The sequence below is a fragment of the Bacillus sp. MZGC1 genome (genome assembly GCF_002998605.1).
GTDB lineage: Bacteria > Bacillota > Bacilli > Bacillales > Bacillaceae > Bacillus.
Genome location: NZ_PVRE01000002.1, coordinates 627962 through 685632, shown reverse-complemented (window position 1 = coordinate 685632; position 57671 = coordinate 627962). Strand labels below are relative to the sequence as shown.

Annotated in this window: 59 protein-coding genes (2 of these 59 running past the window's edge); 2 read left to right on the top strand and 57 right to left on the bottom strand. The window is 42.7% G+C overall.

The genetic code is table 11. From position 1 onward, the window contains the following. From codY to C6Y06_RS08530, 34 genes are all read right to left on the bottom strand, one after another. A protein-coding gene (gene codY, locus C6Y06_RS08695; protein WP_012009951.1) for a GTP-sensing pleiotropic transcriptional regulator CodY crosses the window boundary here: on the bottom strand, window positions 1-178 show its 5' end (the start). It extends 602 nt beyond the left edge of the window; only the first 178 of its 780 coding nucleotides appear in the window; the start codon lies at window positions 176-178; its stop codon lies beyond the left edge, outside the window. A 34-nt stretch (window positions 179-212) separates the two neighbouring features. After that, on the bottom strand, window positions 213-1613 hold the full coding sequence (gene hslU, locus C6Y06_RS08690; RefSeq protein WP_060596254.1) for an ATP-dependent protease ATPase subunit HslU: 1401 nt from the start codon (window positions 1611-1613) through the stop codon (window positions 213-215). A gap of 16 nt (window positions 1614-1629) precedes the next feature. Next, window positions 1630-2175, bottom strand: a complete 546-nt coding sequence (gene hslV / locus C6Y06_RS08685; RefSeq protein ID WP_003211247.1) for an ATP-dependent protease subunit HslV — start codon at window positions 2173-2175, stop codon at window positions 1630-1632. Window positions 2176-2189: 14 nt separating this feature from the next. Further along, the gene (gene xerC, locus C6Y06_RS08680; protein WP_060596252.1) at window positions 2190-3107 is read right to left on the bottom strand and encodes a tyrosine recombinase XerC; all 918 of its coding nucleotides are present in this window, start codon (window positions 3105-3107) and stop codon (window positions 2190-2192) included. A gap of 62 nt (window positions 3108-3169) precedes the next feature. Continuing rightward, a complete protein-coding gene (trmFO, locus tag C6Y06_RS08675) occupies window positions 3170-4474 on the bottom strand; it encodes an FADH(2)-oxidizing methylenetetrahydrofolate--tRNA-(uracil(54)-C(5))-methyltransferase TrmFO (protein ID WP_106036785.1) in 1305 nt (434 codons plus the stop codon). 70 nt (window positions 4475-4544) lie between these two features. Further along, window positions 4545-6620 (bottom strand): type I DNA topoisomerase, encoded by a 2076-nt coding sequence (gene topA, locus C6Y06_RS08670; RefSeq protein ID WP_060596250.1) that lies wholly within the window; start codon window positions 6618-6620, stop codon window positions 4545-4547. 193 nt (window positions 6621-6813) lie between these two features. After that, window positions 6814-7716, bottom strand: coding sequence for a DNA-processing protein DprA (gene dprA / locus C6Y06_RS08665; RefSeq protein WP_034662389.1), 903 nt, complete (start codon window positions 7714-7716; stop codon window positions 6814-6816). Window positions 7717-7779: 63 nt separating this feature from the next. After that, window positions 7780-8682, bottom strand: coding sequence for a succinate--CoA ligase subunit alpha (sucD, locus tag C6Y06_RS08660; protein WP_003212080.1), 903 nt, complete (start codon window positions 8680-8682; stop codon window positions 7780-7782). 22 nt (window positions 8683-8704) lie between these two features. Continuing rightward, on the bottom strand, window positions 8705-9865 hold the full coding sequence (sucC, locus tag C6Y06_RS08655) for an ADP-forming succinate--CoA ligase subunit beta (RefSeq protein WP_012009945.1): 1161 nt from the start codon (window positions 9863-9865) through the stop codon (window positions 8705-8707). Between the two features lie 176 nt (window positions 9866-10041). Next, window positions 10042-10317, bottom strand: coding sequence for a FlhB-like flagellar biosynthesis protein (locus C6Y06_RS08650; RefSeq protein ID WP_003211418.1), 276 nt, complete (start codon window positions 10315-10317; stop codon window positions 10042-10044). Continuing rightward, on the bottom strand, window positions 10314-12050 hold the full coding sequence (locus tag C6Y06_RS08645) for a glycosyltransferase (RefSeq protein WP_066030915.1): 1737 nt from the start codon (window positions 12048-12050) through the stop codon (window positions 10314-10316). The genes C6Y06_RS08650 and C6Y06_RS08645 overlap by 4 nt, the downstream gene beginning before the upstream one ends. Before the next feature lie 27 nt (window positions 12051-12077). Next, a complete protein-coding gene (locus C6Y06_RS08640; RefSeq protein WP_066030916.1) occupies window positions 12078-12842 on the bottom strand; it encodes a ribonuclease HII in 765 nt (254 codons plus the stop codon). Between the two features lie 76 nt (window positions 12843-12918). After that, the gene (gene ylqF / locus C6Y06_RS08635; protein ID WP_060596244.1) at window positions 12919-13767 is read right to left on the bottom strand and encodes a ribosome biogenesis GTPase YlqF; all 849 of its coding nucleotides are present in this window, start codon (window positions 13765-13767) and stop codon (window positions 12919-12921) included. A gap of 88 nt (window positions 13768-13855) precedes the next feature. Further along, window positions 13856-14203 (bottom strand): 50S ribosomal protein L19, encoded by a 348-nt coding sequence (gene rplS / locus C6Y06_RS08630; RefSeq protein ID WP_003212364.1) that lies wholly within the window; start codon window positions 14201-14203, stop codon window positions 13856-13858. 137 nt (window positions 14204-14340) lie between these two features. Further along, the gene (gene trmD / locus C6Y06_RS08625) at window positions 14341-15075 is read right to left on the bottom strand and encodes a tRNA (guanosine(37)-N1)-methyltransferase TrmD (RefSeq protein WP_106036784.1); all 735 of its coding nucleotides are present in this window, start codon (window positions 15073-15075) and stop codon (window positions 14341-14343) included. Next, a complete protein-coding gene (gene rimM, locus C6Y06_RS08620; protein WP_060596242.1) occupies window positions 15072-15596 on the bottom strand; it encodes a ribosome maturation factor RimM in 525 nt (174 codons plus the stop codon). The genes trmD and rimM overlap by 4 nt, the downstream gene beginning before the upstream one ends. An 8-nt stretch (window positions 15597-15604) precedes the next feature. Next, window positions 15605-15991: a YlqD family protein gene (locus C6Y06_RS08615; protein ID WP_050945054.1), complete on the bottom strand. Its 387-nt coding sequence runs from the start codon at window positions 15989-15991 to the stop codon at window positions 15605-15607. 103 nt (window positions 15992-16094) lie between these two features. Next, window positions 16095-16340 (bottom strand): KH domain-containing protein, encoded by a 246-nt coding sequence (locus tag C6Y06_RS08610; RefSeq protein ID WP_106030835.1) that lies wholly within the window; start codon window positions 16338-16340, stop codon window positions 16095-16097. Continuing rightward, window positions 16340-16612, bottom strand: coding sequence for a 30S ribosomal protein S16 (gene rpsP / locus C6Y06_RS08605; protein WP_003212139.1), 273 nt, complete (start codon window positions 16610-16612; stop codon window positions 16340-16342). The genes C6Y06_RS08610 and rpsP overlap by 1 nt, the downstream gene beginning before the upstream one ends. 105 nt (window positions 16613-16717) lie before the next feature. Continuing rightward, entirely contained in the window at window positions 16718-18058 is a 1341-nt protein-coding gene (gene ffh / locus C6Y06_RS08600; RefSeq protein WP_066030917.1) for a signal recognition particle protein, read from the bottom strand. A 13-nt stretch (window positions 18059-18071) separates the two neighbouring features. Further along, complete coding sequence (locus C6Y06_RS08595) at window positions 18072-18404, bottom strand: putative DNA-binding protein (RefSeq protein ID WP_012009935.1); 333 nt, start codon at window positions 18402-18404, stop codon at window positions 18072-18074. A gap of 142 nt (window positions 18405-18546) precedes the next feature. After that, complete coding sequence (ftsY, locus tag C6Y06_RS08590; protein WP_060596238.1) at window positions 18547-19533, bottom strand: signal recognition particle-docking protein FtsY; 987 nt, start codon at window positions 19531-19533, stop codon at window positions 18547-18549. Window positions 19534-19555: 22 nt separating this feature from the next. Beyond that, on the bottom strand, window positions 19556-23116 hold the full coding sequence (gene smc, locus C6Y06_RS08585; protein WP_066030918.1) for a chromosome segregation protein SMC: 3561 nt from the start codon (window positions 23114-23116) through the stop codon (window positions 19556-19558). Window positions 23117-23221: 105 nt separating this feature from the next. Continuing rightward, window positions 23222-23965, bottom strand: a complete 744-nt coding sequence (gene rnc / locus C6Y06_RS08580; RefSeq protein ID WP_060596236.1) for a ribonuclease III — start codon at window positions 23963-23965, stop codon at window positions 23222-23224. A 184-nt stretch (window positions 23966-24149) separates the two neighbouring features. Continuing rightward, entirely contained in the window at window positions 24150-24383 is a 234-nt protein-coding gene (gene acpP / locus C6Y06_RS08575; RefSeq protein ID WP_003212028.1) for an acyl carrier protein, read from the bottom strand. 81 nt (window positions 24384-24464) lie between these two features. Then, window positions 24465-25208: a 3-oxoacyl-[acyl-carrier-protein] reductase gene (fabG, locus tag C6Y06_RS08570; RefSeq protein WP_060596235.1), complete on the bottom strand. Its 744-nt coding sequence runs from the start codon at window positions 25206-25208 to the stop codon at window positions 24465-24467. After that, complete coding sequence (gene fabD / locus C6Y06_RS08565) at window positions 25208-26152, bottom strand: ACP S-malonyltransferase (protein ID WP_060596233.1); 945 nt, start codon at window positions 26150-26152, stop codon at window positions 25208-25210. The genes fabG and fabD overlap by 1 nt, the downstream gene beginning before the upstream one ends. A 15-nt stretch (window positions 26153-26167) precedes the next feature. After that, the gene (plsX, locus tag C6Y06_RS08560; protein WP_034662420.1) at window positions 26168-27166 is read right to left on the bottom strand and encodes a phosphate acyltransferase PlsX; all 999 of its coding nucleotides are present in this window, start codon (window positions 27164-27166) and stop codon (window positions 26168-26170) included. Between the two features lie 15 nt (window positions 27167-27181). Then, window positions 27182-27748 carry a transcription factor FapR gene (gene fapR / locus C6Y06_RS08555; RefSeq protein ID WP_024424199.1) on the bottom strand — a complete coding sequence of 189 codons (567 nt, stop codon included), beginning with the start codon at window positions 27746-27748 and terminating at the stop codon, window positions 27182-27184. A gap of 112 nt (window positions 27749-27860) precedes the next feature. Beyond that, window positions 27861-29909 (bottom strand): ATP-dependent DNA helicase RecG, encoded by a 2049-nt coding sequence (recG, locus tag C6Y06_RS08550; protein ID WP_060596232.1) that lies wholly within the window; start codon window positions 29907-29909, stop codon window positions 27861-27863. Further along, on the bottom strand, window positions 29887-30789 hold the full coding sequence (gene sdaAA, locus C6Y06_RS08545; RefSeq protein ID WP_034663849.1) for an L-serine ammonia-lyase, iron-sulfur-dependent, subunit alpha: 903 nt from the start codon (window positions 30787-30789) through the stop codon (window positions 29887-29889). The genes recG and sdaAA overlap by 23 nt, the downstream gene beginning before the upstream one ends. A gap of 20 nt (window positions 30790-30809) precedes the next feature. Beyond that, on the bottom strand, window positions 30810-31472 hold the full coding sequence (gene sdaAB / locus C6Y06_RS08540) for an L-serine ammonia-lyase, iron-sulfur-dependent subunit beta (RefSeq protein WP_034662425.1): 663 nt from the start codon (window positions 31470-31472) through the stop codon (window positions 30810-30812). A gap of 149 nt (window positions 31473-31621) precedes the next feature. Beyond that, window positions 31622-33295: a DAK2 domain-containing protein gene (locus tag C6Y06_RS08535; RefSeq protein WP_060596227.1), complete on the bottom strand. Its 1674-nt coding sequence runs from the start codon at window positions 33293-33295 to the stop codon at window positions 31622-31624. 15 nt (window positions 33296-33310) lie between these two features. Then, window positions 33311-33673, bottom strand: coding sequence for an Asp23/Gls24 family envelope stress response protein (locus C6Y06_RS08530; protein WP_003211680.1), 363 nt, complete (start codon window positions 33671-33673; stop codon window positions 33311-33313). Between the two features lie 271 nt (window positions 33674-33944). Here C6Y06_RS08530 and rpmB point away from each other — a divergent pair, with 271 nt between their 5' ends. After that, window positions 33945-34133 carry a 50S ribosomal protein L28 gene (gene rpmB / locus C6Y06_RS08525; protein WP_003212514.1) on the top strand — a complete coding sequence of 63 codons (189 nt, stop codon included), beginning with the start codon at window positions 33945-33947 and terminating at the stop codon, window positions 34131-34133. Between the two features lie 69 nt (window positions 34134-34202). Here rpmB and spoVM read toward each other — a convergent pair whose 3' ends face one another. The 17 genes from spoVM to C6Y06_RS08440 all read right to left on the bottom strand — a co-directional run bounded on the left by spoVM (window position 34203) and on the right by C6Y06_RS08440 (window position 51770). Continuing rightward, the gene (spoVM, locus tag C6Y06_RS08520) at window positions 34203-34283 is read right to left on the bottom strand and encodes a stage V sporulation protein SpoVM (RefSeq protein WP_008354550.1); all 81 of its coding nucleotides are present in this window, start codon (window positions 34281-34283) and stop codon (window positions 34203-34205) included. A 71-nt stretch (window positions 34284-34354) separates the two neighbouring features. Continuing rightward, window positions 34355-34999: a thiamine diphosphokinase gene (locus tag C6Y06_RS08515; protein ID WP_060596226.1), complete on the bottom strand. Its 645-nt coding sequence runs from the start codon at window positions 34997-34999 to the stop codon at window positions 34355-34357. 60 nt (window positions 35000-35059) lie between these two features. Next, entirely contained in the window at window positions 35060-35710 is a 651-nt protein-coding gene (gene rpe, locus C6Y06_RS08510; RefSeq protein ID WP_060596225.1) for a ribulose-phosphate 3-epimerase, read from the bottom strand. Between the two features lie 3 nt (window positions 35711-35713). After that, on the bottom strand, window positions 35714-36610 hold the full coding sequence (gene rsgA / locus C6Y06_RS08505; RefSeq protein WP_060596224.1) for a ribosome small subunit-dependent GTPase A: 897 nt from the start codon (window positions 36608-36610) through the stop codon (window positions 35714-35716). A gap of 12 nt (window positions 36611-36622) precedes the next feature. Then, window positions 36623-38578, bottom strand: coding sequence for a Stk1 family PASTA domain-containing Ser/Thr kinase (pknB, locus tag C6Y06_RS08500; protein ID WP_060596223.1), 1956 nt, complete (start codon window positions 38576-38578; stop codon window positions 36623-36625). Beyond that, window positions 38572-39342 carry a Stp1/IreP family PP2C-type Ser/Thr phosphatase gene (locus C6Y06_RS08495; RefSeq protein WP_034662439.1) on the bottom strand — a complete coding sequence of 257 codons (771 nt, stop codon included), beginning with the start codon at window positions 39340-39342 and terminating at the stop codon, window positions 38572-38574. The genes pknB and C6Y06_RS08495 overlap by 7 nt, the downstream gene beginning before the upstream one ends. A 3-nt stretch (window positions 39343-39345) precedes the next feature. Further along, window positions 39346-40428: a dual-specificity RNA methyltransferase RlmN gene (gene rlmN / locus C6Y06_RS08490; protein WP_034662441.1), complete on the bottom strand. Its 1083-nt coding sequence runs from the start codon at window positions 40426-40428 to the stop codon at window positions 39346-39348. A 3-nt stretch (window positions 40429-40431) separates the two neighbouring features. Further along, window positions 40432-41775 (bottom strand): 16S rRNA (cytosine(967)-C(5))-methyltransferase RsmB, encoded by a 1344-nt coding sequence (rsmB, locus tag C6Y06_RS08485; protein WP_060596222.1) that lies wholly within the window; start codon window positions 41773-41775, stop codon window positions 40432-40434. After that, window positions 41762-42715 (bottom strand): methionyl-tRNA formyltransferase, encoded by a 954-nt coding sequence (gene fmt / locus C6Y06_RS08480; protein WP_060596221.1) that lies wholly within the window; start codon window positions 42713-42715, stop codon window positions 41762-41764. Before fmt ends, rsmB begins: the two co-directional genes overlap by 14 nt. Window positions 42716-42720: 5 nt before the next feature. Then, complete coding sequence (gene def / locus C6Y06_RS08475) at window positions 42721-43203, bottom strand: peptide deformylase (protein WP_034662448.1); 483 nt, start codon at window positions 43201-43203, stop codon at window positions 42721-42723. 15 nt (window positions 43204-43218) lie between these two features. Next, window positions 43219-45627 carry a primosomal protein N' gene (gene priA / locus C6Y06_RS08470; RefSeq protein ID WP_060596220.1) on the bottom strand — a complete coding sequence of 803 codons (2409 nt, stop codon included), beginning with the start codon at window positions 45625-45627 and terminating at the stop codon, window positions 43219-43221. Beyond that, complete coding sequence (gene coaBC / locus C6Y06_RS08465) at window positions 45624-46841, bottom strand: bifunctional phosphopantothenoylcysteine decarboxylase/phosphopantothenate--cysteine ligase CoaBC (RefSeq protein ID WP_060596219.1); 1218 nt, start codon at window positions 46839-46841, stop codon at window positions 45624-45626. The genes priA and coaBC overlap by 4 nt, the downstream gene beginning before the upstream one ends. 117 nt (window positions 46842-46958) lie before the next feature. Further along, window positions 46959-47162 (bottom strand): DNA-directed RNA polymerase subunit omega, encoded by a 204-nt coding sequence (gene rpoZ, locus C6Y06_RS08460; RefSeq protein WP_003211647.1) that lies wholly within the window; start codon window positions 47160-47162, stop codon window positions 46959-46961. Between the two features lie 3 nt (window positions 47163-47165). Then, window positions 47166-47780 carry a guanylate kinase gene (gene gmk, locus C6Y06_RS08455; RefSeq protein ID WP_003212381.1) on the bottom strand — a complete coding sequence of 205 codons (615 nt, stop codon included), beginning with the start codon at window positions 47778-47780 and terminating at the stop codon, window positions 47166-47168. A 9-nt stretch (window positions 47781-47789) separates the two neighbouring features. Continuing rightward, window positions 47790-48059, bottom strand: coding sequence for an extracellular matrix/biofilm regulator RemA (remA, locus tag C6Y06_RS08450; protein WP_008344898.1), 270 nt, complete (start codon window positions 48057-48059; stop codon window positions 47790-47792). Between the two features lie 76 nt (window positions 48060-48135). Continuing rightward, entirely contained in the window at window positions 48136-49011 is an 876-nt protein-coding gene (locus C6Y06_RS08445) for a YicC/YloC family endoribonuclease (RefSeq protein WP_106036783.1), read from the bottom strand. An 83-nt stretch (window positions 49012-49094) separates the two neighbouring features. Further along, window positions 49095-51770, bottom strand: coding sequence for a calcium-translocating P-type ATPase, SERCA-type (locus tag C6Y06_RS08440; protein ID WP_106036782.1), 2676 nt, complete (start codon window positions 51768-51770; stop codon window positions 49095-49097). A 164-nt stretch (window positions 51771-51934) separates the two neighbouring features. Between C6Y06_RS08440 and C6Y06_RS08435 the strand changes: the two genes are divergently transcribed. Then, the gene (locus tag C6Y06_RS08435) at window positions 51935-53644 is read left to right on the top strand and encodes an Rqc2 family fibronectin-binding protein (RefSeq protein WP_060596217.1); all 1710 of its coding nucleotides are present in this window, start codon (window positions 51935-51937) and stop codon (window positions 53642-53644) included. 30 nt (window positions 53645-53674) lie between these two features. On the opposite strand, the gene C6Y06_RS08430 is transcribed toward C6Y06_RS08435, so the two are convergent. From C6Y06_RS08430 to cysP, 6 genes are all read right to left on the bottom strand, one after another. Then, on the bottom strand, window positions 53675-54178 hold the full coding sequence (locus tag C6Y06_RS08430) for a precorrin-2 dehydrogenase/sirohydrochlorin ferrochelatase family protein (RefSeq protein WP_106036781.1): 504 nt from the start codon (window positions 54176-54178) through the stop codon (window positions 53675-53677). Then, on the bottom strand, window positions 54159-54944 hold the full coding sequence (locus C6Y06_RS08425; RefSeq protein ID WP_106030823.1) for a sirohydrochlorin chelatase: 786 nt from the start codon (window positions 54942-54944) through the stop codon (window positions 54159-54161). Before C6Y06_RS08425 ends, C6Y06_RS08430 begins: the two co-directional genes overlap by 20 nt. A gap of 73 nt (window positions 54945-55017) precedes the next feature. Then, window positions 55018-55773 (bottom strand): uroporphyrinogen-III C-methyltransferase, encoded by a 756-nt coding sequence (gene cobA, locus C6Y06_RS08420; protein ID WP_034662468.1) that lies wholly within the window; start codon window positions 55771-55773, stop codon window positions 55018-55020. Window positions 55774-55802: 29 nt separating this feature from the next. Next, on the bottom strand, window positions 55803-56396 hold the full coding sequence (gene cysC, locus C6Y06_RS08415; protein WP_034662471.1) for an adenylyl-sulfate kinase: 594 nt from the start codon (window positions 56394-56396) through the stop codon (window positions 55803-55805). A gap of 14 nt (window positions 56397-56410) precedes the next feature. Further along, window positions 56411-57547 (bottom strand): sulfate adenylyltransferase, encoded by a 1137-nt coding sequence (sat, locus tag C6Y06_RS08410; protein ID WP_106036780.1) that lies wholly within the window; start codon window positions 57545-57547, stop codon window positions 56411-56413. A gap of 57 nt (window positions 57548-57604) precedes the next feature. Next, window positions 57605-57671, bottom strand: partial view of a sulfate permease gene (gene cysP, locus C6Y06_RS08405; protein WP_066030931.1) — the end only. It continues 998 nt past the right edge of the window; only the last 67 of its 1065 coding nucleotides appear in the window; the start codon falls outside the window, past its right edge; the stop codon is at window positions 57605-57607.

The window sequence follows — 57671 nt, the reverse complement described above, 5'->3', positions numbered from 1 at the left end:
GATTTTCAATCTGCTGGTTGATCGAGTAGCCTAGAAGCTTCCCTCTTCTGCTTAACACGAAAATGTTTGAATCAATGACATCTCTCAACGTTTCTGCCATTTCCTTAAAATTAACTGGTTTCCCCGCTGCATCTTGCAGCATTGAGTTAATAATCCTTGTTTTTTGTAGTAACGCCATATTAATGATCCTCCTAGATTACTTTATTCATTTGTTAAAGTATAAATTGACTTAAGTCTTTGTTATTTGCAATCTTTCCTAGCTTCTCTTCTACATACTGAGGGGTAATGGTCACTGTCTCCAGTGTAATATCAGGCGCCTCAAATGAAAGCTCTTCAAGCAGCTTTTCAAGTATGGTATGAAGCCTTCTTGCACCGATGTTATCTGTCTCCTGATTGACATGATAAGCCACTTCGGCAATCTTATGAATAGCATCGTCAGAAAATTCAAGAGATATACCTTCTGTTTCAAGTAAAGCTTTATATTGCTTTAATAATGCATTATCTGGTTCCGTTAAGATTTTCACAAAGTCTTCGATACTTAATTTATCTAATTCTACACGGATTGGGAAGCGCCCTTGAAGCTCTGGAATCAAATCTGATGGTTTCGCCATATGAAATGCACCTGCTGCTACAAAAAGCACATGGTCTGTTTTCACTGCCCCATATTTCGTCATCACAGTTGAACCTTCTACAATCGGTAAAATATCACGTTGAACACCTTCACGAGAAACATCTGCAGATGATGCACCACCGCTTTTGGCGATTTTGTCGATTTCGTCGATAAAAATAATCCCTTGCTGTTCTGCTTTATAAACGGCTTCCTGACTGACTTCATCCATGTCAATTAGTTTTGAAGCTTCCTCAGCAGTTAACGCCTTTCTTGCTTCTCTGACGGTCAGCTTTCTGCGTTTTTTCTTTTTAGGCATGAGATTGCCAAGCGCATCCTGCATGTTCATGCCCATTTGCTCCATACCCGAGCCCTGAAGCATATCAAACATGGATGGCTGCTGCTCTTCAACTTCGATCGTGACGTAATGATCTTCAAGTTCTCCCATAGCCAGCTGATGAGTGATTCGCTTTCTTGTCGATTCAAGTTCAACTTCTTCACTTGATTGATCTCGATCACGGTCATCTTCATCAGAACCGCCAAACAGCATCTCAAAAGGATTTTTCACAGACTGGCTTTTTTTCTTGCCAGGAACAAGTAAATGAACAAGACGTTTATTTGCTTGTTTTTCTGCTTCTTCTTGAACGTCTTTCATCTTTTCTTCTTTGACAATTCTGATCGCTGTCTCAACTAGATCTCTGACCATCGATTCTACATCACGGCCGACATAACCAACTTCAGTAAACTTCGTCGCTTCCACTTTAATAAAAGGCGCACCAGAAATTTTTGCAATTCTGCGGGCAATCTCTGTTTTCCCCACACCTGTTGGGCCGATCATTAAAATATTTTTCGGAACGACTTCATCCTTTAGCTTATCATGTAAAAGGCTTCTTCTGTAACGGTTTCTTAAAGCCACCGCCACTGCTTTTTTCGCATCAAGCTGACCAATAATATATTGATCAAGCTTTTCAACTATCTCTCTTGGGGTGAACGGCTTTTTCTCCATACGTCTCATGTCCTTTCTATTCAAGCTCTTCTAAAGTGATTTGATCGTTCGTGTAGACACAGATTTCTCCGGCGGTTTCAAGAGCAGCCTTTGCAATATCTCTCGCTGTGAGGTGATCACCTGCATGTGTTTTGAGTGCTCTCCCGGCGCTAAGCGCATAATTGCCGCCTGAGCCGATGGCCAAAATACCGTCATCTGGTTCGATGACCTCTCCTGTCCCAGAGACAAGCAGGATGCTGTCTTTGTTCATAACGATCAGCATGGCCTCAAGCTGTCTGAGCATCTTGTCACTTCGCCATTCTTTCGCTAGTTCTACGGCTGCCCGCTTTAAGTTACCACCATATTCTTCAAGCTTCGTTTCAAACTTTTCAAAGAGTGTAAATGCATCTGCTACTGAACCTGCAAAACCTGCAAGCACCTTGCCTCCGAAAAGACGGCGCACCTTTTTTGCCGTGTGTTTCATCACGACAGCCTGCCCGAAAGTGACTTGACCGTCTCCAGCCATCGCACTTTTTCCTTTATGTTGAACGGCAAAGATGGTTGTTGCATGAAATGATGACATGAAAAAACCTCCTTTTAGGATCGTTTAAAAGCCCTTGGGTGATGAGACATGTATGTTTTCCTTAAAGAATCTTTTGATACATGCGTGTACACCTGAGTTGATGATAAATTCGAATGACCGAGAAGTTCTTGAACACTTCTCAAATCTGCCCCCTCATTTAAGAGGTGTGTGGCAAAGGTGTGCCTTAACATGTGAGGATGGATATGTAGTGTGCCTGACGCCTTTTTCATTAATTCAGTGAGAATGAATCGAACGCCTCTGTCTGTAAGAGGCGCCCCGCGCTGATTCAAAAACACATATGCATCAGCACGATCATTCCCCTTAGCTTTCAGTTTCTGCCTTCCATCCTCTAAATAAGTGATGAGCGCTTCATGAGCATATGAACCGAAAGGAACATACCGCTGCTTGCTGCCTTTCCCATGAACAAGCACTGTATCCAACGATAAATCAAGATCAGATTCTTTTAATGAACATAACTCACTGACCCTCATACCTGTTGCATAAAGAAGTTCTAAAATCGCTTGGTTTCTTTGCCCAAGCGGTGTGCTGACATCAGAAACTGTAAAAAGCTCTTTAAGTTCCTCTTCATACAAAAATGAAGGAATTCGCTTATCCTGCTTTGGTAAGCTAACGAGTAAAAAAGGATTTTCTTTCACAAGCTGTTCTCTTAATAGAAATTTATAAAAGCTGCGAAGCGCAGAGACTTTCTTACTAATCGTTCTTCTTGTCAGGCCTTTTTCATAAGCTTCTGTTAAATAAATTCTCGTATCTTGATAGGATACCTCTTCAAAACCGTCTATTCCTTGAATGTTCATAAATCTGACAAACTCTTCAATTGCTTCTGTATATCCTGAGATTGTTAAAGCAGAATAGTTTTTTTCAATTTGCAGATATTCAATGAATAAGTGGACAAGACGCTGTTTATTCGTCATTTTTACACCTCTTTAAGGCTTTTAAATGGTATCACATATCTTGCTTTCCGTGCAATGTTTTACTACAGAGATTTCGAAATAGTTTGAATAGTTTTGATTGCGCGCTTAGCGTACTCTGCATAACGCTCTTGTTTGTTTTTAATCCGAACACCAAGATCTTTCAGCAAGCCAAAGTTCGCATTCATCGGCTGGAAGCTTTTCTTGTTTGTCGATGTGATGTAATAAGCCATGCTGCCGATCGCCGTTTCCTCCGGAAGTGTCACAAGCTCTTCTCCTTTGACAAAACGAGCGGCGTTAATTCCAGCCACTAGTCCGGAAGCTGCGGACTCGACATAGCCTTCAACGCCTGTCATTTGTCCGGCAAAGAATAGATCCTCTCTATTTTTAAACTGATACGTTGGTTTTAAAAGACTTGGTGAGTTAATAAATGTATTGCGGTGCATTACGCCGTATCGAACGATTTCTGCTTCTTCAAGACCTGGAATCAAGCGGAATACTTCCTTTTGGTCGCCCCACTTCAGATGTGTCTGGAAGCCGACGATGTTATATAAAGTACCTGCTGCATCATCTTGTCTTAATTGAACAACAGCGTAAGGTCTTTTTCCTGTTTTCGGATCTTCAAGTCCTACTGGCTTCATCGGACCAAACAGCATCGTTTTCTTTCCTCTTTTCGCCATGACTTCAATTGGCATACAGCCTTCAAAGAAGATTTCTTTTTCGAACTCTTTTAATGGCACAGTTTCAGCAGAAATGAGCGCCTCATAAAAACGATCAAATTCCTCTTCTGTCATTGGACAGTTTAAATAAGCGGCTTCTCCTTTGTCATAACGTGATTTCAAGTACACCTTATCCATATCAATGCTATCTTTCTCTAGAATAGGTGCCGCTGCATCGTAGAAGTACAGATACTCTTCACCAGTTAAAGATTTTAATTCTTTTGAAAGTGCTTCAGATGTAAGCGGGCCCGTTGCAATAATTGTCGGACCTTCAGGAATGCTTTGCACTTCTTCTTGAAAAACCGTCACATTCGGATGATTTTTCACGCGATCGGTAACGTTTGCTGCAAATTCATGACGATCTACTGCAAGCGCTCCGCCAGCAGGGACTGAGCTTTCGTCTGCTGCTGCGATTATCGCTGAATCTAAATGACGCATTTCTTCCTTTAATACACCGACCGCATTCGTCAAAGCGTTGGCACGCAGTGAATTACTGCATACAAGCTCTGCAAATTTATCTGTGTGGTGAGCTGGCGTTTGTTTGACAGGTCTCATTTCATACAAGTTGACTTTAATTCCGCGTTTGGCAATTTGCCATGCCGCTTCACTTCCGGCTAAACCTGCTCCGATCACATTTACAAATTGACTCATTGTACAACTCTCCTATTTCGTAAGTTCTGTTTGATGACATAAAAAAGCAGGTGAACAAGGCTGTTCACCGCTATTTTTGTTGTTCCTCTTTATAATCACAGTTCACACATTGAACTTGAATGCCTTTTTTCAGTTTTTTCTCTACAAGCATATTTTCGCATTTTGGACACTTTCTTTCAATCGGTTTGTCCCAAGAGACGAATTCACACTCTGGAAAACGATCACAGCCATAAAAAATGCGGCGCTTCTTAGATTTTCGTTCAACAATGTTTCCTTCATGACATGTCGGGCATTTCACACCGATGTCTTTGACAATTGGTTTTGTGTTACGGCAGTCAGGAAAGTTAGAGCAAGCCATGAACTTACCGTATCGACCCATTTTGTACACCATCGGATGTCCACACTCTTCACAGTCAACTCCGGCGTATTCAGGCTCAATCTCAACTTCTTGCATCTCTGCTTCTGCTTTTTCTACCCGTTTTGCAAAGTCTTGATAGAAGCTGTCGATAATGCGAACCCATTCGATCGTACCTTCTTCAACGCTATCAAGTTCTTTTTCCATTTTCGCTGTGAATTCCACGTTAATGATTTCAGGGAAGAATTCAATGATTAAGTTAAGAACAATTTCCCCAAGCTCTGTTGGGATAAACCGTTTATTATCAAGTGCGACATAGCCGCGCTTTTGAATCGTATCTAATGTTGGTGCGTACGTAGACGGACGGCCTATACCCAGCTCTTCAAGTGTTTTGACAAGTCTTGCCTCAGTGTAGCGCGGAGGCGGCTGCGTGAAGTGCTGTTCAGGTTCGATATCTTTTGAAAGAACCGTATCACCTTCTTTAAGATCAGGCAGCATTTTGTCCTTTTCTTCTAGCTGGTCGTCCTTCCCTTCTACATATACCTTCATGAATCCAGGGAATTTCACTTTGCTCCCGTTAGCACGGAATGTAAGCCCGTTATTGTCAAGGTCTACACTCATTGTATCAAGAACAGCCGGCGCCATTTGGCTTGCCACGAATCGTTCCCAAATCAATTTATACAGACGAAGCTGATCTCGGCTTAAGACATGTTTGACATCTGCTGGTTTTCTTAGCGTAGAAGTCGGCCTGATGGCTTCATGAGCATCTTGTGCATTTTCGTTCTTTTTAGCGGTTCGTTTTGTTGTATTTAAGAAATTCTTACCGTACGTCTGATCAATGAAAGCAGATACTTCTTCAATCGCCGTATTGGAAATACGTGTTGAGTCCGTTCTCATATATGTAATGAGTCCGACTGTACCTTCTTTACCAAGATCTATTCCTTCATATAATTGCTGTGCAATCATCATCGTCTTTTTCGCACGGAAGTTTAATTTTCTTGCAGCCTCCTGCTGTAAAGTAGATGTTGTAAACGGAACAGCTGGGTTGCGTTTACGCTCTTTTTTCGTCACTTTCTCTACAGAGAATTTGCTCCCTTTTAGTTTCGAAAGGATTTCTTTTACATCTTCTTTTGTTTTCAGTGGATGCTTTTTGCCATTGACGCCAAAGAAGCTCGCTTCGAAGCTTTCTTTTCCTTTTAGGAATGTACCGTCAATTGTCCAGTATTCTTCTGGTTTAAATTCATTAATTTCATTCTCGCGATCAATAATCAGGCGGAGTGCAACTGATTGAACACGACCGGCACTTAAGCCCTTTTTCACTTTCTTCCATAAAATCGGACTGATTTTATACCCGACGAGACGATCTAAGATCCGTCTTGCCTGCTGTGCATCAACTAAATCCATGTTGATCATACGTGGATGCTTAAAGGAATCTTTAATGGCATCTTTTGTAATCTCATTAAAGACAACGCGGCAGTCAGAAGAGAGGTCAAGGTCAAGGCTATGCGCTAAATGCCAAGCAATCGCTTCTCCCTCTCTATCGGGGTCAGCTGCGAGATAGACTTTCTTTGCTTTTTTCGCAGCTGTTTTTAATTCTTTTAAAACGGGGCCTTTCCCGCGAATCGTAATATATCTCGGTTCGAAGTCATGCTCAGTGTCAACACCAAGCTGACTTTTCGGTAAATCTCTTATGTGCCCCATTGAAGCCTTTACTTTATACTTTTTACCTAAATAACGCTCAATCGTTTTCGCCTTGGCTGGCGACTCAACGATGACTAAATAATCAGCCATACTCAAAATCCCCCTTAAGAGGTGTTCTCTCTTTATACATTTCACAATTCATATTTATGTTAATTGCACTTATCTAACAGGCAATCATTAAAAATTCTTTATGATGAACATCATTATAAACACGAAAAACAAAGTGTAAACTTAAATCCTCACTATTATTAAATATTCCTATGTCTTTTGTCAAACGATATTTTTATGAGAGTTCAGTATATTGAACGCTGCGGAAGGAGAATTCCTCTAAAATATCCTTCGTTGAATGAACAAGCTTTGCTCCCTGCTGTATAAGTCTGGCTGGTCCTGTGGAATTAGGATCAAAGATAGATCCTGCAACCGCAAATACCTCTTTACCTTGCTCAAGTGCTTGATACGCGGTAATGAGCGAACCGCTCTTTTCTTTGCACTGAATCACGATGGTTCCACTTGTCAGCGCACTAATTAAACGATTCCTCATTGGGAAATGCCACTTTTCTGGTTTCACATAAGGCGGATGCTCGGATAAAAGCAAATGATGCTCTCCCATGTATTGAGCCATTTGCACATGTTCCTTTGGGTATAAGTGCTGAAATCCGCCTGCTATAATACCGATGGTTTTCCCTTTATTCCGAATGCACTCTTTATGTGCAAGTCCATCAATTCCTTTTGCTAAGCCACTGACAATCGTCCAATCTTCCTTTACAAGCTCACCAACAATTTTCTTCACACATGCTTCTCCATAAGACGATGGAACTCGTGTGCCTACTACACCTAAACTTTTTTCTTCATTTAAATATGATATGTTTCCTTTTAGGAATAACACAGGGGGAGGATCATAAATATGTTTTAGTGTGCTGGGATATAAGGGTGATGTGATGGGTATCATGTGAATGTTTTGCTTTAAATAGGCTTGAACGATGTGTTGAAAAATGGGGAATTCATTTTCTTCGGCTTGTTTTAAGCGGGTAAAGTCGATCGTTTGTAATGATCGATCCTGTTTGAAATGTTGTGTTTCTTCATTTATATATAGCTCAGGATCGACTTTCCACCATTTTGTTAACAAAGAGGGTGAGATGAGGCCTTTTAAGCGGTGAAAAATCATTCTTTCGGACACGTTGTACATACCATTCCTCCAGTTTAAGATAGAAAGAAGAAGACTTGTCAAAGAACAAGTCTTCTTGTGTCATTAATGCGTTTTACAAGCTTCGAAGAGATTTTTCTCTTTTAACACTTTAATCAAAGTTTCTCCCATGACAGATGGTGTCTCTGCCACTTCAATTCCACATTCACGCATTGTTTTTACTTTTTCATCAGCTGTTCCTTTACCACCAGAAATAATGGCACCAGCATGTCCCATGCGTTTTCCTGGAGGCGCCGTTTTACCGCCAATAAAGCCAACGACTGGCTTTGTCATATTTGCTTTTACCCATTCAGCTGCTTCTTCTTCAGCCGTACCGCCGATTTCACCGATCATAATCACAGCATGTGTATCAGGGTCTTCATTGAATGCTTTTAATACATCAATAAAGTTCGTCCCATTGACAGGGTCTCCGCCGATTCCTACAGCTGTCGATTGACCAACGCCAGCTTCTGAAAGCTGATGTACCGCTTCATATGTAAGCGTTCCAGAACGAGAAACAACACCCACATGACCTTTTTTATGAATGTAGCCAGGCATGATCCCAATCTTACATTCTTCAGGTGTAATGACACCTGGGCAGTTAGGGCCAACAAGTCTTGTCTTTTTCCCTTCCATATACCGTTTCACTTTGACCATGTCAAGCACTGGAATATGTTCTGTGATACAAATGACTAGATCGACTTCTGCATCAACAGCCTCTAAAATGGCATCTGCTGCAAATGGTGCTGGTACATAGATAACAGAAGCATTTGCTCCAGTTGTTTGAACAGCTTCAGATACTGTATTAAATACAGGAACTCCTTCTACTTCAGTTCCACCTTTTCCAGGTGTGACACCGCCAACAATATTTGTTCCGTACTCAATCATTTGTTTTGTATGGAACAATGCGGTTGAACCGGTAATCCCCTGAACAATTACTCTCGTATTTTTATTAATAAATACACTCATTTAGGTTCCCTGCCTTTCTGCTCTACTTGACTAAAGATACAATCTTTTCTGCCCCGTCAGCCATAGACTCAGCAGAAGTGATATTTAAGCCTGAATCACTCAGGATTTTCTTCCCTAATTCAACGTTTGTTCCTTCAAGACGTACAACGAGTGGTAATGTTAAGCCGACTTGTTTCGTCGCTTCAACGACACCTTCTGCAATGACATCACATTTCATGATACCGCCAAAAATGTTCACGAAAATCCCTTTTACATTTTGATCAGATAAGATGATTTTAAATGCTTCCGTTACTTTTTCAGCTGTTGCACCGCCCCCAACATCCAGGAAGTTTGCAGGGTCCCCGCCGTAATGCTTGATGATATCCATTGTAGACATCGCAAGACCTGCACCATTGACCATACAGCCAATATTTCCATCTAGAGAAATGTAGCTTAGATCATATTTAGATGCTTCAATTTCTTTTGGATCCTCTTCATCAAGGTCACGGTATTCTAATATATCTTTTTGTCTATATAAAGCATTGCTATCAAAGTTTAATTTCGCATCAAGTGCCATGACTTTTCCATCGCCTGTTACAACAAGTGGATTAATCTCAGCAATTGAACAATCTTTTTCAATAAACGCATTGTAAAGACTTGTCATAAACTTAACAGCTTGGCCAACTAATTTTGTTGGAATATTAATTTTAAACGCTACTTCTCTTGCCTGATAGCCTTGCAAGCCAATCGCTGGGTCGATGACCACTTTGACGATTTTCTCTGGCGTTTTTTCTGCTACTTCTTCAATTTCAGTACCGCCTTCTTCAGAAGCCATCAATACAATTCTTGATGTCGCTCTGTCCAAAACAAGTCCAACGTAGTACTCCTTTTGAATATCGCAGCCTTCTTCAATAAGTAAGCGTTTTATTTCGCGCCCTTCAGGCCCAGTTTGATGTGTGACAAGTGTTTTACCGAGCAATTCCTCTGCAAACCCTTTCACTTCATCTTTTGTTTTTGCAATTTTTACCCCGCCTGCTTTACCACGGCCGCCTGCATGAATCTGTGCTTTTACGACATATACAGAGCTTTCTAGCTCTTCTGATGCTTTCACTGCTTCATCAGGTGTAAATGCTACTTTACCATTTGGAACTGAAACCCCATATTTTCTTAGGATTTCTTTTCCTTGGTACTCATGGATATTCATTTCCCATCCTCCCAACATATGTAGAAACAAAAATTATAAAATAGACTGCGCTTTCATTTTAAAGAATAAAAAAGAGAATGTCTAGGGTTCTATGTAAAATCGTAAAATCCTTCTAAACATTCAAACTTTTATTTTATTAAAAATATAAATTTTTCAGCCAAATCACTTATTTTTCCTTATTTTTTCATTTTTTGATCTAACCTATAGATAAACGAAAATATTTCTGCTACAGTATCGTATAACGCTTCAGGGATCTCCTCATCAAGTGTTAAATGGCGCATGAGTTCGACTAAATTACGGTCTTCTTGGATAGGAACTCCCGACTTTTTTGCTTCTTCAATAATATGGTCTGCCACATAGCCGCTCCCTGTTGCGACGACTTTTGGCGCCTTTTGTTTTTCTTCATCATAATGTAGAGCGACCGCCCTTCTAAGCGGTTTTGAATCCTTCATACTCGTAAGTCCAGCCCTTTCTCGCTGATTTTATGAAAGTGTTCATCTAGAAAGTGAGACGGATCTACTGGCTCTTGTCTCTTCTTTGCTGTAATTCCCGTTAGACTGTATCCTAAGGCATTTAAATTCTCCCGAACAGCTGGAATCATCGGATTAATGGTTCCTTGAAGTTCATGACCGGTTTCAACTGTAATTGACATGACCTTTTGCTGAATCGTACAGTCGATTAATGTCTCTTCGAGGTTTTCCATGTTTAAGTAAAACATGAGACGGCACTGAGAAATATCAATAGAGCCATCTTTTTTCTTATGTCCTTTTAGAATAAAGGTTAAATCTTGAACACTATGTTTTGAAAAGAGCGGATAAGAGACCATCATTTGGCTGATGGTTTGGTTCTCCTGCTGCACAAATAACTGGCCGTTCAATCTATGAAACAATTGATCGACTTCTTTTTTTACGGGCTCTGGTAAATCAGCCTGCCTCACATCATTTAAGACGAGCTTTAATTGGTGAAGCTCCTGACTTTTTACATCCTGGCTGCCTTTTTCGAGTAGTTTCAGCATACCGATTTCATCTCGTACACCTATTGCCTTTTTCATCGTCATGAGTAAATCGAGCACATCGGTTTTATTGCTTAATGCGGGTTCCGTCTGCTGCACCACCTGAGCCAATGCTTTCGCCTCTGTTTTTGACAGGAACGGAAATTCTTTTTGAAGCACGGATGCTTTTGCGTCAGGCTGAGATCCTGCCTGCTGAAGCCCTTGCAGCAATGACGTGAGCTGTTTTAAGCTAGGCTCTTGCTGCCCGTCTGCACCTTGCTTCGTCAAACTTGCCATTATCCGCTCAATTTGCTGAAGCGGGATTTGCAGCTCTTTTGGACTTGTTGACTGCTGCACGTTAGTTTGAAGAACTTGGGTCGTCTGACGCTCTTGAGCGATTGGAGTTTGGCTATTTTCTTTTGGCTGAGACAGATTGGGCTGAGGCGTTACAGGTAGACTGCCTCCTTGCTTCGCCGCCCCTTCTCTCGCTGCTAGAAGGACCGATAAGAGCTTTTCTGCATGGACGGTCGTCTCAGCATCTATGACTGATCGAATGGCTTGTGTAAGGGCCTGTGTGGCGTCTGAGTGCTTCGGGAGCTGTGTTAATCGTTCTAGCAACGCTGTCATATCCTGATGAAGAGCAGAGGATGATTTCACGGCTAAAATTGATTGAAGCACTCCTTCCTGGATCGGCAAGTCTTTTTTTAAAGCAAATAGGAGTGCCTGAAGACCTTTTTTCACATCAGCTCCTTGAAGCTGTTCGATCCACTTCACTGCCGTTTTTAACTCTGCTTCGTTGATAACGGATTTTTCTTTTAAAAAAGCTGTGGCTGTTAGGATGTTTTCAAGTCCGTTTTTAAGTGAGAGACCTTCTAATAGTTTGGCAGCTGCATCCTTTAATGTCTTAGGGTCTTGATCAAATTGCTGTACTGGCCTTAGTTTATTGAGGCTGCCTCCACCCTCTTGTTCAAATTGGAACCAATAAAATGCGTCTGCTTTGAGCTGAGCCGCTAGCTGTGCTTTTATTTTTGTTGAGCCTATTTGAACAAGGGCTGTATCATCTCCAAGCATTTTCAGTACTTTACCGAGAATCAGCCGATGCACATTTTCCTTTCCTTCGGTGTTTAATGTAACAGATTCTGCCGCACTTAACCGGCTATTCAGTGCTGTATGTATGTCCTCAACTCTTGTCATCACAGGCAGCCTCCTTAGGTCAAAAATTTATGATATAACGGATTTCACTGGCGCAAACGATAATCGATGGATTGGGGCAGCTCCATGTGTTTGAATGGCAGCCAGATGCTCTTTTGTTCCGTACCCTTTATGTTTTTCAAATTGATACTCAGGGTACTTACGCCCGTATTCTTCCATCATCTGATCCCTTGTCACTTTTGCAATACATGCACCAGCTGCGATGGACGCACTTTTTGCATCTCCTTTGATGATATTCTCTTGGTGAATAGGAAGCGGGAGCGTCATGGCATCTATGAGTAGATAATCAGGTATATGAGTTAACTGCTCCACCGCTCTCACCATCGCCAGTCTTGATGCCTCGTAAATATTGATTTCATCAATCGTAGCCGCATCAACAATGCCGATTCCGATATCAAGTGCTTCTTTTTGGATCAGGTCATAATACGCCAATCTTTTTTTCTCAGATAATTGCTTTGAGTCGTTTAAACCGAGCAGGACTGTGTCTTCCTTTAATATGACAGCTGCTGCGACAACGGGGCCTGCCAGCGGTCCTCTTCCTGCTTCATCTATTCCAGCAATACATGTGTATCCCTGCGCCTTAGCTTTGTTTTCAAATTGCAGCATTTCATTCCATGCTGCACGAAGTTGCTGCTGCTTTTCTCTCTCTTTGTGCCACTTCTCTATCAGTTTTTGGACACTTTTTCTCGTATCATCTTTTACAAGCTCACGAATGTATGACTCGTCTTGCGAATGCTTTTCTATCAGTTCTTTTATTTGTTTCACCGTGTACATCAGCTTTTCGTCAGCCTCCTTCTTTATATCGGCAGTTTTCCGCAAAAAATAAAGACCCGCATGAGCTGCGTGTCTTTTAGCTTTCAGGCTTCTCAAAAGTGAGGGGACCAAATTTTTCTGTTCGAATATCCCGAATAATGATTTCGGTGGTTTTGTCGTAATTAATAAATCCACCGCTCATGAGACAGCCGCGCTTTGTACCTATTGCATCAAACAGCTCAACCGTATCTTCAGGGATCTCCGCCAGGTCATAGCGTTTTTTTAATCGCTCTGGATAGTTCTCTTCTAGAAAGCGAAGTCCATACACAGCGACATCCTGTAAGTTGATGATAGAATCTTTGATCGCTCCAGTCACCGCTAGCCTGAGTCCTACTTGCTCATCTTCAAACTTAGGCCAGAGGATTCCAGGTGTATCAAGCAGTTCAAGTTCTTTACCTACCTTCACCCATTGCTGTGAGGTGGTAATACCAGGCCGGTCTCCTGTTTTGGCAATGTTCTTTTTCGCTAAACGATTGATTAAGGTCGATTTCCCGACGTTGGGAATTCCGATAATCAGCGCCCGGATTGCACGCGGTTTGACACCTTTTGCTTTCATGCGGTCGAATTTTTCTTTTAAGATTTCTTTTGAAGTTGTGATGATCTGATTTAACCCTTGTCCATCGACAGAGTTAATAGCAAGTGACCGAACACCTTGCTGCTCAAAGTGCGCCTGCCACTCCTTTGTCACACGAGGATCCGCTTTATCTGCTTTGTTTAATAGCATGATTTTGGGTTTGTTCTGAAGGATTTCTTCGATCATTGGGTTTCTAGAGGACATCGGAATTCTAGCATCGGTTAATTCAAATACGATGTCGATGAGCTTTAATTTTTCTGTGACTTCACGTCTTGCTTTTGCCATATGGCCTGGAAACCATTGAATCGTCATATGTGCACCTTCTCTTCTATCGATTATCTCTATACATTGTACAAAAAAAGAGCCTGTTACAGGTAACAAGCTCTTTCTTTTGATATCATTATCGTCTGATTTCTTTGATACGAGCCGCTTTACCGCGAAGTTCACGTAGGTAGTAAAGTTTCGCACGACGTACCTTACCGTGACGTACAACTTCGATGTTAGCGATTTTTGGTGTGTGTACAGGGAATGTACGCTCAACGCCTACACCGTAAGAAATCTTACGAACTGTGAAAGTTTCGCTGATTCCACCACCACGACGCTTAATTACAACACCTTCAAATATCTGGATACGCTCACGAGTACCCTCGACAACTTTAACGTGTACACGTAAAGTGTCACCAGGACGGAACGCAGGAAGATCAGTGCGTAATTGTTCTTTTGTGATTTCTTCAATCAAATGTTGCATCGTTTTCAACTCCTTCCAACAGATGCTCATGTCCTCTTTCTTCATTGCAGCGGAACATCGTTTTCAAACTTGAATCGGCAAGCCGTCCAAGTCACAAGTAGTATCATACCATACCTATATGCAGTGTGCAATACAATCTAGTCATTATGAAGCTGCCAAAGCCATCTTTTTTCTTCTTCTGTTAACGTTTTGCAAGAATCGATCAAATCTGGCCGTCTTGTATAAGTTCGCTTCAAAGATTCTTTGCGCCGCCACTCTTCTATTTTGGCATGATTTCCAGAAAGGAGCACATCCGGCACTTTTAGTCCTTTATAATCGGCTGGTCTTGTATAGTGAGGATGCTCTAGCAAACCTGTGCTAAATGAATCTTCAATGTGAGACGCTTCTTTTCCAAGCACATGAGGCAAAAGCCTGACCACACTGTCTGCAATCATCATCGCTGGCAGCTCTCCGCCTGTGAGAACGAAATCTCCGATTGAGATTTCATCTGTGACAAGATGCTCCCTGATGCGCTCATCGTAGCCTTCATAATGGCCGCAAATGAACATAAGGTGTTCTTCTTTTGCAAGTTCCTCTGCCTTCTTTTGCGTATATCTTTCTCCTTGAGGACAGACAAGAATAATTCGGGGCTTCTTGCTTGCTTTGTTCGTCAAATCTTCTACCGCATCGAATACGGGCTGTGCTTTCAGTACCATACCAGCACCGCCGCCATACGGATAGTCATCTACTGTTTTATGCTTATGATCCGAATACTCTCTAAAATTGACAACATTGAATGAGACAGCTTCTTTCTCCTGTGCCTTTTTTAAGATCGATGAGTGGAGCACACCTTCGAACATTTCAGGAAAAAGTGTTAATAAGTCGATTTTCATTCGTCAATGAGTCCTTCCATCACTTCAATGTGTATGGTTTTGGATGAGATATCGATCTTTTTGACGACAGATGGGATATAAGGAATCAAGGCATCTTTTTTACCTTTTCTTCCGACAACCCAGACATCATTTGCCCCTGGTGTTAAAATCTCTTTGATTTGACCGACAAGCTGATCATCTTCATCGTATACTTCACAGCCAATGATTTGGTGGAAATAAAACTCTCCTTCATCTAAAGAGCCGAGATGTTCTTTTTCTACTTTTAAGATTGATTCTTTCAATAGCTCTGCTTCATTTAATGAGCTAATTTCTTCAAATGTGAGCAAATCAAACTGTTTGTGCTGCCTATGTGATGCGACAGTGACTTTCAGCGGCTCCCCTTGACCTTGCTTAAAAATATAGAGGACGCTTCCTTTTTTGTATCGCTCTTCTGGGAAATCTGTCTTTGACACGACGCGTACTTCTCCGCGAACTCCGTGTGTATTAACAATCTTTCCAACATTTAACCATTCTTGTTCCATGTTCTCAATCACCCCTGACGTATTTCCACAATGGTGCCGTCTTTCACGACGATGACATTATCTTGCATCTTGTCATCCCATTTATCACCTATTTTCACTTCAACCAGCGCATCCACTTCTGTCTCTTTCATTTCACTCCCAAGCGGCAAAATATGCAGCTGCTCTACTTGAAAGTCAATTTGCTGGATCTTCTCCTGCCGTTTATCGATGGCTTTTTGAAATTGAGGGATGGCTTCTTGCTGATGTGGTTCTTTTTCATGTTTTTTCAGTTGAAAATATAGTTGATTGCACTCACGTTCTAGTCTTTCTTTTTTCTCCAAAAAAGTCGTTAACAGTTTGTCCTTACTGCTTTCAGTTAATACTTGCATGACGGTGACATGTTGAATGATCTGCATCTTCCTTTTTGTCCCCCTATCCGAAGGCATTTGTCCTCTACAGTATAACGAAAAATAGATTTAAACGTGTAAAAAAAGGGGAGGTCCTAAGCCCTCTCCCTTTTTAGTCAGCAATCTCAAGTTGAACTTTCTTAGAAGACTCTGCACTTGCTGCAAACATGACTGTTCGTATCGCTTTTGCTGTACGTCCCTGCTTTCCGATCACTTTTCCGGTATCTTCAGCATTGACAGACAGTGTGTAAATCACTTGCTCATCTTTTTCTAATGAAGATATGTGAATATCTTCAGGGAAATCAACAAGTGGCTCGACGATGGACACAATCAATTCTTCCAAGGACAGCTCATTCATTATTTGCTGTTTTTCGCATTATGAAATTTTTCAAGAATTCCTTGGCTTGAGAAAAGGTTGCGAACTGTATCAGATGGTTTCGCACCATTTTGAAGCCATTTAAGCGCTAATTCTTCGTTGATTTTCACCTCAGCTGGTGATAACACTGGATTGTATGTTCCAACTGTTTCGATGAAACGACCGTCACGTGGTGAACGAGAATCTGCTACAACAATACGATAGAAAGGAGATCTTTTTGATCCCATACGTTTTAAACGAATTTTTACTGCCATTTTACTAGCACCTCCGAAAATATTTCAACAAGATAGTATATTAACAATGATAAAAGGGTTTGTAAAGTGTTTTTTCTTAACAACGGTTTTATCATGTATAACCAATTACATAAATGGTAATTTAAAGCCTTTTTTCTTCCCTTTGGACATGTTGGTCATTTGCTTCATCATCTTTTTCATTTCGTCAAATTGCTTTAAAAGGCGATTGACTTCCTGTACAGATGTTCCGCTTCCTTTTGCAATCCGTTTTCTTCGGCTTGCATTGATGACCTCTGGCTGTTCTTTTTCCTCGGTCGTCATTGATTTAATGATCGCTTCGATGTGATTGAGCTGCTTTTCGTCTACTTGGACGTTTTTGAGCCCTTTCATTTTACCGGCTCCCGGCATCATTTGGATCAATTCATCAAGTGGACCCATATTACGAACTTGCCCAAGCTGCTCGAGGAAATCATCGAGCGTAAAGCTCATGGTCCGCATTTTTTGTTCAAGCTCTTTCGCTTTATCTTGGTCAACGTTTGCCTGTGCTTTTTCAATAAGTGTAAGCACATCTCCCATGCCAAGAATTCTTGATGCCATCCGCTCCGGGTGGAATGGTTCAATCGCATCCAGCTTTTCTCCTAGTGCGGCGAATTTAATCGGCGTATTGGTGACAGCTCGAATGGAAAGTGCTGCCCCGCCTCGTGTATCCCCGTCTAGTTTCGTTAGAACGACACCTGTTAAACCAAGCTGTTCATTAAAGCTTTTTGCTACATTGACAGCATCTTGACCTGTCATAGAGTCAACAACAAGGAAAATTTCTTCTGGACTCGCTACTTCTTTTACTTTCTGAAGTTCATCCATCAATTCTTCATCGATATGAAGGCGTCCTGCTGTATCTAAAATGACATAATCGTGGTGTTCTTCTTTCGCTTTTTCGATTGCCTGTTTGGCAATGTCGACAGGGCTGACTTGATCACCTAATGAAAACACAGGCATATCAAGCTGTTTCCCCAGCGTTTGAAGCTGCTGGATCGCTGCTGGTCTGTAAATATCTGCAGCCACCATCATCGGCTTGCGATTATGTTTTTTGCGAAGTAAATTGGCAAGCTTCCCAGTTGTGGTTGTTTTACCTGCCCCTTGAAGACCAACCATCATAATGACTGTCGGAGATTTTTTCGCTACAGCGATTTTACTCTCTTCCCCACCCATTAATTCAGTGAGTTCTTCTTTTACAACTTTAATGACCTGTTGTCCAGGGGTAAGGCTTTTCATCACCTCTTGTCCAACTGCCCGCTCGCTTACTTTTTTCACAAAGTCTTTGACTACTTTAAAATTGACGTCAGCTTCAAGAAGGGCAAGGCGTACCTCGCGCATCATTTCTTTTACATCTTGCTCTGACACTTTTCCTTTGCCGCGGATTTTTGAAATCGTCTGCTGCAGTCGGTCGGCTAATCCTTCAAATGCCATACTGTGCCGCCTCCTAATCTAATTTCTCAAGCGATTCAATTAAAGCTTCTGCTTCTTCCGTCTGAGCGGAATCTGCTACGAGCTCTCTCATTTTTTTGAGAAGTTCTTTACGCTCTTTAAATTTCTTAAACAAGAGCAGCTTTTCTTCATATTGTTCAAGCATCGCTTCAGTCCGTTTAATATTATCATAAACAGCCTGTCTTGATACTTCATATTCATCCGCAATTTCACCGAGGGAAAAATCGTCTAGGTAGTAAAGCGACATGTAGCTCTTTTGCTTTGCGGTTAACAACGATTGATAGAAGTCAAACAAGTAGTTCATTCTCGTTGTTTTTTCAAGCGTCATGGGCTCTCTCCCCTTTGTTAAGTTCATTCCCTTTACATCAATTAAGTTTACACGGTTCTCTACTGTGTGTCAAGTTTTTATCTTGTCACTTCATGAAGCGGTGTATAAATAAAAATGCCAGCAGTTTTTGCCGGCATTTTTGTTAGTCCTCTTGATCAATCACGTCTGAGAATAATCCATACACATACGATTCTGCATCGAATTCTTGCAGATCGTCTACCTTTTCACCTAAACCGACAAGCTTCACAGGGATGTTCAGCTCATTGCGAATCGCAAGGACAATTCCGCCTTTTGCAGTACCGTCAAGCTTTGTTAAAGCAATTCCTGTCACATTCGTCGCTTTAGAAAATTCCTTCGCTTGTGCCATCGCATTTTGACCGGTTGTTGCATCAAGAGCGAGCAGTACTTCATGCGGTGCATCTGGAACCTCGCGTTCAATAACTCTCTTGACCTTCTCTAGCTCTTTCATCAAGTTGACTTTGTTTTGCAGTCGTCCTGCTGTATCACAGATGAGTACATCCGCATTTTTCGCTTTTGCTGATTGAACGGCATCATAGATCACCGCTGCAGGGTCAGAGCCAGCCGTCTGTTTGACAACAGGGACACCTGAACGCTCTCCCCATACTTCAAGCTGCTCAATCGCACCGGCACGGAACGTATCACCTGCTGCTAAAATGACGGATTTCCCTTCATTTTTCAGCTTATTCGCAAGTTTGCCGATAGTCGTTGTTTTCCCAACGCCATTGACACCTACAAATAAAATGATATTTAATCGGCCCTCTTCGATGTTCAGCGCAGAGATTTGTTCCTCTCCGCTATTGTAGATTTCAACCAGTTTTTCAGAGATGACCGATTGTACTTCACTTGGGTCTTGAATGTTTCTTAGTTTCACTTCTTTTTTCAGCTCATCAATCAGTTCCATCACCGTTGTGAAACCGACATCCGCGCCGATCAGAACCTCTTCTAATTCTTCAAAAAAGTCTTCATCGACTTTACGGTAGCGAGAAATTAGTTCGTTTACTCTTCCTTGAAAGGAGTTTCTCGTTTTTTCAAGTCCATCTTTAAACTTTTCTGATACTGAATCGGTTTGCTGCGTAAATTTTTCTTTTAATTTCTTAAAAAAGCTCATTTGGTTCAAAAACCTCCTTTAATTACTGGACAAGCTCTTTCGTTTCTTCTAGTTTGACGGATACAAGCTTAGAAACACCTGACTCCTGCATAGTAACGCCGTAGAGCACATCTGCTTCTTCCATTGTTCCTTTACGGTGCGTAATGACAATGAACTGTGTTTCCTGGCTGTATTTCTTTAAATATTGCGCAAAGCGGAAAACATTTGCTTCATCAAGCGCCGCTTCGACCTCATCTAACACGCAGAATGGAACAGGTCTGACTTTTAAAATAGAGAATAGTAAAGCAATCGCTGTTAATGCTCTCTCTCCGCCTGAAAGCAGGCTTAAGTTTTGCAGTTTTTTCCCTGGCGGCTGCGCGACAATATCAACGCCAGAGTTTAGTAAATCGTTTGGATCTGTCAGCTTAAGATCTGCTCTTCCGCCGCCAAATAACGCTTGGAAAACTGATTCAAAATGCCCGCGAATTTGCGAGAATGTTTCAGAGAAGCGCTTTGTCATCTCTTGATCCATTTCTTCGATCACTTGGAATAATGTATTTTTCGCTTCTGTCAGATCGTTTCGCTGTTCTGTTAAGAAGAGATAGCGTTCATTTACTCGTTCATACTCATCAATGCTGCCTAAGTTCACTGTTCCTAGCTCTTCAATGGCTAATTTGATCAGCTTCACTCGTTTTCTTGCTTCATCTGGTGATAACGTCAGATGATACATCTCTTTTGCCCCTTCAAACGAAAGGGCATACTCTTCGTTCAAATAAGCGATGAGGTTGTCGAGCTCAACTTCCATACGGCCAAGCTTAATCTCTTCATCTTTTAAGCTTGTGGTGAGCTGCTTGTAAAGGCGCTTTTGCTCTTTCAGTTCACGTTCAGCAAATTCTAACGTTTCAGAAAGAGCCAGGCGCTGTTTACGACGCTCTGAAATAAGTGCGGTTGTTTTGTTTTTGTTTTCCAGTTTCTCTTTCGCCGCTTCTTCCAGCTGTTCTGCTCCGCTTGAGCTAGACGTCATTTCACTTGTTAAGAGTGACAGGTCTTCTTTTGTTTCCATCAGCGTTTGTTCAGCCTCTTCTAATTCGGCCATTAAGCTCGAAAGCTTTTCTTGTTCATTCGCTAAGGACTGCTCTTTTTTGGCCAGCGAGATTTTCAGCTCTGTTAATTCGGCAGAAATGGTTTCTTTCGTTGAGCTTTGAGTCTGCTTACGCTTTGTTAATGTATTGATCTCTTGATCAAGCGTGGTCAGTTTCTCCCCTATTGAAACTTCAAGGGCTGCCTGCGTTTTGTCCTTATCTGTAAGTTCAGTAGAACGCTGCTGCAATTCTTCTTTTTCTTGATCATAGAGTTCAAGGTGAGCATTAATATTTTTTTCGGCTACTTGCAGTTCGTATAGCTTCCCTTTGAGCTCTTGCTGCTTTTCTCGAAGGGTTTCTCCGCGTTGACGCAGTTCGTTTAATTGGCTTTCGTTTGCTGCAATCAATTGCTTCGTTTCTTTTGTTTCTTTTTCAAGGATCGTTGTTTTTTCTTCCATTTCAACGAGCTGCTTTGTTAATGTTTCGATCTCCCGGTTTCTTGAAAGAAGGGAGTTGTTCTTTTTCTTTACACCGCCACCGGTCATTGAACCGCCGGGGTTCACGACATCTCCATCAAGGGTCACGATGCGATAACGATGACCAAGCATTTTTGCCAGTTCATTGGCGCCTTTTAAGTCTCTAACGATAAGTACCGTTCCAAGCAAGTTCTGTATGACTTTTTGATACTTTTCATCAAAGGAAACAAGGTGACTTGCTACACCGATAAATGCAGCATGCTTCTCAGCTGTTTGGACGTCCCTATGCTGAATGGTTCGTTCTTTGATCACATTCATTGGCAGGAAGGTCGCACGTCCAAAGGAGTGCTGCTTTAAGTATGCAATTGCTTGTCTCGCAGCTGCTTCATTTTCTGTGACTACGTGCTGCGTTGCTGCGCCTAGCGCGATTTCAATCGCTGTCTCATGCTGCTGATCTGTTTGAATCAGCTCTGCAATGGCACCGTGAATACCGCCTAAACGCTCTTTTGCCTTTAAGACCTCTTTCACTCCTTGGAAAAAGCCTGAAAAGTCTTCCTGCATGGATTCTAGCATCTCTTTTTTTGATCTTGCCTGCTGCACATATTGATAGGCTTGGTAAAGAGCCGTTTCTTTTTTCTCGTATTGACGTTTCATTTGCTCAAGCTTTTGTTCCGCTTCCCTAAAGCGCTTGACCTGACCCAGTATGTCTTCTTCTAGTGCGGAAAGCTGCTGCTCAGCTTCTATTTTCTTTTCTTTGACAGACACACGTTCTTCGATGTGTTTTTGGTTGTTTTGCGTGAGCCGCTCCAGCTGCATGGCCGCTTGGCGCTGCTGTTCTTCTAGTAATTTACGTTCATTGCGGATGGTAGCCTGTTCATTAAGCAGATCAAAATAATCGCTTTTCAGCTGTTCAATTTGACCTTCCACATCTTCACTATGGAGCGACAGTTGATGCTGCTTTGTTTTCACTTCATCTTTTAGCTGCTGCACTTCTTTTTGAAGGCTGTCCCGCGTGATTTTCTGCTGCTGAATCTTTTCGGTTAACTGCGTCTGCTTTTCAGTTAAGCGAATGAGCGTTTCTTCTAGCTGTCCTTGGTTTGCAGCTGCATTTTTTTTCCGTTCTTTTAATACTTCTTTTTTTCCTTCAAGCTTTTCTAATTCCTCACTTGTGAAAAGAAGAACTTCTTGCAGGTCATTAATTGATTCGTCAAGCGCTTGAATGCGGTCTCTTGACTCTTCAATTTTGGCTTCTTTTGCTTGAATATCTGTGGACTGCTTCATTTCATCTTGTTTGAAGCGCTCGACAGCTTCACCAAGTGTTGTCCATTTTTCATGAAGTGCTTCGATGTCATGGACAGTTAAGGCAATTTCGACATTTTCAAGCTCTTCTTTTTTTTGCAAATAGTCCTTTGCAATAGATGCCTGCATTCTTAATGGTTCTACTTGATCTTCTAGTTCATGCAGAATATCTTCTACTCGGTTTAAGTTGTCCTGCGTTTCAAACAGTTTATTCTCGGCTTTTTTCTTTCTTGTTTTATATTTCAAAACACCAGCCGCTTCTTCAAAGATGCTTCTTCTCTCTTCTGCCTTGCTTGATAGAATTTCCTCTACCTTTCCTTGGCTGATGATCGAAAAAGCTTCTTTTCCAAGACCTGAATCCATGAAAAGATCAATAATATCCTTCAAGCGGACAGATTGATTGTTTATGAGAAATTCACTTTCTCCTGAACGATAGACTCTTCTTGTCACACTGACTTCGTGAAAATCGATCGGTAAAAAGTGATCTTCGTTATCTAATGTTAAAGTCACCTCTGCTAGATTGACTCTTTTTCTTGAGTCGCTTCCTGCAAAAATGATGTCTTCCATTTTTCCTCCGCGGAGGCTTTTCGCTGATTGTTCTCCAAGTACCCAGCGGATGGCATCGGTAATATTACTTTTGCCGCTTCCGTTTGGTCCAACAACAGCTGTGACCCCTTTGACAAAGTCCACGGTCACTCGCTGTGCAAAAGATTTGAATCCTATCACGTCTAAACGTTTGAGGAACATGAGAGTGATCCTCCTTATGTATTTAAAGTACTATCATCTTACCATATGAAGTGAAAAAAGATGATGGAAAACAGAGTGAAATCCCCCTGAATGACGAGGGGGATTTTATTGGTTCATATGATGTTTCTGCAATTTAGCAAGTGCTTCCTGTGCAGCATGCTGTTCTGCTTCTTTTTTAGAGCGGCCATTTCCAATTCCGAGCACTTCTCCGCGAAGGGATACATTTGCTTCAAATTCCCGGTTATGTGCTGGTCCTTTTTCATGCAGGATGTGGTATTCCAGTACACCTTTTCCATCGCGCTGAACGAATTCTTGCAGCTGGCTTTTAAAGTCCATGACGTGCGAGAACGCTCCATCGTTAATTTTCGGATAGACATAGGCAACTAGGAATCGTTCCACTGGCTCCAGCCCCTGATCTAAATAAAGTGCTCCGATAAACGCCTCGAATACGTCCGCTAAGAGTGCTGGGCGTTTTCTCCCGCCTGTCATTTCTTCGCCTTTTCCTAAAAGAACAAGGTCTCCGAAGGACAGCTCATGTGCCAGTGACACAAGTGACGGTTCACATACGATTGCCGCTCTCAGTTTCGTTAAATCTCCCTCGCTCATCGCTGGATATTTCGCAAATAAGAATTGAGAGATCGTCAATTCTAAAACAGCATCTCCTAGAAATTCAAGTCTTTCATTATCCTCGTATGGCTTTTTCCGGTGTTCATTCACATAAGAGGAATGCGTAAAGGCTTGATATAGAAGTTTTTCATTTTGAAAGTGTACAGAAATGCGCTGCTGGAACTCTCTAAATTGCTCTAGTTTTTTGCTCTGTTTCTGTTTGTCTTTATAGTGTTTTGGCATAGCAACCTCCAGGTAGGCTTAATCGCCTTTAAGGATACTGATTATATGGAGTCTCTCTTTCTACATGCAAGGAAACATTGCTCCTTAGCATCTGAAAAAGGCTGACAATTGATCAGCTGAATGTGTTGAAACTAACATAAATTTTCAAAGTCCCGTCATGAAAATAGACGGGACTTTGTTACGCTTATTGCTGGCTATTTATGTAGTTCACAGCGTCACCGACTGTTGCAATTTTTTCAGCATCTTCGTCAGAAATTTCCATATCGAACTCATCTTCAAGTTCCATAACTAGCTCAACTACATCAAGGGAATCAGCGCCTAAATCTTCTTTAAATGAAGCTTCCATTTTCACGTCAGCCTCATCAACGCCAAGGCGGTCTACAATAATTTTTGATACACGCTCTAATACGTCTGCCATTGCCTTTCACCTCCCCTCAAAGTATTATAGTTGATTCGTTTTTAAAAAACTAGAGAAAACCTAATGAAATTTTGATATTTCTTAGGACATAACCATTCCGCCATCTACTTGGATGGTTTGGCCTGTAATATAACCTGCTCCTTCTGAAGCTAAAAAGACAACGACGTTGCTAATATCTTCAGGTGCACCAAAGCGTGCAAGCGGGATTTGTTTGAGCATTTCAGACTGCACATTCTCATCAAGCTTGTCTGTCATATCTGTCGAAATAAAGCCTGGTGCTACTGCATTGACTGTAATATGACGGGTTGCCAGCTCTTTTGCTGTTGTTTTCGTTAACCCGATGACGCCAGCTTTTGCTGCAACATAGTTTGCTTGTCCAGGGTTTCCACATACGCCAACCACTGAAGCCAAGTTGATGATTCTTCCGCTGCGCTGTTTCATCATTTGACGTGTCACGGCTTTTGTACAGTTAAAGACCCCTTTTAAGTTTATGTTAATGACGTCATCCCATTCATTTTCTTTCATTCTCATGAGCAGGTTGTCCTTTGTGATCCCTGCATTATTGACAAGGATGTCAATTGAACCAAATGTGTCAATTGCTTGTTTCATGAGCGCTTGTACTTCTTCAGCATTTGAAACATCAGCTTTAACGGCAAATGCCTGCTGGCCAAGTGCTTTGATTTCGTCTACGACTTCATTTGCTTTTGCTTCGTTTCCAGAATAGTTGACGACAACATTTGCACCATTCTTCGCTAAATCGATCGCGATGGAACGGCCAATCCCGCGTGATGCACCTGTTACAACGGCTGTTTTATTTGTCAGCATCAAGAATCCTCCTTCAATGTTTGAATAGCTGCTTCAATTGTTTCCTGATCTGAAACAGAAATGGTTGTCAGGCGGCGATTGACCTTTTTCACAAGGCCTGAAAGTACTTTGCCCGGACCAATTTCAATAAACGTTGTCACGCCTAAATCAATGAGGCGTTCCACACTTTCTTCAAATCGAACAGGAGAATACAATTGTTCAATGAGCTTTGTCTCAATAGCATCACGAGATGTGACGATGTCTGCTGTTACATTTGAGATCACTGGTGTTTTGGCATCCGAAATGTCTAGCTTTGACAGAACATCTGTGAATTTTTCAGCGGCTGGTTTCATTAAGGCAGAATGGAAAGGTCCGCTCACTTCAAGGGCAATCGCACGTTTTGCGCCTTTTTCTTTCGCTTTCTCTGAAGCTAGTTCTACACCTTTTGCTGTACCAGAGATGACGATTTGACCAGGACAGTTTAGGTTAGCGAGTTCTACAAGGTGACCGCTCTCTGTCACTTCTTTTGTCACTTCTAGAAGCGCCGCTTGATCTAAGCCAAGAATCGCTGCCATGGCGCCTTCTCCTGCTGGAACAGCTTCGTTCATTAATTCGCCGCGCTTTCTTACTGCATAGACAGCACCTTGAAACGAAAGTGCGCCTGCTGCAACGAGGGCCGTATATTCACCAAGGCTATGTCCTGCTGCGTAATCTGCTTTGATTCCGCTCTCTTCAAATTTCTTTAAGATGGCGATACTTGTCGTTAAAAGAGCTGGCTGCGCATTATAAGTGAGCGTCAGTTCTTCTGCATCTCCTTCAAAAATCATCGAAGATAATTCAAAACCGAGGGTCTTGTCTGCTTCTTCAAATACAGCTTTAGATACTGCTTCTTGGTCAAATAAATCTTTTCCCATGCCAATTTTTTGAGAGCCTTGGCCAGGGAATAAAAATGCAATTTTAGTCATGCTGCTTTACCTCCATTAAGACTCGTTCGTGGTTTCTTTTTGGACTTCTTGATGAATGATGGCTGAAACGTCTTTTTCTACGATATCACGTGCCTGACGAATTGCATGAAAAATGGCGTTTTCATCAGAGGAGCCGTGTGCTTTAATGACAGGTGCTTTTAAACCAAATAAAGCGGCACCGCCATATTCGGAGTAATCCATTTTAGACTTCATCTGCATCAATTTCGGCTTCATCATGCCAGCTGCTATTTTTGCTGTGAAGCTGGATGTTAATGTTTCTTTCAGCATTTTAAATACAGAAAGGGCTGTGCCTTCAATCGTTTTCAAGGCGATATTTCCTGTGAAACCATCTGTGACAACAACATCAGCAACACCTTCTAGTAAATCACGAGACTCCACATTTCCTACGAAATTCAAGTCTGATGCTTTTAATAATTCAAAGGTTTTTTTCGTGAGATCGTTACCTTTTTTATCTTCTGTTCCTACATTTAACAATCCAACGCGCGGATTGCTCTTTGGAAAGACACGCTCTGCGTAGATTGATCCCATCATGGCATATTGCATTAGGTGTTCTGGTTTCGCATCAACGTTTGCGCCGACATCCAGTAATAAAAACCCGCTGCCATCAAGTGTTGGCAGTGTTGGAGCAAGTGCCGGTCTGTCTATGCCGTCGATTCTGCCTACGATAAACAATCCTGCTGTCATGAGAGCTCCAGTATTTCCTGCTGAGATGCAGGCATCTGCACGTCCCTCGGATACTTCCTGCGCCATTTTCACCATAGATGAATCCTTTTTACGTCTAACTGCACGCACTGGTTCATCTGTCGGTTCAATGACTTCTTTTGCATCTAAAATCGTGATGCGCTCGTTATTTGTTATGTATGGTTTGATTTTGTTTTCATCGCCGACAAGTGTAATCTCGATATCTGAAAATGCCGTTAAGCTTTTTTGCACACCGTCAATAATGGCTTTAGGGGCATGGTCTCCCCCCATTGCATCGACTGCAATTCTCATATTACGTGCCACCTTTTACTTTTGTTTTGAGCGATACATGACGAAGTCACCTGAGAAGACAACTTCCTCACCGACATAGCTGTTTACTTCAACTACAGTTCTGCCTTTTTCTTTATCATGTGAGGCTACTTTAGCTTTTGAGACGACTCGTTCGCCTTGTTTAACCTGCCTTGTAAATCTGATATTCGCTTTTGCTGTCAGCGCCAGTTCATCGTCGATGACGGCTACTGCGAGCGAATTAGCCTGGGCGAAGAGATGATGTCCCCTGGCAATTTGATTTCGGCTAAATACATGCTCTTTTCTCACTTCTAAAATGGAAATGGCTTGGTCATCAAGCTCTACATCAATCATTTCTCCAATCACTTCATCCAGCGGAAGTGACTTCACTTCATCCTCTAATGTCTTTTCGGCCACATGCTTAATTCTTTCGCGTAATTCAGGAATCGACAGTTCCAAACGATCAAGACGAACCGTTTGAATGCTTACACCGAATTTACTTGCCAATTCTTCATCAGTAATGAACGGAGTCGAGCTGATCGTTTGCTGGAGAAGCTTTTGACGTTCTTTTTTATTTAGTTTCATATGCAGACACCATCCGTACATTTATGACTAGGTACTAATAGTAGTATATAATCTCATAGATGATAAATCAATCCTTGTTTCAAAAAGACAAGAAAATTCCTCCAGCGCTTGATCAGCTTAATTTATCTCCGCCCAGCACCCCGCTGTCTACCAGCGTTTGCCGAAGTTCTTTGTATTCGGGATCTGTCCAAAATGCGTCTGATTGCACAAGTTCTGCCGCATCTTTTCTAGCGGTTTCCAGCGCTCTGTAGTCATGAACCATATCTGCTACTTTAAATTCAGGCATTCCGCTTTGTTTTTTACCGAAGAAATCGCCGGGTCCTCTTAGTTCTAAGTCCTTTTCTGACAGCTCAAAACCGTCGGTTGTTTCGGACATGATCCGCATCCGCTCTTTCCCCGTTTCTGATTTTGGATCCGCCATTAAAACACAAAATGATTGATGCTCTCCGCGTCCAACCCGGCCTCTGAGCTGATGAAGCTGAGACAGTCCGAAGCGGTCTGCATCATAAATGACCATGATAGTCGCATTCGGTACGTTGACCCCGACTTCAACGACTGTGGTTGAAACGAGAATTTGAACTTCATTTGCTGTAAAGTCTCTCATCACCTGATCTTTTTCATCACTCGCCAGTTTCCCGTGCATTAAGCCGATCGACCACTTACCGCGGTAAGCCTCTGTCAGCATACTGTGGACATCGATCGCATTTTGCACATCCAGCTTGTCTGATTCTTCTATGAGCGGACAAATAATATACGCCTGTCTTCCTTTTCTCAGCTCTTTATCCACAAATGCAAGAATCCTCTCAAGCATGTCATGCTTGACCCAATACGTTTCGATCTGTTTTCTGCCGGCTGGTAATTCATCAATGACGGATACGTCCATTTCTCCAAAAACAGTGATTGCAAGTGTTCGCGGAATAGGTGTGGCAGTCATAAACAAGACATCTGGGTCCTGCCCTTTACTTCTTAGTTTTTTTCGCTGTTCTACGCCAAACCGGTGCTGCTCATCTGTGATAACAAGACCGAGCTGCTGAAATTCGACTTCGTCTTGAATGAGCGCATGCGTACCGACTAATATATCAATCTCGCCCTCTTTTAGACGTTCCAGCAATTCTCTGCGGCGCTTTCCTTTCACAGAGCTTGTCAGAAGGGCGATATTCAGTCCCCATTTTTCAAACAGCTGGTAAAGTGAATCTGCATGCTGTTCTGCCAAAATCTCTGTTGGGACCATTAATGCACCTTGATAGCCGGATAAATGAGCGGCATAAAGTGCAATGGCTGCAACAGCTGTTTTCCCTGAGCCTACATCCCCTTGAAGCAGACGGTTCATCCGGTACGGGGATGCCATATCAGACATAATTTCATCAAGCACTCTTGATTGTGCCTTCGTCAGCGGAAATGGCAGGCTGTGAACAAACTCAAAAACAGCCTCTTTGGAAAACGGATGCTGGATGCCTGATGTTTTTTCTCGCTCTTTCTTTCTGATTGCCTGCATCTTCAACTGAAAGATGAGAAATTCCTCGTACACAAAGCGGCGTCTTGCTTGCTTGAGCGAGTCTCTTGTTTCTGGCAGGTGAATGGTTTTTAATGCTTCCTGATAGGACATGAGTTTATAGGTAGAGACAAGTTGCTTTGGCAGTGGATCTTCAGCTTTGTCTACATAAAGTGACAGGGCCTGTTTCACAAAGCGTCTCATCATCTTCACGGTTACATTTTCTTTTACTGAATAAACAGGCTCTATACTGCCATCTTGCTCGTGCGTCCCTTTTTTAAATTCCTGCACCATGATGGATTGACGGTTTTTATCCCATTTCCCAGTGACGGATACTGTATCACCTAAAACAAGGCTTCGTTTTAAATAAGGGCGATTGAAGCAAATCGCTGTGATGAGAAAACGCCCGACAAGCAGCCTGAATGTCAGCCTGCTTCGTTTTTTTCCATAATAGGTGAGGACGGGCTCACTGTGCACTTTCCCTTCAACTGTGACACGTTCATCATGCTTAACTTCTTCTAAATTACGAAGCTCATAGTCGTCATATCGATAAGGAAAGTAGCCAAGCAAATCGGCTACTGTATAGATTCCAAGTTCATTGAGTGTTTTTTCGGTTTCTTCTCCAATCCCTTTGAGGACAGAGACATTATCTTGCAGTTTCTGTATCACGAGATGAGGTCACACCTCCGAAAATCTTCTTTTCAAGCTCTCTTGCTGTCGGTGTTGCAGCAAGTCCGCCTTGTGCTGTTTCACGAAGTGCCGTTGGCATGGTTTGACCGATTTTATACATCGCATCAATGACTTCATCACATGGAATACGGCTTGTGATGCCGGCAAGTGCCATATCTGCTGCGATCATCGCATTTGATGCACCCATTGCGTTTCGTTTTACGCACGGTACCTCGACAAGTCCAGCTACTGGGTCACAAACAAGTCCAAGCATATTTTTCAGTGTAATCGCCATCGCTTCAGCAGATTGCTGAGGTGTACCGCCTGCCATTTCGACAATGGCTGCTGCCGCCATACCTGATGCTGAACCTACCTCTGCCTGACAGCCGCCTGCTGCACCAGAGATGCTCGCATTATTGGCCACAACAAAGCCAAATGCGCCAGAGGTGAATAGGAATCTGACCATTTGTTCCTTAGTTGGCTTTAATGTTTCTTTTACTGCAAATAACGTACCCGGCACAACACCTGCTGAGCCTGCTGTAGGCGTTGCACAAATCGTCCCCATTGCGGCATTGACTTCATTCGTTGCCACTGCCTTACTGACAGCATCTAATATTGTATGTCCAGACAGCGTTTTGCCTGATGCGATATATGCTTGAAGCTTGACCGCATCTCCGCCTGTTAAACCTGATAATGATTTCACACCTTTCAGCCCGTTTTCTACGGCCTGTTCCATCACTTCTAGGTTGCGGTACATCTGGGAGAAAATATCTTCACGTGACTTCCCTGTCACTTCCATTTCTTGCGCGATCATTATTTCTGAAATGGAGGTATTCCGTTCTTCTGTTAGCTGCACGAGTTCTTTGACGTTTTTAAACATCATTCATAACCTCCTTGTTGTTACTCTGCAATTTGTGTGACTTGAATAATGTTTGGCAGCGTTTCAAGCTCTGATAGGACAGCTGGGTCAATATTTTGATCCACTTCGATGGTCATCAGAGCCTCTTGCCCGACATCTTTACGTGCCACTTCCATATGACCGATGTTGATGGCGAATTTCGCTAACACATTGGCCACTGCTGCAATCGTGCCGTAGCGATCGTTATGAACCACAAGAATGGCAGGATGATTTCCTGAAAGCCTGAGCTCAAAGCCATTCAGTTCAGTGATTTCAATTTTACCACCGCCGATGGAAATCCCGATTAATTCAAGCTTTCCATTTGCATCTGATATCTCTACTTTTGCTGTATTCGGATGCGCTGGCACCGCATCTTCTTCTTTAAATTCAATGTCGATCTCTTTGCTTTTTGCAATATCAATCGCTGTTTTGATGCGTTCATCAAATGTATCAAAGTCAAGAACACCGCCGATAATGGCGACATCTGTACCGTGTCCTTTATACGTATCTTTAAAAGAGCCATAAAATGAAACGACAATTTGTTTCGGTTCTCTTCCAAATAAGCTGCGAGCCACTCTTCCTATACGAGCCGCACCCGCTGTGTGCGAACTTGATGGACCAATCATGACGGGTCCAATAATATCAAACACACTTCTAAATTTCATAGGTCTTCCCCTCTCATAACCACTCACATATTGGTTTGGTTCTTTCTTTAGACTAATGGATTCATTCGTTTCCCGCAACTCATTTCACCGTTGAATCACTAGTAAAAAATTGCAAAAGAAGAAGAAGGGCTTTATTTGCCCTTCTTTCGTTATTCAACAGCCAAAATATATGAATAAAGCGGCTGTTTTCCATCGTGGACTTCAACTTCTACCTCTTCAAATGTTTCTTCAATAAAGGCTTCTAACGCATCCATCTCTTCAGATGATGCATCTTCCCCTTTAATGATCGTGACAATCTCATCATCTTCTGTCACCATTTTGGTCAAAAGCTCTTTTGCTGCATCTAATTGATTTTTCGCGGTTAAGGTAATTTTCCCGTTAAAGAGACCCATATAATCGCCTTTGGCAATATCAATACCATCAATTTGGGTATCTCTTACTGCAAAGGTAATTTGGCCGCTTTTCACGTGGTCAATCGCTTCTAGCATCGCTGCTTCGTTGTCTTCATTTGAAGCTGCTTCATTTAGAGAAAGAAGTGCCGACATTCCTTGGGGAACGGTCTTCGTCGGAATGACAACGACCTCACGACTTGAGACAGTTGCCGCCTGTTTCGCTGCCATGACAATATTAGAATTATTAGGTAAGATAAAGACGGTTTCGGCATGTACGCTTTCAATTGCTGTGACAATGTCTTCTGTGCTCGGGTTCATCGTCTGTCCGCCTTCAATGACGACGGAAGCTCCGATACTTTTAAACAAGTCAGCAATTCCTTCTCCCATTGCGACACTGACGACTCCAAAGCGCTGTTTTTCAGCAGCAGGTGCCTTTGGTGCAGCGGGCGCGTGTTCTCTTTCTTCGTTCACAATCGAGCTATGCTGCTCTCTCATATTTTCAATTTTCATATTGATCAGGCTGCCGTAGCGCTGTGCATAGGATAAGACATCTCCAGGCTGCTCTGCATGAATATGAACTTTCGCCAGCGTTTCATCAGACACCACAAGAAGTGAATCTCCGAATTCGCTTAAGTCTTCTCTGAAGGCATTCTCATCAAAGGACTGTTTGTCTTCTTCAAATTTCACCATAAATTCAGTACAATAACCAAATTCGATATCTTCAGTGTTCATATGGCTTTGTGCACTTTTATGATGCTCTGCACTGACAAGTTCTTTTAACGTTGGCAAAGAGGCCGCTTTCAGATGGAGGTCCTCTCCTCTTAATGAAGCAAGGAAACCTTCATATACGCACAGAAGTCCTTTACCCCCACTATCGACAACGCCCACTTCTTTTAAAACAGGAAGCAGATCTGGCGTTCGATCAAGTGATGCTCTCGCTTCCTCAATCGTTAACTCAAGAACGCGGTCAATGTCATTTTCTGCTGCTGAAACAGCAACCGCTTTCTTTGCTGCATCCTTTGCAACCGTTAAGATGGTCCCTTCAATCGGTTTCATCACGGCTTTATATGCTGTATCAACACCTGCCTGTAAGGCAAGGGCAAATTCTTTTGCATCAATCGTTTCTTTTTGTTCAATATGTTTACTGAAACCTCTAAAGAGCTGTGAAAGGATCACGCCTGAGTTTCCTCTTGCGCCCATCAACAGCCCTTTTGACAGGGCCACGCCGACCTTCCCAATATGATCGGTATTTGTTTCTTCAACTGCTTTTGCCCCTGAAGTCATCGACAAATTCATATTTGTCCCCGTGTCTCCGTCTGGCACTGGAAAAACATTTAACGCATCAACAATTTGTGCGTTTTGAGAAAGATGGTGAGCACCTGCAAGAATCATTTTTGCAAATGAGCGGCCATCAAGATTTCTAATAGACAATATATTTCCTCCTTACTACGGGTTCGTAACTCTTACTCCTTGTACATAAATGTTGACCGAATCAACAGAAAGTCCAACTGTGTGAGAAATCGTATATTTGACTTTCGTTTGAACATTATGTGCGACTTCTGATATTTTTGTACCGTAGCTGACGATGATGTACATATCAATATGAATGCGGTCTTCTTTTTGACGCACAAGAACACCCCGGCTGAAGTTCTCTTTGCGGAGAATATCCGTCAAGCCGTCCTTGATTTGATTTTTGGACGCCATCCCAACAATACCATAGCAATCGATCGCAGCGCCTCCTGCCACCATTGCAATGACTTCATTTGATATATCAATTTGTCCGTATTTCGTTCTAAGTTCAATGGACACATTGGTTCCCCCTTTTTGAGAAATTGCCCTGAGTTATCACTATTTTACTATAAGACCCTTCTTTTTAAAAGAAATCATTCAATCCGACCCAATCCTACTTATACTATAGCCTTGATTTTTTATCAAGATGTCAAGGTATTTTTCTTGAAAGAGGAGTAAACAATCCTTGCAAACCCCTTGAAGCTGTGGTAAATTATTAAAGTATCTTGAGGCATCTCTAAGTACGTATATGAAGAATATGATGATGTTTTCGCAGTTAGGAGGGAAACAAATGGCACGTAAATGCGTTATTACAGGCAGAAAAACAAAAGCTGGGAACAACCGTTCTCACGCAATGAACTCTACAAAACGTACATGGGGTGCGAACCTTCAAAAAGTTCGTATTCTAGTGGACGGTAAGCCTAAAAGAGTATATGTATCAGCTCGAGCTTTGAAATCTGGTAAAGTTGAGCGTGTATAAGCAAGAGTAAACGCCTGCTACAATTCATTGTAGCAGGCGTTTTTATGTGGAAATAAAGGAGATTACTCATTAATCTTTCTTAAATGAACCAAGCATCGCACGGACAATGCCGCCAAGAAATCTAGGCAGTTTGATTGTATAAAATTTCATTTTGTCCCCCTCCTAAAAGTACCGCTTGCAGCACAATTGAGCTTAATCAGCCATCCACATTGATAGGTTGGTCAATCTTTGCTTCTTACCATTATTAATATGCCTTCATGAAAAGAAAAAGTACCATTTGAGTGGATGAGTTCGTTACTAATACATAGTGTGGAACCAGGCTCAATATGACAATTTTTCAGAGGATATTTGAAACCTTTTAATGTCAGCTTTTCAACCGGTGTTCCAAAGGGTAGAAACGACACATATTTTTTATCCTGATCTTCTTTTATTTCGTATGTACCAGGTTCAAACATTTGAATGATATTTTGTTTATCTACAAGGGTGATATTCTGCTTGTGCTGAATCCCTTTGTAAAGAAGATGGATATTTCCTAGAAAATGATCAGCCCTTCCTCCCGTAATACCGTAGATGTAAATATGTGCTGGATGCTGACTCAATGCCCAGTTCAGTGCAAGCTCTAAATCGGTTTCATCCTTTTCAGCTTGAAATACATTCAGGGCAGGCAATTTTTCTTTCAGCTCCCGAAGCTCTTCTTCTGTCACACTGTCAAAATCACCAAAGGCTTTGGCAGGGATGATGCCTTGCTCTAGTAAGAAGAGGGTTCCACGGTCTACACCAATCCAGAGAATATCCTTCTGTGATGCTTCATGTTCAAGTGGCGGAATGTATTCAAAAGGACCGCCGGCTACGATATGTATGTGCATGATATACGCTCCTCTCTATATAAAAAGAACCAAAGATCACAATGACTTTGGTTCCTTTCTTTACGCTTCTCGAATTGCCTGGATCGCTGCTGCGCGGTTGTCTTTACCGTATACCGCTGAGCCCGCTACAAGTAAATTAGCGCCTGCTTCTTTGCAATCCTTTGCAGTTTCTACATTGACACCACCGTCTATTTCTATCAGTAAATCGGTTAAGCCCTTTTGTTCACTCAGTGCTTTTACTTCTTTTACCTTCGTGAGAACAGATGGAATAAATGCTTGTCCCCCAAAACCAGGATTTACCGTCATGAATAACACAAGGTCCACATCCTCTAATACATGCTCAATGTGAGAAACAGGTGTGTGAGGATTCAAGACGACCCCTGCTTTTACACCTTGTTCTTTAATGTGCTGTATTGTTCGGTGTAAGTGCGGACAAGCTTCCACATGAACAGAAATAATATCAGCGCCTGCTTTTGCGAATGCAGGAATATACCGGTCTGGCTGCTCAATCATTAAGTGAACATCAAGCGGAAGACGCGTATGCGGTCTAATCGCTTCGACAACATTCGGCCCAAATGTCATATTCGGTACAAAATGACCGTCCATGACATCGATATGAATGTAATCCGCACCGCCTTGTTCCACATCACGGATATCTTTCTCCAAATTGGCAAAATCTGCTGATAAAATGGAAGGGGCAATATAAACCATGATTTAGTACCTCGGCTTTCTGTCTTTGATTTCAGTTAAAAACTCTAAATAATGCTGATAACGATACTCTTTGATTTGATCATGCTCGACCGCATCTTTTATCGCACACCCAGGCTCTTTCACGTGCAGGCAGCCTCTAAATTTACAATCTGCACTCCGCTCTCTGATGTCTAAAAAGTATAGACCTAGATCTTCTGCTTCGATCCCAGTAAATTCGAGCGAGCTAAAGCCAGGAGTATCTGCAATGAGCCCGTCTGCTGTTCGAATAAGTTCAACATGCCTTGTCGTATGCTTTCCTCGTCCGAGATGGGATGAGATATCATTTGTTTTCAGCGCCAATTCAGGACTCATCGCATTTAAAAGGGAGGACTTGCCTACACCAGACTGACCGGCAAATACAGTGATCTTATTGTGAAAATGCGGGGTCAGCTTCTCAATGCCATCTCCTTCAATCGTAGAGGTTAAATGAACCTCATAGCCCATTTGCCGATAGTCGTCTGCATATGCCATGATCGTTTCACGCTCTTCGTCTGTTTTCAATAAGTCCATTTTAGTGATGCAGATAATCGGCTCAATATGATTGGCTTCAACAAGCACTAAAAATCTGTCTAAAAGTGATGTGCTAAAGGTTGGTTCTGCTGCTGAGAAAACAAGTACCGCTTGATCGACGTTACTAATAGGCGGACGAACAAGTTCGTTTGTCCGTTCTTTTACTTCTAATAAGTAGCCTTCTTTATCGTTGTCTGCTTGATACACGACATAATCTCCAACAAGAGGTGTGATTTTGTTTTTTCGAAAAATGCCTCTTGCTCTGCACTGAACCACTTTTCCACTTTCTTGTGACTCATCCAGCACATAGTAGAATCCACTTAATGCTTTAATAATTTTGCCCTCAGGCATAAAGTCCCTCCTTTATTCATCATCAGGGTATTCGATCGTTTTAGAGCTTACGACTTTATCATCAACCGTCACTTGATAATATCCTTTTTGACCTGGTTCAATCTTAAACTTAATGGTCCGCTCAGTCGGCGCAGTGATTTTAAAGCTTTCATATGAATCAGAGATGCTATGCTCCGCATCATCAATGGAAATTTGGACATTCATCTCCTGCCCTTCCGTTTCTGGTTCATAAGGGATCGCAATCTTTTCAGTCACCGTTTTGGCTGGTTTTTCCTTCGGTCCAAGAGAGAATGTAATCTTAACCGTATCACCTGGTTTAACAGCAGTTCCTGCTCCTGGTTCCTGCTTCATGACCTCGCCTTTTGGCACATCGTCAGAATGCGCTTCTTTTTCATCAAGCTTTAATCCGTTATCCTCTAAATAATTCGATGCCGCCTGCTTACTATACGTCGTTAAATCACGTAATGTAATATCGGCAGGACCTATGCTGACAGTCAACGTGACTTCTTCATCTGCTGCTACAAGCTCTGTATTCGCTGAAGGATTCTGTTCCATGACAATCCCAGATTCGGTGTCATTATCATTCACTTCCTCCACAACGACCTGTTTAAACCCTTTTTTCTCTAATAATTCTTTTGCTTTATCGACCTTTTCGCCTGTAACATCAGGTAATTCGGTCTTTTCCTTGCCAGTACTTTCGTAAAGCTGAATTTCTGTCCCTTCTTTTACCTTTGTGCCGATTTTCGGATCTGTTTTGACGACAAGCCCTTTTTCAATTTTCTCATCAGCGATCTCAATTGGTTCCGAAGCGACGGTGAACCCAGCTTTCTTCAAGGTATCTTCTGCTTTTTCAACCGTCATGCCAGATACATCCGTGACCTCAACATCTTTTGGAAAAAGCAGCCCTGGAAACACAGTGATGGCTAAAATCGTCGCAGCGGTCAAAATAAATAAGATGGATGCCACAATCCATGGCCATTTTTTTCGTTTCTTTTTCGGCTTTTGTTTCTCTTTTTTCTTCGGTTTTTGAGCCGGGTGGACAGCTGTTTTTTCATTGTCTTGATCGATTAGATGATCTTGAATGATTGGGATCGCTTTCGTTGCTTCATGGTCTTCTTCAATGACAAAGCGTTTTTCTTTTAATCTGGCTGGATCGAAAGCGGTTTTTAAGTCTTTTTGCATTTCAGATGCATCTTCATATCGATAAAATGGATCTTTGGCCATCGCCTTTAAAATGATGTTTTCCACGCTTTGTGGAACAGAAGGATTCCATCTCCTCACAGATGGAGGCTCTGATTGCAAATGCTTCAGTGCGACACTGACAGCCGATTCCCCTTCAAATGGCATGCGTCCTGAGATGAGTTCATAAAGCACAATCCCAAGCGAATAGATGTCTGACTTTTTCGTTGCAAGACCTCCGCGTGCTTGTTCTGGAGACAAATAGTGCACGGAGCCTAGGACAGAATTTGTATGGGTAATGGTCGCTGAGCTGAGTGCCATGGCAATCCCAAAATCAGTGACTTTGATATTCCCCATATTGTCTATTAATATATTGTGAGGCTTAATGTCACGGTGGACGAGCTGTTTCGCATGGGCTTCTTCCATCGCCGCAACGACTTGCTCCATGATGCGAACGGCTTCTTTCGGATGAAGCGGGCCATTGGCGTGTATGTATTCTTTCAGCGTCATCCCCTCGACATATTCCATCACAATATAATAAATATCATCTTCTTCCCCTACATCGTAGATGCTGACAATATTCGAATGATCTAAGCTTGCAGCTGATTGCGCTTCCCGTCGGAATCGTCTAATAAAATCATCATCGCTCGCAAAGTCAAACCGCAAAATTTTAATCGCTACTTCGCGATCTAAAATCATATCCTCCGCCAAATAGACGTTTGCCATTCCGCCTCCGCCTATGACGCGAAGAATCTGATAACGGCCGCTGATCCTTTTTCCGATCAACACTTGCTGTCACCCTCCTCTGGCTGGGAGGAGATTTCTAACAGTACTGCTGTAATGTTATCTTCACCGCCGTTGTCATTCGCTGTTTGAATTAACTCTGTTACTTTTTCCTCTGGTGCGTTCGTTTGCGTTAAAATATGAATCAAATTCTCTTCTTCTACTTTATTCGATAGACCATCTGAGCAAAGCAGGATTTGATCTCCTGGGTCCACTTCAAAGGTGCGTGCATCAATTTGAACACGTTTATCTGTTCCTAATGCTTTCGTGAGCACATTTTTTCTTGGATGATATTCTGCATCCGCTTTTGAAATTTCACCTGTTTTCACAAGTTCATTCACAAGTGAATGATCATCCGTTAATTGGGTCAGCGCTCCTTCTCTTAGCAGGTAGCAGCGGCTGTCTCCAATATGCGCAATTGTGACCGTTTGCAAATGAACGAGCGCACACACAATGGTCGTCCCCATTCCTTGGCACTCCTCATTGTTTTTCGCATGTTCATATACTTGGTCATTAATGTCACTGATTTTTGAGATTAACCAGCTTTCTTGATCGGCTGGCTTTTCTGGAATTGAAGATGTTTTTTCCCAGTATTCTTTCAAAGAAGAGACTGCCATCTTGCTGGCGACATCACCAGCAAGATGACCTCCCATGCCGTCTGCTACAACAGCGAGAAGTGAGTCTTCTTTTGCTTCAAAAATACCTGCATCATCTTCATTATGCTGACGGACTTTTCCTGTATCGGTTAGAAAGGCTGCCCTTATCAACATTCGTCACCTCGTCTCTTCCTGACGCTCCTTCGCTCTTAGCTGACCGCAAGCAGCATCAATGTCATGGCCTTGCTCTCGTCTAATCGTTACGTTTACGCCGCGTTCTTTCAGCGTTTTTTCAAATAGGAAGATTTGTTCTCTAGGTGTTCTCACATAATCTCTCTCTGGTACATAGTTCACCGGAATGAGGTTTACGTGGCACTTGATTCCTTTTAAAAGGTCTGCAAGTTCTTCCGCATGGTGAACTTGATCATTTACTCCGCCAAACAGGCCGTATTCAAAGCTGACACGTCTACCCGTCTTTTGAATGTAGTATTCAATGGCTTCCATTAATTTTGGCAGCTTATATGCCTTATTGATCGGCATCAGGCGGCTTCTGATCTCTGTGTTCGGTGCGTGCAGAGATACAGCAAAGTTGATTTGCATTTGCTCATCAGCGAATTGATAAATCTTTGGAATGATTCCGCTTGTCGAAACTGTAATATGACGTGCACCAATATTTAAGCCGTTGTCATGGTTGATGATTTTAAGGAAGGCAAGCATTTCTTCAAAGTTATCAAACGGTTCGCCAATTCCCATGATGACAACAGAGCTGACTCTCTCATCTGTTTCGTCAAGTGCCTGCTGCACTTTTAATACTTGTGCAACGATTTCTCCCGCTTCAAGGTTTCGTTTTAAACCGCCAAGTGTAGATGCACAGAATGTACAGCCAATTCTACAGCCAACCTGAGTCGTGACACAGACAGAGTTTCCATATTCGTGACGCATAAGCACTGTTTCAATTGTATAGCCATCATGCAGTTCAAATAAAAACTTGATCGTTCCGTCCTGAGACGTTTGTTTGATCACGGTTTTTAAAGTTGTGATTGTAAATTGATCTTTTAATTTTTCTCTTAAATCTTTGGAGAGGTTAGACATTTCATCAAAGGATGTCACACGTTTCTCATAAAGCCACTCAAAAATTTGAGCTGCGCGGAAAGGCTTTTCGTCTTGTTCTTTTAACCATTCTTTCATTTCGTGAAGCTCAAATGAATAAATCGACGGCATATCTGTTTTCAGTTCTTTTCTTACTTTTTGTTCTGTCATTTTTTATCCCTTCTTTCTCATGCTGCAAATAAAGAAACCATCTGTTCCGAAATAATGAGGAAGAATTTGTACACTTCCGTTTTGAACAAACGGAGCAACCTGCTCAGGCAGCCGTTCATTAAGAGATAGATCGGGTTCGAAGTCTTGGTGTTCTTGTAAAAACGCATGAATCACTTGTTGATTTTCTGTTGGGTCCATTGTACATGTACTATATACAAGGGATCCGCCAGGCTTTAAAAGCGGAGCTGCTTCTTTTAAGATTGCCTGCTGAATAGCAGCAAGCCTTGCTGAGTCTTCTGGAGACTTAGTATATTTCATATCTGGTTTTCGTCTGATGACGCCAAAACCAGAACACGGCGCATCAATCAGAATACGGTCAAATGAAGCTTCGCTGTAATAGTCTTTCGCTTTCCTCGCATCAAGCGCTTTTGCCTCAATCTGAGTAAGGTTCAGGCGTTTTGCTGCTTGTTTGATGAGTTTCACTTTGTGTTCATGTAAATCAAGTGAAACAATTTGTCCTTCGTCGTTCATACGCTCTGCGATATGTGTTGATTTTCCGCCTGGAGCCGCACAGGCGTCAAGCACTGTTTCTCCCGGCTGAGGGTCTAGTGCTCTTGCGACAAGCATTGAGCTTTCATCTTGAATGGTCACATAGCCTTCTTGAAAAGAAGGGGTTGAAACGATGGACCCTTTCATCAGCTTGAGTGCATCTTCAGATAAGTCGCCGAGCTCCGTTTCGATTCCGGCATCCAGCAGTTCTTGCTGCAGTGCCGCGCGGCCGGTTTTCATTCGATTGACACGGAGTGTTTGCTTTGGCGGTACTAAATGAATGCGGCACATGCTTTCTGCCGCTTCAAATCCGTACGACTGAACCCATTCCTGCACGAGCCATAATGGGTGGCTTGTCTCAATTGAAAGCCGCTTGACCGGATCTTTGATGTCATCAAAAGCCGGAACACCTTCTCTTTGCACGGAACGAAGAACGCCGTTCACAAGTGAAGAAATGCCCTTGTGCCCTCTCTTTTTCGTTAGCTCAACTGCTTCATGGATGGCTGCACGGTCTGGAATCTTTTCAAGGTAGACCATTTGATAAAGAGACATCCGCAAAAGCTGCATGACCCATGGAGCCACCTTTTGCGGTTTTTTCACAAATGGTGCCAGCATATAATCTAATGCCAGCTTATTTTGCAGTGTACCGTACACAAGCTCTGTTAAGAGCGGTTTGTCCTGATCTGCCAAGTCTTTGTCTTTCATGACTGACTGCAAAAGCAAATTACTGTAAGCTTGGTTTTGTTCGAGTTTGATTAAAGCGTCCAGCGCTACTTCTCTCACATTACTTTTCTTCATTCATTAACCCTAATTTCTGTCCAATTTCGATATTTGCGCCTCTTAAGAAGTCTTCGCCGCTCATTTTTTTCTTACCAGCTGGCTGCACACCTGTTAATAAAAGGCCTTGCTTATTCCCAGTTCCAATGACCGGACCTTCTTTTTGAAGCTCAATCACTTTCCCAGGTTCTTCTTGCACTTGAAGTGGAACTTTTTTCGCTTCCCATACTTTTAGATGAGCCCCGTTCCATTCAGTATAGGCAACTGGCCATGGATTTAAGCCGCGAACTTGGTTGTAAAGCTCTTCTCCGGTCTTTGTCCAGTCTAACCTTTCTTGCTCTCGCTTTATATTAGGTGCGTACGTTGCCGCTTCTTCATTTTGCGGAATTGGAGAAATAGATCCGCTCAGAACATTTGGCACAGTATCTTTCAGCAATGCGGCGCCTGCTACACTTAATTTGTCATGTAATGTACCGACATTGTCTAATTCGTCGATTTCTACTTCTACTTTACTGATCATGTCCCCTGCATCGAGTCGTTCCACCATGTACATGATGGTGACGCCTGTTTTCTTTTTACCTTGAAGGATCGCATAATGGATCGGCGCGCCGCCTCTTAGTTCTGGCAGCAGTGAGGCATGAACATTGATACAGCCAAACTGAGGTTCATCCAGTAATCGTTTTGGTAGAATTTGTCCAAATGCCGCCGTTACAATTAAATCGGGCTTTAATGAAAGCACTTTATCAATTTCTTCATCAAGACGCACCTTTTCAGGCTGCAGTACAGGAATGCCGTGCTTTAAGGCTTCTACTTTCACAGGAGGCGGTGTGAGTACTCGTTTTCTGCCTTTTGGGCGATCTGGCTGCGTGACGACCCCGACAACTTCGTATCCTTCTGTTATGAGTGTTTGCAGCACAGGTACTGAGAAATCAGGGGTTCCCATAAATACAATACGTGCCATTTTCTTCACCCTTCCATTTCCGCAAGTTCTTTTTCTGTATAGGTTTGAATGATTTTAGACGTGAATAATATACCGTCTAAATGATCAATTTCGTGCAATAAGGCTCTTGCTAAAAATCCTTCTGCTTCTATTGTAAATGGTTTGCCTTTCTTATCAAAGGCTTTTACCTTCACATAGCTCGGTCTTTCTACTGTGCCATATAAAGATGGAAAGCTCAGGCAGCCTTCAATATCTGTTTGACTTCCTTTCACTTCAAGAACCTCGGGATTCACTAAATCAATTCTGCCAGGTTCCTCTCCGATATCGACAACAGCCATTCTTTGTGAAATGCCGATTTGTGGTGCTGCTAGTCCGACTCCATCTAGCTCAAGCATTGTATCATACATATCATCAAGCAGTTTTTTGAGCTTTTTATCGAACGTATCAACAGGCTCTGCCTTTTGTTCAAGTACTTCTGCCGGATGTATGACTATTGGTTTTACTGCCACTTAAAGCCCTCCGTTTTACATCATCATATATGGATTCATATCTATTGAAATCATCAATTGTTTTTGTTCCATTTCCTTTTGATAATGATCTTGTATTTTCCGTAGTAAACTTGCCAGTTCATTTTCCCTTTTGTATTTTATCACGCATTGATATCGATATCTATCTTTGATCTTAGCGATTGGTGATGCAGCCGGACCAAGGATTCTTGTATTCGGTGCACAGTTCATTTTTAGGAACTGGACAATTTGATCAGTGACATGCGCTGCCTTCGTCACTTCCTCGTGTGATACCGTCACCATTGCCAAATAGTAATACGGCGGATAGGACTGGTGGCGGCGATGCAGCATCTCCTGTTCATAAAAGGCTTCATAGTCATGCTGCTTCGTTAATTCAATACTATAGTGAGAAGGCGTATACGATTGAATGATCACAGAACCCGCTTTTTCATGACGTCCTGCCCTGCCGCTGACCTGCGTGAGAAGCTGAAATGTTTTTTCACTTGAACGAAAATCAGGAATATGAAGAGACGTATCCGCACTGAGAACACCAACAAGTGTGACATCTGGGAAATCTAGCCCTTTTGCTATCATTTGCGTCCCGAGCAAAATGTCCGCTTCTTTATTGCCAAAAGACGTGAGGAGCTTTTCGTGAGCACCTTTACGAGACGTTGTATCTACATCCATTCGGATCACTCTTGCCTCAGGCAGTACTTTTGTAAGCTCTTCTTCTACACGCTGCGTACCCGTCCCAAAATAGCGAATATGCTCACTATGGCATTCTGGACATTCAGCAGGCACCGGTGCTTCGTGCCCACAATAATGGCATTTCAGCCGTTTTTGATAGCGGTGATAGGTGAGAGAAATTTCGCAATGAGGACATTGCTCCACATATCCGCAATCACGGCACATCACAAAGGATGAATAGCCCCTTTTATTCAGAAATAAGACGGCTTGTTCTTTTCTTTCAAGCACTTCCTTTAATCTGAGCATTAATTCTTCTGAAAACATGGACCTGTTGCCATTTCTCAATTCTTCTCTCATATCAATTAACGAAACGTGCGGCAGCTGCTGCTGGTTGACGCGATGTTTAAGCGTCAGCAATGTAAACACGCCTTTTTTCGCACGCGCGTAGGTTTCAAGTGAAGGGGTTGCACTGCCTAAAACGACTGGGCATCGATGCCTTCTGGCTCGTTCAATGGCGACATCCTTGGCATGATAACGAGGCATTTCTTCTTGTTTATAAGAAGATTCATGCTCTTCATCTATGATAATCATGCCTAGATTTTCAAATGGAGCGAAAACAGCAGATCTCGCGCCCACGACAAGCTTGACTTCCTTGCGGTGGATTTTCCGCCATTCATCATATTTTTCCCCTGTCGATAAGCCGCTGTGAAGTACAGCCACATTTGAGCCGAACCGTTCTTTAAACCGCTGAACCATTTGAGGGGTTAACGAGATTTCAGGAACGAGGACGATCGCTTCTTTTCCTTTTTGAAGGGCATGATCAATCGTCTGCAAGTATATTTCCGTTTTACCGCTTCCTGTCACCCCGTGCAGCAGAAAGGTTTCATGCCGGTCATCACTGACTGCTTGATGAATATGTTTTGCCGCTTCTGCTTGTTCTGGCATGAGATCAAGTGAAGCAGATGGTGTAAACGCCCGGTCACGATAAGGATCACGATAGACCTCTTCATAGCTTTCTGTTAGCAGCCCTTCTTGAATAAAGGTTTTAAGCGTTTGAGAACTCGCGCCTGTTTGCTGCTGCAAGTCTTTCGCTAAAAAGGTCGTCTCACTCGCTTGAAGCAAAAAGGAGAGCAGTGCCTTTTGTTTCACCGCATTTTTCTTAAGCTGCTGTTGTTTTTCTTCAAGCTTATCTTTCGATACAGCTAGATGGAGCATGCGCACCTTTTTCTTTCCAGATTTTTGCGAGACGTGATACCTTACCTCTAGATGACCTTTTTGGACATGCTTTTGAATCTGTTTTAGTTGTTCGGCCGGGATGTCAGCGTAAAGGATGCTATCTCGCTGACCGAAAAGCTCTTTCAATGACTGCGGAAGTTCTTCATCTGACAGCACCTGAATTTCTTTTTCATACTTCGCCTTCATGGCTGCAGGCAGCATCGATTGAAGTGCCGTAATGTGATAGGACAATGTTTTTTCCGTCAGCCAGTGGGAAAGCTCCAATAGCTCATCTGTCAGAACAGGTGATAAATCAAATAAATCGACAATGTCCTTGATGTTTCCTGTCTTTATGTCTGTTTCGTCTTTGACTTTTGTCACAAACCCTTGAATCTTCCTTGGGCCAAAGGGAACGACCACCCTCATTCCCGCTTTGACGAGATCTTTGAATCGATCTGGTACACGGTAATCGAATGGCCGGTCAATGGCTTTCGTTGTGACATCCACGATGACTTCAGCAATCATGCTCGATCACGCTCTTTTGGCAACAGCTGTTTTGCCTCCTTTAAGATTTCAAAAGCGAGGTCTTTTTTGCTCATCATCGGCAGCTCTTTTGTTGTACCATCTGCTTTGATGATTGCTGCTACATTTGTGTCTGTGCCAAAGCCTGCACCTTCTTTTGTGACGTTGTTGGCCACAATCATATCTAAATGCTTGGATTCGATTTTCTTTTTCGCGTAATATTCTACATCCTGCGTTTCAGCTGCAAAACCGACAAGCACTTGATGCTCTTTTCTTTTCCCCAGCTCTTTTAAAATATCTTTTGTCCGGGTGAATTCAATCTCTAAGGCGCCGTCCTGTTTTTTCATTTTATGAGGATATGATGTCACAGGGGTATAGTCGGCGACCGCTGCTGATTTAATGACAAGGTCCGCTTCCTCGTACACATCTAATACGGCTTGATACATGTCCTCTGCCGATTCAACGTGCACCACATGTACATGGTCAGGTGCCGTTAAAGAAACAGGTCCTGAAATGAGCGTGACATCAGCCCCCATTTGCTGCGCAGCCTCTGCAATCGCATAGCCCATTTTTCCTGACGATCGATTTGTAAAGAAACGCACAGGATCGATGACTTCTCGTGTAGGACCTGCTGTCACCACGACTTTTTTACCTGAAAGCGGTAAGCTTTTTGGCTCTTCAAAAAATGCACGGATGTGCTCAACAATTTTTTCAGGCTCCTCTAACCGCCCTTTTCCAATGTAGCCGCAGGCTAAATAACCTTCACTCGGCTCAATAAACCGGTAGCCGTCCTCATATAATGTGCGAATGTTCCGCTTTACAGCCGGGTGATCATACATATGCACATTCATTGCTGGTGCGATCCATACAGGAGCGGTTGAAGCAAGTAAGGTCGTCGTGAGCATATCATCTGCAAGCCCTGCCGCCATTTTACCAATCGTATGTGCTGTTGCAGGGGCAACAAGAATGAGATCGGCCCAGTCAGCTACGTCAATATGCGCAATGACTTTTGGATTGTTTTCTTTAAATGTATCCACATACACCTCATGTCGAGACAGAGCTTGGAAGGTAAGCGGAGACACAAACTCACGGGCAGATTCCGTCATAATCACTCTTACATTTGCGCCCGCCTGTACGAGTTTACTAGTAAGAGCAGCTGCTTTATATACGGCGATTCCTCCGCTGACGCCGAGCAAAATATTTTTTGACTGTAACATTTGTTTGTCCCCCTTAACGGCCTTTTTCACAAATTCGTCTACAATTCAAAAAAGTCAAAACCAATCATAGTTTTGACTTTTTTGAACGTATCGTATCTGCATAGCAGAAGCGATGTGTTATTCTTGATCCTCTTTTTCAAATGTCAAAAGACCGGCATCGATTTCTTCCAGTGCTTTGCCTACGAATTTGTAAGACTTTGTATTTTCGATTTGCTGATCTTGGTGGATCTGCATTTCACGTGCACGGCGTGCAGACACTGTCACAAGTGTATATTTTGAATCAAGTTTGTTCATCAATGAGTCAATTGAAGGATCTAACATAGTTTATTCTACCCCCAGCATTTTTTTATATCTTGGTGCGACTCTGTCTCTGCGCAGGTGTTCTGCAAGGACGATCGCTTTGATTCTTTCACAAGCAAGCTCGACATCATCGTTTTCCACGACATAGTCGTAAGCATCCATCATTTCAATCTCTTCTTTTGCAGCAGCCATTCGATTGCGAATGAGCTCCTCAGACTCTGTACCACGTGTAATGATGCGGTTTTGAAGTTCCGAAAGACTAGGCGGTGCAAGGAAAATAAAAAGACCTTCTGGGAATGCTTCTCTTACTTGAAGTGCACCTTGCACTTCGATTTCAAGGAAAACATCTTTTCCTTCGCTTAATGTCTGTTCTACATAGTCAACAGGCGTGCCGTAGTAATTCCCGACATACTCTGCCCATTCTAACAGCTTTTTGTTTTCAATCATATGTTCAAATTCTTCCCTGGATTTAAAGAAATAATCGACACCATTTCTTTCACCTTCACGCGGTTTACGTGTCGTCACAGAAATAGAGTATTCAAATTTCGTATCTTCCTGGGAGAAAATGGCTTGTCTGACCGTTCCTTTTCCAACTCCCGAAGGTCCAGAGAGAACGATTAAAAGTCCTCTTTCTTTCATAATGGCGTATTACCCCTGCCCTTCATCTATGATTTCTTCTTTTACAGAAAGTCTTTGCGCGACAGTCTCAGGCTGAACGGCAGATAAGATGACATGGTCACTGTCCATAATGACAACAGCACGGGTTCTTCTTCCGTATGTAGCATCTATGAGCATGCCTCGATCTCTTGCGTCTTGTATCATTCGTTTAATCGGTGCTGATTCTGGACTGACGATCGAAATCATCCGATTCGCTGAAATGATGTTTCCAAATCCGATATTGATCAACTTTATGGTCATCTTCTAACGTCCCCCTGTAATATAAACGTCTCTAGTCTCGCCGAAAGAGACGTACTGTAAACAGCATACACAATGACTATTCTATATTTTGCACTTGTTCTTTTATTTTTTCAATAGCACTTTTCATTTCAACCACCAGCTTTGTTAAATGATGATGGTTCGCTTTTGAGCCAATGGTGTTCACTTCACGGTTGAGCTCCTGTACAAGAAAATCAAGTTTTCTGCCGGCAGCACCGCCTTGTATCAAGATTTGCCGGAATTGCTGAAAGTGACTTTTCAATCTCGTAATCTCTTCTGTAATGTCACAGCGGTCAGCAAAGATGGCAGCCTCTGTTGTCAATCTGCTTTCGTCAAGCGCCTCTCCGATCCATTCTTGCAATCGCTGATTGAGCCTGTCTTTATACTGAGTCACAACCTCTGGTGCAAAGACTTTGATTTCTTCTGTATAGGCCTCTAATTCAGAAAGCCTCAGCTCACAGTCTTTTTGAAGTGATGTCCCCTCCTGCTCTCTCATGAAGCAAAGCTCCTTGACAGCCGTTTCACAAGCATCCATCAGCAATTGCTCTAACTGCTCATTTCGGCTGGCCGACTCTTCTACTTGAACGGCATGCTCCAGCCCCAGTAAGTCATGTGCATGCTGAATGCCTGAAATGTGATAGCGCTTCTCGAGGTCTTTTGCGGCTTTCATGTATTCATCAAGCAGCGGCCAGTCGATCTGCAAGGACCGGCTTGCTAGTTTACCGCCTTCAATCGTGACAAACAGCTCAATTCTACCGCGCTGCACGTGACGAAGAATGATTTTTTTTAATGTGTCTTCGAAATATAAAAGCGGCCTCGGCAAACGGGCATGAACCTCTTTAAAACGGTGATTGACCGATTTTAGCTCAACTGACACTGTCAGTTCTCCATCCGTTTTACTCGCTTGGCCGAATCCCGTCATACTGCGTATCATGTCAAAACACCCAATTCTTTCATATTAATAAAATGAAAAAGGTAATAGCAGACACTATTACCTCAAAATTATACCATAACGAATTATTTTTTTCTTGTCAAAAGTGATCCTGCCAGTAAAAAAGTTGGCAGTGCAGACATACCGATGATCAGCAGCCAATCAATTGGTGCAATGGCCACCGTTTTGAAAATCGGCTGAAGCGGCGGATAATAAATGACCACAAACATAAGTAAAAGTGATGACAAAACCGCACCGATCAAGTAAAGATTCCCGAATGGATTGCGTTCAAAGATGGACCGTTCACTGCGGCAGTCAAATACATGAATGAGCTGCGCCAAAACAAGCGTACTAAATGCAACAGTCTGTGCATATTGCAGGTTGTTTGGATCGCGGTGATACACAAACATAAATGCTAAAAGGGTCGCAAGCCCGATGAGGAATCCTCTAGATACAACCTTCCAGCCGAGCCCTCTAGCAAAAATGCCCTCTTTCATGTTCCTCGGCTTTCGCTTCATGACATCGCCTTCTGGCTTATCCATGCCAAGTGCCATCGCTGGAAGACCATCTGTGACAAGGTTGACCCATAAAATTTGAATAGGAACGAGAGGAAGCGGAAGTGCTAGGAGCATCGCGAACAGCATAACCAAAATTTCTCCCACATTGGATGCCAGCAAATACCGGACAAACTTCCGAATGTTTTCATAAATATTCCGGCCTTCTTTAATGGCGGATTTAATGGTCGCAAAGTTGTCATCAAGTAAAATAAGAGAAGATGCTTCTTTGGCTACGTCTGTTCCAGTGATGCCCATGGAGATGCCGATATCTGCTTGCTTAATCGCAGGCGCATCATTGACCCCGTCACCTGTCATCGCCACAATATGTCCATTTTTTTGATAGGCCTTCACAATTCTCAGCTTATGTTCAGGTGATACCCGTGCAAAGACGTATACATTTTCAGCCGTTTGCTCAAGCTCTTTGTCACTCATCTGATCCAGCGCTTTTCCGTCGAGCACCTTTCCTTGCTTTGGTAAAAGGCTCAAGTCTTTGGCAATCGCTTTGGCTGTTTCCACGTGATCCCCTGTAATCATGACTGTTTTTATACCAGCATCCCTGCACTCTTTAATCGCTCGTCTGACTTCAGGACGAGGTGGATCGATCATGCCCTCTAACCCGATAAATGTCAAATCGGTTTCAGCCTGCTGGACAGAGTTGATTTTTTCTGTCAGACCGACTTTTTTATACGCAATGGCAATCGTTCTCAGCGCTTGTCTTGCTAAGCCTTGAATCGCAGCCTCTGTTTCTTGCCTGTGAGTGGTTGAAAAAGAAGCTGTGCGGCCGCCGTGCATGATATGACTTGAACGGTTCATCAGGACATCCGGCGCACCTTTTGCAATGACATACCGCTCTTTTTGATTCGTTTCGACGACGACTGACATCATCTTTCTTTCTGAATCAAAAGGAAACTCCTCTACAACGTGAAATCCGGCTTCGATGAATTGCTCAGTAAACCCTGCTTTACGTGCTGCTGTGAGAAGCGCCCCCTCTGTCGGATCACCATCAAGCCTCATTTCGCCGTCTTTTTCAACGATGGTTGATGTATTACAAAGCGCCCCGTATAATAACACCTTTTGCAGACTTGGATGTTTGTCTACATGGACAAGTTCTCCGTTTAAGGTGAAATCACCAGATGACTCATAGCCCGTACCAGAAATATTCCACGTTTTGCCCTCTGCCCATACATGTGTCACAGTCATTTTATTTTGCGTCATTGTCCCTGTTTTATCTGAGCAAATGATCGAAGCGCAGCCAAGTGTTTCCACCGCCGGGAGCTTTCTGACAATCGATTTTTGTTTGATCATCCGCTGCACTCCTAAGGAAAGTGCGACGGTGACAATCGCCGGCAGCCCTTCAGGAATGGCAGCAACCGCAAGAGATACTCCCGCCAGGAACATATGATACAAATCATGTCCTTGCACAACGCCAAGAACAACAACGAGAACCGTTAAAAATAAAGCAGCAACAATTAGGATTTTCCCCAGCTGTTCGAGACGTCTTTGCAGCGGTGTTTCCATATTCCCTGCTGCATCCAGCATGCCGGCAATTTGTCCCATCGCTGTATTCATCCCTGTACCAATGACAACGCCCACGCCGCTTCCTCTAGTGACAAGCGTCCCCATAAAGGCCATGTTCGTCAAATCTCCAAGCGAGACATGGTCTCGTGAAAGCGGACTTGCGTGTTTGACCGCAGGGATGGACTCGCCAGTGAGAGCGGACTCTTCAATTTCTAAACTTTTGGTTTCTAGTAATCTAATGTCTGCCCCAATCCGGTCTCCACTCGAAAATTTCACAATATCCCCTGGCACGAGATGTTTAGACGGGATCTTGACCCATTCATTATTTCTCCTAGCATACACATGCGGGGTTGATAATTCCTTTAGCGCTTGAAGAGATTTTTCCGCGCGGCGTTCTTGATAAAAGCCGAGCACTCCATTAATCAGAACAATCGCTACAATTGCTACAGCATCAATGTATTCGCCTAAAAAAGCAGAAATGATCGTTGCCGCAAGCAAAATTAACACCATAAAATCTTTAAATTGCGCTAAAAAAATGATCAGAGCCGACGCCTTTTTCCCTTCCTGCAATTCATTTGGCCCGTGTTTTTCAAGCCGTTTTTGTACATCTTTTTCTGACAGTCCGTCACCTATCGATGTATTCATTGTTTTTAATAAATCGGTTTGGTTCAGTTCATGCCAATTCATTTGACCTCGTCCACTCCTCTTTTGTTCTCTCTCATATGCAGTGTTCTATAAGCCAGTTTATTCAGACTCGTCCTAAATCATGCTATAATAATAAGACTGCCTAAAGAACGAGAAACGGAAGGTTCTTTCAGTAGATTTGTGTGAAAGAAGAGGGTGTATCCAACATGTCATTTGACGGCATTTTTACATATGGTATGACAAATGAATTGCAAGAGACATTAACTGGCGGAAGAATTTCAAAAATTCATCAGCCATATAAGCACGAGCTGATTTTTCATATCCGGGCAAACGGAAAAAATCATAAGCTCCTTTTATCCGCTCATCCGAGCTACGCTAGAATTCAGCTCACAGAGCATCAATATGACAATCCAAGCGAACCTCCAATGTTTTGTATGCTCCTCAGAAAGCATCTTGAGGGCGGATTCATTGAACGTTTTGAACAGATTGGATTTGACCGGGTGATTGTACTTCATGTACGAAGCCGCAATGAAATTGGCGACGAACAGACTCGAAAGCTCTACATTGAAATCATGGGAAGGCATAGTAATTTGATTCTTGTAGAAGATGACACGCAGCAGATCATCGATGGCCTAAAGCATCTTTCTCCATCTGTGAACAGCTATCGAACGGTACTTCCTGGTCACGAATACCTTCTGCCGCCTGCACAGCAAAAATTGAATCCGTTTGAAGTGACGAAGAATGATATTTTAAAGCATTTACGCTTTCAAGAAGGAAAGATCGCAAATCAAATTGTCGATACATTCTCTGGGGTTTCTCCGCTGTTTGCAAAGGAAGCTGTACACAGGGCCGGTCTTGTCAATCAGGAAACGATTCCAAATACACTGCTCGACATGTTCCAGCTTATTCGCATGCACTCCTTTACCCCGCAGCTCACAAGAAAAGACGGGAAAGAATATTTCTATTTATTAGAACTTCAGCATGTCCATGGCGAGATGAAGACATTCGACTCTCTCAGCCAGCTGCTTGACCGCTTTTATTTCGGAAAAGCTGAGAGAGACAGAGTTAAACAGCAGGCGTCTGACCTTGAACGGTTTGTCGTAAATGAAAAAAAGAAAAATGAAAACAAGCTCAAAAAACTGAAAAGAACTCTTGAAGAATCTCAACATGCACATAAATATCAGCTCTATGGCGAATTGTTAACAGCCAATTTATATGCCATCAAAAAAGGGGATAAAGAAGCGACTGTCATCAATTATTACGATGAAGATGGCGGAGAGATCACGATCCCGCTCAAAACAAACAAAACCCCTTCTGAAAATGCGCAAGGGTATTTCACAAAATATCAAAAGGCAAAAAATGCAGTAGAAGCGGTCAATGAACAAATTGAGCGGACGCATGAAGAGATTGCTTATTTTGAAGAGTTGATTCAGCAGCTATCCTCTGCCTCACCGAAGGATTTAGAGGAAATGAGAGAAGAACTTGTTGAAGGAAAATATTTACGCGCCAAACAAAAGCGCAACGCCAAAAAGAAAAAACAGGCGGCCATTCAGCTTGAAACGTATGAATCGTCTCAAGGTATTCCGATTTTAGTCGGAAAAAACAACAAACAAAACGAGTATTTAACCACAAAGGCTGCTGCCCGTGACGACATTTGGCTGCACACGAAGGATATTCCTGGATCACATGTCGTCATCCGTCATCAAGCACCTGATGAAGAGACGCTGCGTGAAGCGGCTCAAATCGCTGCCTACTTCTCGAAAGCAAAGGAGTCGAGCTCCGTTCCTGTCGATTATACGAAAATCCGGCATGTGAAAAAACCAAATGGAGCAAAGCCGGGATTTGTGACGTATGATCAGCAGCAAACATTATTTGTCACGCCTGACGAAGATGTGGTCCTAAAGCTGCGAAAATAATAAAAGCCGATAAAATCCCTTAAAGAGATTTTATCGGCTTTTTCTTTGTTGTTTTTTTCTTTCGATATAAAGAGCGTCAAGTGCATCTACATCCTCTTGTTCTAGCAACGCCTCAATTTCCGCAGCCAGTTGTTTTGTCCGGGCTGGGCTCGCACCGCTTGTAGAGACTGAAATCGTCACTTTCCCTGCTTTGACCACCTTTGGCACGATCACATTGCCAAGCTCTGATTGGCTCACACAGTTCACTAGCTGGTGAGGCCGGGCTGTTTGTGCAATCCATTCATTTACCGCTGGATCGTTTGTAGCAGCTACAATGAAAAATGCACCCTCTAAATCTTCCACGTCCACTTTCTTTTCCTTCCAATTCAGGTTGTATGTATCAATGAGACGTGCCATCTCTTTAGAAATGTCAGGACTCACGACGATTATATGGCAAGGCTCCATGCATAGCGCCTCTGCCCTTCTTGCGGCTATTCGTCCACCGCCGGCGATGAGCACTTGTTGATCGGTTAAATCAAGATGGACTGGAAGCATGGCTTTCTCCTTGGAAATGAAACGCATCGTCTTTGTTTAAAATGGTTTCTTGCACGCGTTCAATATAAGCCGCTTTTACATGCGGATGAAAGCCAATATACCGGCATACCCGGACATCTTTCAGCCTCTTTCTCGCCTGAGCCGCTTCATTTTCAATCTCTTTCATTAAAATACCCGTAAACAACAAGTAAGGAACGAGATAAACAGGCGCATCATCATCTGCTGTTAATTGCGCAAGAACATCTCGGTAATTTGGCTCACATGCCGTAATAAAACATGGCAAGACCTCTGCGAGAGGGAGCAGGCGCCGGACATCGTCCGCAATGCCAAACACATCCCGCTTCACATCGGGGTCAGAGCTTCCGCGGCCAATTAAAAGAATCCGTGCTTTCCCGCCTTGATATCCTGCCTCTTCAATTCTTGCAGCAACCGCTTTTGTCACTTCTTGATTGACCCCGATTGGTTTTCCGTATGTGACCTTCACTTGCGGATATCGCTTTTGTACTTTCTCAATCTCGACTGGAATATCTGATTTGGCATGCATGGCAGTTAAAAGGAGGAGCGGGACGATCGCAATGTGTGTAGCTCCTTTTTTCACACAGGCTTCAAATCCTTCTTCTATAGAAGGGGCTGTCAGTTCTAAAAAACAAATTTCTTGTATATCTGCTTCTACTAACGGCATACAGCTTTTCATAAAAGAAATGGCTTTATCTTGTGCTTCTTTTACTCTGCTTCCATGCCCAACATAAAGTACAGCTTGTTTCATGTGGCTCCTCCCTCTACTTGTTTTGATCAGACGAAAAGACACGATCGATGTACGTGTCTTTTCTTTATCATTCTCATTTCTCGATTAAGGCGGGTTCAAACCAGCTCAGTTTTTGGTGAAAATGAACGACATCTCCAACTACAATTAAACTTGGATGCTCGATGCCTTCTTTTTCAACTGTTTCAGACAGTGTCGCCACAGTGCAGCAAGTCGTCTTTTGCCTCGTCGTAGTTCCCCAGTGTATAAACGCTGCTGGCGTTTCAGGATCGCGTCCATTTTTTAAAAGAAGCTGCTGCACTCTTTTCACGTTTTTGACGCCCATGTAAATCACAAGGGTATCAATCCCCGTAGCCAGCGCTTCCCACTTTTCTTCAAAATGCTCATCCTTTTGATAGTGACCCGTGACAAAAGCGACATTTGAGCTGAATTCACGATGCGTCACGGGAATGCCTGCATAAGCGGCCGCTGCAATACCAGAGGTAATTCCAGGGACGACTTCATACGGAATTCCGTGCTCAGCTAAGCATTCGATTTCTTCACCGCCTCGGCCGAATACAAAGGGGTCGCCGCCTTTCAGCCGAACGACAACGTTCCCTTCCTTTGCATGGGCCACAAGGGCTTCATTGATGGCTTCCTGTCTCATCGTATGATGATTTGGCAGCTTGCCGCAATAGATTAATTCCGCCTCGGGTTTGGCGTGGGCGAGTATTTCTTGATTGACAAGGCGATCATATAAAATGACATCTGCCTGCTGTATTGCCTTATGGGCTTTTAATGTAATTAAGTCTGGATCCCCAGGTCCAGCCCCCACAATGTATACTTTCCCCATCGTGCTTTTCTCCCCCTGCCATCAGGCAATTATTTCGCTCTTCCCTTTACATAATCAACAAGACGCTGTTTGGACTCTTCACGAGATAATTCACCTGTATCTAGTACGAGCTCAGGCGCAGCTGGTTCTTCATACGGTGAATCAATTCCGGTAAAGAACGGAATTTCTCCATTTCTGGCTTTTTTATATAACCCCTTTGGATCGCGCTCTTCGCATACGTTCAGATCACATTTCACAAACACTTCGTGAAATTCTCCCGCTTCAACTAACTGTCTGACAATGCGGCGGTCTTCTTGAAACGGAGAAATAAAAGCCGTGATGACAATCGTTCCTTGTTCAACAAATAACTTTGCCACTTCTCCGATGCGGCGAATGTTCTCTTTTCTGTCATCATCTGAAAACCCTAAATCTTTATTCAGTCCATGCCTTACATTATCGCCATCAAGAACGGTGACTTGATAGCCTTGTTCAAACAGCTCTCTGGCCGCTGCATTTGCGATCGTTGATTTACCTGACCCACTTAGACCCGTGAGCCAAATAATGCCGCTCGTATGATTGTTTTTCTGTTGATATTCTTTTTTTGTAATAGATGAATCATGCCACACGATATGTTCATTGCTCATGTCATACCCTCCCATTAAGATACCGTCGTTTTTAATCCTTCGATTAATGTTTCAATAACTTCTTTTCGGCTGAACGTGCTTGGCGGTAATTCACCGTTTCTCAGCATCGTTCGAACCTTTGTACCTGAAAGAATGACATGCTCGCTTTTATCGTGAGGACATGTTTTTGGTGTTGCCATTGCTTCACATGTATTACAGTAGAAGCTATGTTCAAATTTTAACGGGGTAATGCCAATTTCTTCACTTGTAAATTGTTCAAATAACTCCTGCGCCTCGTATGTGCCGTAATAATCACCAACACCCGCATGATCTCTTCCCACAATAAAATGAGTGCAGCCGTAATTTTTTCGAACAAGCGCGTGAAAGATTGCTTCCTTTGGTCCAGCATAACGCATTGCCGCAGGAAAAACACCTAAAAAGACGCGATCCTTTGGATAATAACCGTTCAATAACACTTGATAGCTTTTCATTCTCACGTCTGCCGGAATATCGTCTGATTTTGTTTCACCGACAAGTGGATTTAAAAACAAACCATCGACTGTTTCAAGTGCTGTCTTTTGAATATATTCATGGGCACGGTGAACAGGGTTTCTCGTTTGGAAACCAACAATGGTTTTCCAGCCGTTTTCTTTGAAATGCCGTCTTGTTTCTTCTGGCTCATACGTAAATTGAGGGAATGGTTTTTCACTGCGTTTCGTCAGTGTAATTTTACCACCAATGTATATGTCACCGCGTTCAAATAATTTTTTCACACCTGGATGATTGCGGTCATCAGTTTTATATACATTCACCGCTTCTTTTTCCTTATCTGGTGTGTATTGATCCTCTACTTCAATCACCCCATATACAGTTCCATTATACGATAGACGCACAATATCACCTTGATGGATCTCCGCTGCCTTTTCCTTTGTCACTGGCAGTGTAATAGGAAGAGACCAAACAACACCACTTGCTAACCGCATACCGCTCACAACGGCTTCATAATCAGCTTTTGTTAAAAACCCTTCAATTGGACTATACCCGCCAATTGCTATGAGTTCAAGGTCTGCAAAGGAGATAGCATCTAGTTCAATTTCCTTTGCAGCCGTGCTGAGATCATACTCTTCATTTACTCGATTAATTAATACGCCACCATGTGGTGTTAAACTCATTTGTTCATCTTCCTCTCAATGTTCATATTTATTAGATGTAAATAGTCGGATTTGCCGTTAAATCCCGCCGCCCTGTTCATGAATCGAGCTGCTTTCATTTTTGACTGCCTTCATCAGACTCAGC

What these genes read in the sequence shown, in the direction of transcription:
- cobA (WP_034662468.1), bottom strand. Translation starts at nt 55,773, where the DNA reads ATGGGGAAAGTATACATTGTGGGGGCTGGACCTGGGGATCCAGACTTA.
- C6Y06_RS08430 (WP_106036781.1), bottom strand. Translation starts at nt 54,178, where the DNA reads ATGCTTCCAGTCCATCTTGATTTAACCGATCAACAAGTGCTCATCGCC.
- topA (WP_060596250.1), bottom strand. Translation starts at nt 6,620, where the DNA reads ATGGCTGATTATTTAGTCATCGTTGAGTCGCCAGCCAAGGCGAAAACG.
- sat (WP_106036780.1), bottom strand. Translation starts at nt 57,547, where the DNA reads ATGAGTTTAACACCACATGGTGGCGTATTAATTAATCGAGTAAATGAA.
- ftsY (WP_060596238.1), bottom strand. Translation starts at nt 19,533, where the DNA reads ATGAGCTTTTTTAAGAAATTAAAAGAAAAATTTACGCAGCAAACCGAT.
- rplS (WP_003212364.1), bottom strand. Translation starts at nt 14,203, where the DNA reads ATGCAACATTTGATTGAAGAAATCACAAAAGAACAATTACGCACTGAT.
- fabG (WP_060596235.1), bottom strand. Translation starts at nt 25,208, where the DNA reads ATGCTGACAAATAAAACAGCCGTTGTAACAGGTGCATCACGCGGGATT.
- hslU (WP_060596254.1), bottom strand. Translation starts at nt 1,613, where the DNA reads ATGGAGAAAAAGCCGTTCACCCCAAGAGAGATAGTTGAAAAGCTTGAT.
- rpoZ (WP_003211647.1), bottom strand. Translation starts at nt 47,162, where the DNA reads ATGTTAGATCCTTCAATTGACTCATTGATGAACAAACTTGATTCAAAA.
- plsX (WP_034662420.1), bottom strand. Translation starts at nt 27,166, where the DNA reads ATGAGAATTGCAGTCGATGCAATGGGGGGAGACCATGCCCCTAAAGCC.
- rnc (WP_060596236.1), bottom strand. Translation starts at nt 23,965, where the DNA reads ATGCCAAAACACTATAAAGACAAACAGAAACAGAGCAAAAAACTAGAG.
- cysC (WP_034662471.1), bottom strand. Translation starts at nt 56,396, where the DNA reads ATGAGCAATGAACATATCGTGTGGCATGATTCATCTATTACAAAAAAA.
- remA (WP_008344898.1), bottom strand. Translation starts at nt 48,059, where the DNA reads ATGACCATAAAGTTGATCAATATCGGATTTGGAAACATCATTTCAGCG.
- acpP (WP_003212028.1), bottom strand. Translation starts at nt 24,383, where the DNA reads ATGGCAGACGTATTAGAGCGTGTATCAAAAATTATTGTAGACCGCCTT.
- dprA (WP_034662389.1), bottom strand. Translation starts at nt 7,716, where the DNA reads ATGTACAACGTGTCCGAAAGAATGATTTTTCACCGCTTAAAAGGCCTC.
- C6Y06_RS08495 (WP_034662439.1), bottom strand. Translation starts at nt 39,342, where the DNA reads ATGTTGATAAGGGCAGCCTTTCTAACCGATACAGGAAAAGTCCGTCAG.
- sucC (WP_012009945.1), bottom strand. Translation starts at nt 9,865, where the DNA reads ATGAATATCCATGAGTACCAAGGAAAAGAAATCCTAAGAAAATATGGG.
- rlmN (WP_034662441.1), bottom strand. Translation starts at nt 40,428, where the DNA reads ATGACAGAACAAAAAGTAAGAAAAGAACTGAAAACAGATATGCCGTCG.
- C6Y06_RS08445 (WP_106036783.1), bottom strand. Translation starts at nt 49,011, where the DNA reads ATGATACGCAGTATGACGGGATTCGGCCAAGCGAGTAAAACGGATGGA.
- ylqF (WP_060596244.1), bottom strand. Translation starts at nt 13,767, where the DNA reads ATGACGATTCAATGGTTTCCAGGCCATATGGCAAAAGCAAGACGTGAA.
- smc (WP_066030918.1), bottom strand. Translation starts at nt 23,116, where the DNA reads ATGTTCCTCAAACGTTTAGACGTGATAGGATTCAAATCTTTTGCACAG.
- rimM (WP_060596242.1), bottom strand. Translation starts at nt 15,596, where the DNA reads ATGGAACAAGAATGGTTAAATGTTGGAAAGATTGTTAATACACACGGA.
- trmFO (WP_106036785.1), bottom strand. Translation starts at nt 4,474, where the DNA reads ATGAGTCAATTTGTAAATGTGATCGGAGCAGGTTTAGCCGGAAGTGAA.
- fapR (WP_024424199.1), bottom strand. Translation starts at nt 27,748, where the DNA reads ATGAAACTAAATAAAAAAGAACGTCAAAAGCTTCTCCAGCAAACGATC.
- C6Y06_RS08425 (WP_106030823.1), bottom strand. Translation starts at nt 54,944, where the DNA reads ATGAAACAAGCTGTACTTTATGTTGGGCATGGAAGCAGAGTAAAAGAA.
- trmD (WP_106036784.1), bottom strand. Translation starts at nt 15,075, where the DNA reads ATGAAAATCGACTTATTAACACTTTTTCCTGAAATGTTCGAAGGTGTG.
- hslV (WP_003211247.1), bottom strand. Translation starts at nt 2,175, where the DNA reads ATGTCATCATTTCATGCAACAACCATCTTTGCCGTTCAACATAAAGGA.
- rpmB (WP_003212514.1), top strand. Translation starts at nt 33,945, where the DNA reads ATGGCACGTAAATGCGTTATTACAGGCAGAAAAACAAAAGCTGGGAAC.
- rpe (WP_060596225.1), bottom strand. Translation starts at nt 35,710, where the DNA reads ATGGTTTATATTGCCCCTTCCATTTTATCAGCAGATTTTGCCAATTTG.
- rsgA (WP_060596224.1), bottom strand. Translation starts at nt 36,610, where the DNA reads ATGCCTGAGGGCAAAATTATTAAAGCATTAAGTGGATTCTACTATGTG.
- sdaAB (WP_034662425.1), bottom strand. Translation starts at nt 31,472, where the DNA reads ATGAAATTTAGAAGTGTGTTTGATATTATTGGACCCGTCATGATTGGT.
- C6Y06_RS08650 (WP_003211418.1), bottom strand. Translation starts at nt 10,317, where the DNA reads ATGAAGGATTCAAAACCGCTTAGAAGGGCGGTCGCTCTACATTATGAT.
- rpsP (WP_003212139.1), bottom strand. Translation starts at nt 16,612, where the DNA reads ATGGCAGTAAAAATTCGTTTAAAACGTATGGGATCAAAAAGATCTCCT.
- fmt (WP_060596221.1), bottom strand. Translation starts at nt 42,715, where the DNA reads ATGGCACGTATTGTATTTATGGGAACCCCTGATTTCTCAGTACCTGTG.
- sdaAA (WP_034663849.1), bottom strand. Translation starts at nt 30,789, where the DNA reads ATGTTTAAAAACGTCAAAGAACTCGTGCAGCTAACAGAAGAACGGAAT.
- C6Y06_RS08440 (WP_106036782.1), bottom strand. Translation starts at nt 51,770, where the DNA reads ATGAATTGGCATGAACTGAACCAAACCGATTTATTAAAAACAATGAAT.
- C6Y06_RS08435 (WP_060596217.1), top strand. Translation starts at nt 51,935, where the DNA reads ATGTCATTTGACGGCATTTTTACATATGGTATGACAAATGAATTGCAA.
- rsmB (WP_060596222.1), bottom strand. Translation starts at nt 41,775, where the DNA reads ATGAAGAAAAGTAATGTGAGAGAAGTAGCGCTGGACGCTTTAATCAAA.
- spoVM (WP_008354550.1), bottom strand. Translation starts at nt 34,283, where the DNA reads ATGAAATTTTATACAATCAAACTGCCTAGATTTCTTGGCGGCATTGTC.
- ffh (WP_066030917.1), bottom strand. Translation starts at nt 18,058, where the DNA reads ATGGCATTTGAAGGATTAGCCGACCGACTGCAGCAGACGATTTCAAAA.
- xerC (WP_060596252.1), bottom strand. Translation starts at nt 3,107, where the DNA reads ATGACGAATAAACAGCGTCTTGTCCACTTATTCATTGAATATCTGCAA.
- C6Y06_RS08615 (WP_050945054.1), bottom strand. Translation starts at nt 15,991, where the DNA reads ATGCAGATCATTCAACATGTCACCGTCATGCAAGTATTAACTGAAAGC.
- gmk (WP_003212381.1), bottom strand. Translation starts at nt 47,780, where the DNA reads ATGAAAGAAAGAGGACTTTTAATCGTTCTCTCTGGACCTTCGGGAGTT.
- fabD (WP_060596233.1), bottom strand. Translation starts at nt 26,152, where the DNA reads ATGACTAAAATTGCATTTTTATTCCCTGGCCAAGGCTCTCAAAAAATT.
- priA (WP_060596220.1), bottom strand. Translation starts at nt 45,627, where the DNA reads ATGATTGCTGAAGTCATCGTGGATGTCACAACGAAAGCCATTGACCGG.
- C6Y06_RS08610 (WP_106030835.1), bottom strand. Translation starts at nt 16,340, where the DNA reads ATGAATGAGCTGTCCTTGGAAGAATTGATTGTGTCCATCGTCGAGCCA.
- C6Y06_RS08645 (WP_066030915.1), bottom strand. Translation starts at nt 12,050, where the DNA reads ATGACAAGAGTTGAGGACATACATACAGCACTGAATAGCCGGTTAAGT.
- coaBC (WP_060596219.1), bottom strand. Translation starts at nt 46,841, where the DNA reads ATGTTACAGTCAAAAAATATTTTGCTCGGCGTCAGCGGAGGAATCGCC.
- C6Y06_RS08515 (WP_060596226.1), bottom strand. Translation starts at nt 34,999, where the DNA reads ATGCACATACATATCGTAGCCGGCGGTCCTTTTGAATACATTCCGCCA.
- C6Y06_RS08595 (WP_012009935.1), bottom strand. Translation starts at nt 18,404, where the DNA reads ATGACGCTTGAAAAAACAACGAGAATGAACTACTTGTTTGACTTCTAT.
- sucD (WP_003212080.1), bottom strand. Translation starts at nt 8,682, where the DNA reads ATGAGTGTATTTATTAATAAAAATACGAGAGTAATTGTTCAGGGGATT.
- C6Y06_RS08640 (WP_066030916.1), bottom strand. Translation starts at nt 12,842, where the DNA reads ATGTACACGGTGAAACAAATAAAAGAACTGATAGAAAAGCATTCGCAA.